The sequence below is a fragment of the Salinibacterium sp. dk2585 genome, from assembly GCF_008001035.1.
Classification (GTDB): Bacteria; Actinomycetota; Actinomycetes; order Actinomycetales; family Microbacteriaceae; genus Homoserinimonas.
In genome coordinates this window covers 2774401-2830321 of sequence record NZ_CP042856.1, presented here as the reverse complement: position 1 = coordinate 2830321, position 55921 = coordinate 2774401, and the positions used below count along the sequence as shown (strand labels likewise).

At 66.3% G+C, this 55921-nt stretch carries 55 protein-coding genes, 3 tRNA genes and 2 pseudogenes (2 of these 60 running past the window's edge); 32 read left to right on the top strand and 28 right to left on the bottom strand.

Going from position 1 to position 55921, the window contains the following annotated elements; genetic code table 11:
* The 6 genes from gyrB to FVA74_RS13450 form a co-directional block, all read left to right on the top strand.
* Window positions 1-365: the end of a DNA topoisomerase (ATP-hydrolyzing) subunit B gene (gene gyrB / locus FVA74_RS13475; protein WP_147722977.1), read on the top strand. It extends 1714 nt beyond the left edge of the window; the window shows 365 of its 2079 coding nt (coding positions 1715-2079); the start codon falls outside the window, past its left edge; its stop codon occupies window positions 363-365.
* A 91-nt stretch (window positions 366-456) separates the two neighbouring features.
* A complete protein-coding gene (gyrA, locus tag FVA74_RS13470; RefSeq protein WP_370454461.1) occupies window positions 457-3030 on the top strand; it encodes a DNA gyrase subunit A in 2574 nt (857 codons plus the stop codon).
* Window positions 3023-3430: a DUF3566 domain-containing protein gene (locus tag FVA74_RS13465; protein WP_147722976.1), complete on the top strand. Its 408-nt coding sequence runs from the start codon at window positions 3023-3025 to the stop codon at window positions 3428-3430. Before gyrA ends, FVA74_RS13465 begins: the two co-directional genes overlap by 8 nt.
* Before the next feature lie 141 nt (window positions 3431-3571).
* Window positions 3572-3645 (top strand) — tRNA-Ile (locus FVA74_RS13460).
* A gap of 52 nt (window positions 3646-3697) precedes the next feature.
* Window positions 3698-3770 (top strand) — tRNA-Ala (locus tag FVA74_RS13455).
* Window positions 3771-4016: 246 nt separating this feature from the next.
* Complete coding sequence (locus FVA74_RS13450) at window positions 4017-4454, top strand: LysE family transporter (protein WP_168220144.1); 438 nt, start codon at window positions 4017-4019, stop codon at window positions 4452-4454.
* A gap of 46 nt (window positions 4455-4500) precedes the next feature.
* On the opposite strand, the gene FVA74_RS13445 is transcribed toward FVA74_RS13450, so the two are convergent.
* The gene (locus tag FVA74_RS13445; RefSeq protein WP_147722974.1) at window positions 4501-5124 is read right to left on the bottom strand and encodes a hypothetical protein; all 624 of its coding nucleotides are present in this window, start codon (window positions 5122-5124) and stop codon (window positions 4501-4503) included.
* A gap of 141 nt (window positions 5125-5265) precedes the next feature.
* Between FVA74_RS13445 and FVA74_RS13440 the strand changes: the two genes are divergently transcribed.
* Together FVA74_RS13440 and FVA74_RS13435 are read left to right on the top strand one after the other, a co-directional pair.
* The gene (locus tag FVA74_RS13440; protein WP_147722973.1) at window positions 5266-5799 is read left to right on the top strand and encodes a peptidylprolyl isomerase; all 534 of its coding nucleotides are present in this window, start codon (window positions 5266-5268) and stop codon (window positions 5797-5799) included.
* 34 nt (window positions 5800-5833) lie between these two features.
* The gene (locus tag FVA74_RS13435; protein ID WP_147722972.1) at window positions 5834-6685 is read left to right on the top strand and encodes a rhomboid family intramembrane serine protease; all 852 of its coding nucleotides are present in this window, start codon (window positions 5834-5836) and stop codon (window positions 6683-6685) included.
* A gap of 102 nt (window positions 6686-6787) precedes the next feature.
* Here FVA74_RS13435 and FVA74_RS13430 read toward each other — a convergent pair whose 3' ends face one another.
* On the bottom strand, window positions 6788-7030 hold the full coding sequence (locus FVA74_RS13430; RefSeq protein ID WP_147722971.1) for a cell division protein CrgA: 243 nt from the start codon (window positions 7028-7030) through the stop codon (window positions 6788-6790).
* Between the two features lie 41 nt (window positions 7031-7071).
* Here FVA74_RS13430 and FVA74_RS13425 point away from each other — a divergent pair, with 41 nt between their 5' ends.
* From FVA74_RS13425 to FVA74_RS13420, 3 genes are read left to right on the top strand one after another with little or no spacing between them, the layout of a single operon-like run.
* Window positions 7072-7863, top strand: coding sequence for a class E sortase (locus tag FVA74_RS13425; protein WP_147722970.1), 792 nt, complete (start codon window positions 7072-7074; stop codon window positions 7861-7863).
* Window positions 7863-8018 carry a hypothetical protein gene (locus tag FVA74_RS13655; RefSeq protein ID WP_168220143.1) on the top strand — a complete coding sequence of 52 codons (156 nt, stop codon included), beginning with the start codon at window positions 7863-7865 and terminating at the stop codon, window positions 8016-8018. The genes FVA74_RS13425 and FVA74_RS13655 overlap by 1 nt, the downstream gene beginning before the upstream one ends.
* Window positions 8015-8707 (top strand): aminodeoxychorismate/anthranilate synthase component II, encoded by a 693-nt coding sequence (locus tag FVA74_RS13420; protein ID WP_147722969.1) that lies wholly within the window; start codon window positions 8015-8017, stop codon window positions 8705-8707. Before FVA74_RS13655 ends, FVA74_RS13420 begins: the two co-directional genes overlap by 4 nt.
* Here FVA74_RS13420 and pknB read toward each other — a convergent pair.
* From pknB to FVA74_RS13385, 7 genes are all read right to left on the bottom strand, one after another.
* A complete protein-coding gene (pknB, locus tag FVA74_RS13415) occupies window positions 8675-10369 on the bottom strand; it encodes a Stk1 family PASTA domain-containing Ser/Thr kinase (RefSeq protein WP_147722968.1) in 1695 nt (564 codons plus the stop codon). The genes FVA74_RS13420 and pknB overlap by 33 nt on opposite strands.
* A gap of 75 nt (window positions 10370-10444) precedes the next feature.
* Window positions 10445-12178: a protein kinase gene (locus FVA74_RS13410; protein WP_147722967.1), complete on the bottom strand. Its 1734-nt coding sequence runs from the start codon at window positions 12176-12178 to the stop codon at window positions 10445-10447.
* Window positions 12175-13614, bottom strand: a complete 1440-nt coding sequence (locus FVA74_RS13405; protein WP_147722966.1) for a penicillin-binding protein 2 — start codon at window positions 13612-13614, stop codon at window positions 12175-12177. Before FVA74_RS13405 ends, FVA74_RS13410 begins: the two co-directional genes overlap by 4 nt.
* 1 nt (window position 13615) lies before the next feature.
* Entirely contained in the window at window positions 13616-14998 is a 1383-nt protein-coding gene (locus FVA74_RS13400; RefSeq protein WP_147722965.1) for an FtsW/RodA/SpoVE family cell cycle protein, read from the bottom strand.
* Window positions 14988-16223, bottom strand: a complete 1236-nt coding sequence (locus FVA74_RS13395; RefSeq protein WP_147722964.1) for a Stp1/IreP family PP2C-type Ser/Thr phosphatase — start codon at window positions 16221-16223, stop codon at window positions 14988-14990. Before FVA74_RS13395 ends, FVA74_RS13400 begins: the two co-directional genes overlap by 11 nt.
* A gap of 2 nt (window positions 16224-16225) precedes the next feature.
* Complete coding sequence (locus FVA74_RS13390) at window positions 16226-16744, bottom strand: FHA domain-containing protein (protein WP_147722963.1); 519 nt, start codon at window positions 16742-16744, stop codon at window positions 16226-16228.
* Window positions 16745-17476 carry a DUF3662 and FHA domain-containing protein gene (locus tag FVA74_RS13385; RefSeq protein WP_147722962.1) on the bottom strand — a complete coding sequence of 244 codons (732 nt, stop codon included), beginning with the start codon at window positions 17474-17476 and terminating at the stop codon, window positions 16745-16747.
* A 184-nt stretch (window positions 17477-17660) separates the two neighbouring features.
* Here FVA74_RS13385 and FVA74_RS13380 point away from each other — a divergent pair.
* Window positions 17661-17743 (top strand) — tRNA-Leu (locus FVA74_RS13380).
* A 202-nt stretch (window positions 17744-17945) separates the two neighbouring features.
* On the opposite strand, the gene FVA74_RS13375 is transcribed toward FVA74_RS13380, so the two are convergent.
* Together FVA74_RS13375 and FVA74_RS13370 are read right to left on the bottom strand one after the other, a co-directional pair.
* Window positions 17946-19742: a hypothetical protein gene (locus FVA74_RS13375; RefSeq protein ID WP_147722961.1), complete on the bottom strand. Its 1797-nt coding sequence runs from the start codon at window positions 19740-19742 to the stop codon at window positions 17946-17948.
* A complete protein-coding gene (locus tag FVA74_RS13370) occupies window positions 19739-20722 on the bottom strand; it encodes a tyrosine-type recombinase/integrase (protein WP_147722960.1) in 984 nt (327 codons plus the stop codon). Before FVA74_RS13370 ends, FVA74_RS13375 begins: the two co-directional genes overlap by 4 nt.
* 35 nt (window positions 20723-20757) lie before the next feature.
* On the opposite strand from FVA74_RS13370, the gene FVA74_RS13365 reads away from it, so the two are divergent.
* The 4 genes and pseudogenes from FVA74_RS13365 to FVA74_RS13350 all read left to right on the top strand — a co-directional run bounded on the left by FVA74_RS13365 (window position 20758) and on the right by FVA74_RS13350 (window position 23226).
* Complete coding sequence (locus tag FVA74_RS13365; protein WP_147722959.1) at window positions 20758-21033, top strand: helix-turn-helix transcriptional regulator; 276 nt, start codon at window positions 20758-20760, stop codon at window positions 21031-21033.
* Between the two features lie 118 nt (window positions 21034-21151).
* Window positions 21152-21478, top strand: coding sequence for a hypothetical protein (locus FVA74_RS13360; protein ID WP_147722958.1), 327 nt, complete (start codon window positions 21152-21154; stop codon window positions 21476-21478).
* Between the two features lie 252 nt (window positions 21479-21730).
* Window positions 21731-21991: pseudogene (locus FVA74_RS13355) on the top strand (transposase); the annotation flags it as partial.
* Between the two features lie 63 nt (window positions 21992-22054).
* Window positions 22055-23226 (top strand): annotated as a pseudogene (locus FVA74_RS13350) (IS3 family transposase).
* A gap of 333 nt (window positions 23227-23559) precedes the next feature.
* Here the strand turns inward: FVA74_RS13350 and FVA74_RS13345 are convergent.
* Window positions 23560-24150: a hypothetical protein gene (locus FVA74_RS13345; RefSeq protein WP_147722956.1), complete on the bottom strand. Its 591-nt coding sequence runs from the start codon at window positions 24148-24150 to the stop codon at window positions 23560-23562.
* 421 nt (window positions 24151-24571) lie between these two features.
* Between FVA74_RS13345 and FVA74_RS13340 the strand changes: the two genes are divergently transcribed.
* The gene (locus FVA74_RS13340) at window positions 24572-25576 is read left to right on the top strand and encodes a hypothetical protein (RefSeq protein WP_147722955.1); all 1005 of its coding nucleotides are present in this window, start codon (window positions 24572-24574) and stop codon (window positions 25574-25576) included.
* Between the two features lie 927 nt (window positions 25577-26503).
* Here FVA74_RS13340 and FVA74_RS13650 read toward each other — a convergent pair.
* On the bottom strand, window positions 26504-26644 hold the full coding sequence (locus FVA74_RS13650; protein WP_168220142.1) for a hypothetical protein: 141 nt from the start codon (window positions 26642-26644) through the stop codon (window positions 26504-26506).
* Window positions 26645-26861: 217 nt separating this feature from the next.
* The gene (locus tag FVA74_RS13335) at window positions 26862-28301 is read right to left on the bottom strand and encodes a threonine/serine exporter ThrE family protein (protein ID WP_147722954.1); all 1440 of its coding nucleotides are present in this window, start codon (window positions 28299-28301) and stop codon (window positions 26862-26864) included.
* 94 nt (window positions 28302-28395) lie between these two features.
* On the opposite strand from FVA74_RS13335, the gene aroQ reads away from it, so the two are divergent.
* Entirely contained in the window at window positions 28396-28845 is a 450-nt protein-coding gene (gene aroQ, locus FVA74_RS13330; RefSeq protein WP_147722953.1) for a type II 3-dehydroquinate dehydratase, read from the top strand.
* A 92-nt stretch (window positions 28846-28937) separates the two neighbouring features.
* On the opposite strand, the gene nhaA is transcribed toward aroQ, so the two are convergent.
* Window positions 28938-30257: a Na+/H+ antiporter NhaA gene (nhaA, locus tag FVA74_RS13325; RefSeq protein WP_147722952.1), complete on the bottom strand. Its 1320-nt coding sequence runs from the start codon at window positions 30255-30257 to the stop codon at window positions 28938-28940.
* 201 nt (window positions 30258-30458) lie between these two features.
* On the opposite strand from nhaA, the gene FVA74_RS13320 reads away from it, so the two are divergent.
* Complete coding sequence (locus FVA74_RS13320) at window positions 30459-31505, top strand: NAD(P)/FAD-dependent oxidoreductase (RefSeq protein ID WP_187266505.1); 1047 nt, start codon at window positions 30459-30461, stop codon at window positions 31503-31505.
* A 9-nt stretch (window positions 31506-31514) separates the two neighbouring features.
* On the opposite strand, the gene FVA74_RS13315 is transcribed toward FVA74_RS13320, so the two are convergent.
* Genes FVA74_RS13315 through FVA74_RS13300 form a run of 4 tightly spaced genes read right to left on the bottom strand, consistent with a single transcriptional unit; the run spans window position 31515 to window position 34464 of the window.
* Complete coding sequence (locus tag FVA74_RS13315; RefSeq protein WP_147722951.1) at window positions 31515-32174, bottom strand: HAD hydrolase-like protein; 660 nt, start codon at window positions 32172-32174, stop codon at window positions 31515-31517.
* Window positions 32175-32208: 34 nt separating this feature from the next.
* Complete coding sequence (locus FVA74_RS13310; RefSeq protein WP_147722950.1) at window positions 32209-32499, bottom strand: YciI family protein; 291 nt, start codon at window positions 32497-32499, stop codon at window positions 32209-32211.
* Between the two features lie 12 nt (window positions 32500-32511).
* Window positions 32512-33207 carry an endonuclease NucS gene (gene nucS / locus FVA74_RS13305; protein WP_147722949.1) on the bottom strand — a complete coding sequence of 232 codons (696 nt, stop codon included), beginning with the start codon at window positions 33205-33207 and terminating at the stop codon, window positions 32512-32514.
* Window positions 33208-33255: 48 nt separating this feature from the next.
* Window positions 33256-34464 carry an MFS transporter gene (locus FVA74_RS13300; protein ID WP_147722948.1) on the bottom strand — a complete coding sequence of 403 codons (1209 nt, stop codon included), beginning with the start codon at window positions 34462-34464 and terminating at the stop codon, window positions 33256-33258.
* An 87-nt stretch (window positions 34465-34551) separates the two neighbouring features.
* Here FVA74_RS13300 and FVA74_RS13295 point away from each other — a divergent pair, with 87 nt between their 5' ends.
* A complete protein-coding gene (locus FVA74_RS13295; RefSeq protein ID WP_147722947.1) occupies window positions 34552-35649 on the top strand; it encodes a LacI family DNA-binding transcriptional regulator in 1098 nt (365 codons plus the stop codon).
* 18 nt (window positions 35650-35667) lie between these two features.
* Here FVA74_RS13295 and FVA74_RS13290 read toward each other — a convergent pair whose 3' ends face one another.
* Window positions 35668-36981, bottom strand: coding sequence for an MATE family efflux transporter (locus tag FVA74_RS13290; RefSeq protein WP_370454530.1), 1314 nt, complete (start codon window positions 36979-36981; stop codon window positions 35668-35670).
* A gap of 139 nt (window positions 36982-37120) precedes the next feature.
* Window positions 37121-38398, bottom strand: a complete 1278-nt coding sequence (locus tag FVA74_RS13285) for a uracil-xanthine permease family protein (RefSeq protein WP_147722946.1) — start codon at window positions 38396-38398, stop codon at window positions 37121-37123.
* 100 nt (window positions 38399-38498) lie between these two features.
* Between FVA74_RS13285 and FVA74_RS13280 the strand changes: the two genes are divergently transcribed.
* The 6 genes from FVA74_RS13280 (at window position 38499) to FVA74_RS13255 (ending at window position 43427) form a co-directional block, all read left to right on the top strand.
* Window positions 38499-40442, top strand: a complete 1944-nt coding sequence (locus FVA74_RS13280; protein WP_147722945.1) for a M13 family metallopeptidase — start codon at window positions 38499-38501, stop codon at window positions 40440-40442.
* Between the two features lie 64 nt (window positions 40443-40506).
* Window positions 40507-41409, top strand: coding sequence for a serine hydrolase (locus FVA74_RS13275; RefSeq protein ID WP_147722944.1), 903 nt, complete (start codon window positions 40507-40509; stop codon window positions 41407-41409).
* 111 nt (window positions 41410-41520) lie between these two features.
* Entirely contained in the window at window positions 41521-41850 is a 330-nt protein-coding gene (locus FVA74_RS13270) for a YtxH domain-containing protein (protein WP_147722943.1), read from the top strand.
* A 9-nt stretch (window positions 41851-41859) separates the two neighbouring features.
* The gene (locus tag FVA74_RS13265) at window positions 41860-42282 is read left to right on the top strand and encodes a phage holin family protein (protein ID WP_147722942.1); all 423 of its coding nucleotides are present in this window, start codon (window positions 41860-41862) and stop codon (window positions 42280-42282) included.
* A 43-nt stretch (window positions 42283-42325) separates the two neighbouring features.
* Entirely contained in the window at window positions 42326-42571 is a 246-nt protein-coding gene (locus FVA74_RS13260) for a DUF3618 domain-containing protein (protein WP_147722941.1), read from the top strand.
* A 70-nt stretch (window positions 42572-42641) separates the two neighbouring features.
* On the top strand, window positions 42642-43427 hold the full coding sequence (locus FVA74_RS13255; RefSeq protein WP_147722940.1) for a uroporphyrinogen-III synthase: 786 nt from the start codon (window positions 42642-42644) through the stop codon (window positions 43425-43427).
* A gap of 6 nt (window positions 43428-43433) precedes the next feature.
* Here FVA74_RS13255 and FVA74_RS13250 read toward each other — a convergent pair whose 3' ends face one another.
* The 3 genes from FVA74_RS13250 to FVA74_RS13240 form a co-directional block, all read right to left on the bottom strand.
* Window positions 43434-44423 (bottom strand): MDR family oxidoreductase, encoded by a 990-nt coding sequence (locus tag FVA74_RS13250; protein WP_147722939.1) that lies wholly within the window; start codon window positions 44421-44423, stop codon window positions 43434-43436.
* Between the two features lie 20 nt (window positions 44424-44443).
* Complete coding sequence (gene panD / locus FVA74_RS13245; RefSeq protein ID WP_147722938.1) at window positions 44444-44854, bottom strand: aspartate 1-decarboxylase; 411 nt, start codon at window positions 44852-44854, stop codon at window positions 44444-44446.
* A 66-nt stretch (window positions 44855-44920) separates the two neighbouring features.
* Window positions 44921-45943 carry an ATP-dependent 6-phosphofructokinase gene (locus FVA74_RS13240; RefSeq protein ID WP_147722937.1) on the bottom strand — a complete coding sequence of 341 codons (1023 nt, stop codon included), beginning with the start codon at window positions 45941-45943 and terminating at the stop codon, window positions 44921-44923.
* A gap of 149 nt (window positions 45944-46092) precedes the next feature.
* Here FVA74_RS13240 and FVA74_RS13235 point away from each other — a divergent pair, with 149 nt between their 5' ends.
* Window positions 46093-46572, top strand: coding sequence for a DUF4190 domain-containing protein (locus FVA74_RS13235; protein WP_147722936.1), 480 nt, complete (start codon window positions 46093-46095; stop codon window positions 46570-46572).
* 191 nt (window positions 46573-46763) lie between these two features.
* Window positions 46764-47909 carry a hypothetical protein gene (locus FVA74_RS13230; RefSeq protein WP_147722935.1) on the top strand — a complete coding sequence of 382 codons (1146 nt, stop codon included), beginning with the start codon at window positions 46764-46766 and terminating at the stop codon, window positions 47907-47909.
* 53 nt (window positions 47910-47962) lie between these two features.
* Here the strand turns inward: FVA74_RS13230 and FVA74_RS13225 are convergent, their stop codons facing one another.
* A complete protein-coding gene (locus FVA74_RS13225; RefSeq protein ID WP_147722934.1) occupies window positions 47963-48829 on the bottom strand; it encodes a rhodanese-related sulfurtransferase in 867 nt (288 codons plus the stop codon).
* 78 nt (window positions 48830-48907) lie between these two features.
* Between FVA74_RS13225 and FVA74_RS13220 the strand changes: the two genes are divergently transcribed.
* On the top strand, window positions 48908-49459 hold the full coding sequence (locus FVA74_RS13220) for a thioesterase family protein (protein WP_240792252.1): 552 nt from the start codon (window positions 48908-48910) through the stop codon (window positions 49457-49459).
* Window positions 49460-49461: 2 nt separating this feature from the next.
* Here FVA74_RS13220 and FVA74_RS13215 read toward each other — a convergent pair whose 3' ends face one another.
* A complete protein-coding gene (locus tag FVA74_RS13215) occupies window positions 49462-49668 on the bottom strand; it encodes a hypothetical protein (protein WP_147722933.1) in 207 nt (68 codons plus the stop codon).
* A gap of 124 nt (window positions 49669-49792) precedes the next feature.
* Here FVA74_RS13215 and FVA74_RS13210 point away from each other — a divergent pair, with 124 nt between their 5' ends.
* Window positions 49793-53164: a proline dehydrogenase family protein gene (locus FVA74_RS13210; protein WP_147722932.1), complete on the top strand. Its 3372-nt coding sequence runs from the start codon at window positions 49793-49795 to the stop codon at window positions 53162-53164.
* A 315-nt stretch (window positions 53165-53479) separates the two neighbouring features.
* Here the strand turns inward: FVA74_RS13210 and FVA74_RS13205 are convergent, their stop codons facing one another.
* Window positions 53480-54508, bottom strand: a complete 1029-nt coding sequence (locus FVA74_RS13205; RefSeq protein WP_147722931.1) for an isopenicillin N synthase family oxygenase — start codon at window positions 54506-54508, stop codon at window positions 53480-53482.
* Between the two features lie 121 nt (window positions 54509-54629).
* Here FVA74_RS13205 and FVA74_RS13200 point away from each other — a divergent pair, with 121 nt between their 5' ends.
* Window positions 54630-54971 (top strand): helix-turn-helix transcriptional regulator, encoded by a 342-nt coding sequence (locus FVA74_RS13200; RefSeq protein WP_147722930.1) that lies wholly within the window; start codon window positions 54630-54632, stop codon window positions 54969-54971.
* A gap of 9 nt (window positions 54972-54980) precedes the next feature.
* On the opposite strand, the gene FVA74_RS13195 is transcribed toward FVA74_RS13200, so the two are convergent.
* Window positions 54981-55418 (bottom strand): Lrp/AsnC family transcriptional regulator, encoded by a 438-nt coding sequence (locus FVA74_RS13195; RefSeq protein ID WP_147722929.1) that lies wholly within the window; start codon window positions 55416-55418, stop codon window positions 54981-54983.
* A gap of 102 nt (window positions 55419-55520) precedes the next feature.
* Between FVA74_RS13195 and ddaH the strand changes: the two genes are divergently transcribed.
* Window positions 55521-55921, top strand: the 5' portion of a protein-coding gene (gene ddaH / locus FVA74_RS13190; RefSeq protein ID WP_147722928.1) for a dimethylargininase. It continues 457 nt past the right edge of the window; 401 of the gene's 858 nt are visible here — the first part of the coding sequence; its start codon is at window positions 55521-55523; its stop codon lies off the right edge, out of view.

Genomic DNA, 55921 nt, shown 5'->3' with positions numbered 1-55921 from the left:
TCATCGACATGGGGTACGTCTACCTGGCGCAGCCGCCGCTCTACCGGCTCAAGTGGACGAACTCGCCGCACGAGTACGTCTATTCCGACCGTGAGCGTGATGCGCTGCTCGAGGCCGGGATCGCCGCAGGCAAGCGAATCCCAAAGGACAACGGCATCCAGCGCTACAAGGGTCTCGGCGAGATGGACTACAAGGAGCTCTGGGAGACCACGATGGATCCCGAGACTCGCACGCTCCTCCAGGTGACCCTCGACGATGCCGCTGCGGCCGATGAGATCTTCTCGACCCTCATGGGTGAGGATGTCGAGTCGCGACGCAACTTCATCCAACGCAACGCCAAGGATGTTCGCTTCCTCGACATCTGAGCCCGGCCTCGCGGATTGAGCCTGTCGAAATCCAGCCAGCGAGGAAACCAGGCGACAGGCTCACGCAGCAGAACTTAGGAACAGAGAATTCATGGCTGATATGGAAGACACCACGCCCGGGGAGCAGATCCCCGGCAAGGAGATCGACACGTCACACGACAAGGTCACGCCCGTCGACCTCCAGCTGGAGATGCAGCGCTCCTACCTGGACTACGCGATGAGCGTGATCGTCGGGCGAGCCCTACCGGAGGTTCGCGACGGGCTCAAGCCCGTGCACCGCCGCGTGATCTACGCGATGTACGACGGCGGATACCGGCCCGACAAGGCGTTCTCCAAGAGTTCGCGTGTCGTCGGCGACGTCATGGGCCAGTTCCACCCGCACGGTGACTCGGCGATCTATGACGCGCTCGTGCGTCTCGTGCAACCGTGGAGCCTCCGCTACCCGCTCGCGCTCGGCCAAGGCAACTTCGGTTCGCCGGGCAACGATGGTGCCGCCGCCCCGCGATACACCGAGACGAAGATGGCTCCCCTCGCGCTCGAGATGGTGCGAGACATCGAGGAAGACACCGTCGACTTCCAGGACAACTACGACGGACGCACCCGCGAGCCTGCCGTGCTGCCGGCGCGTTTCCCCAACCTGCTCGTCAACGGTTCCGTCGGTATCGCGGTCGGCATGGCCACCAACATCCCGCCGCACAACCTTCGCGAGGTCGCGGATGCCGCGCTCTGGCACCTCGCGAACCCGGATGCCGGCCAGGAGGAGCTGCTCGAGGCGCTCATGCAGCGCATCAAGGGCCCCGACTTCCCGACCGGCGCGCAGATCCTCGGCACCAAGGGCATCCAGGATGCCTACCGCACGGGTCGCGGGTCGATCACGATGCGGGCGGTCGTCAACGTCGAGGAGCTGCAGGGTCGCACCTGCCTCGTCGTGACGGAACTGCCGTACCAGGTCAACCCCGACAACCTCGCGCTCAAGATCGCCGACCTCGTGAAGGACGGCAAGCTCTCGGGCATCGCGGACATCCGGGACGAGACCTCCGGTCGCACGGGCCAGCGCCTCGTGATCGTGCTCAAGCGAGACGCGGTCGCCAAGGTCGTGCTCAACAACCTCTACAAGCACACCCAGCTGCAGGAGAACTTCGGCGCCAACATGCTGGCGATCGTCGACGGCGTGCCGCGCACCCTTGCGCTCGATGGCTTCATCACGGCGTGGGTCGCACACCAGATCGAGGTCATCGTTCGTCGCACCGAATTCCGCCTGCGCAAGGCCGAGGAGCGAGCCCACATCCTGCGCGGCTACCTCAAGGCGCTCGATGCACTCGACGAGGTCATTGCGCTCATCCGTCGTTCGCCCACCGTGGAGGACGCCCGCGACGGACTCATGGAGCTGCTCGACATCGACGAGCTCCAGGCCCGCGCGATCCTCGACATGCAGCTGCGTCGCCTGGCCGCGCTTGAGCGCCAGAAGATCGTCGACGAGCACGACGAGATCGAACGCCAGATCATCGACTTCAAGGACATCCTCGGCAGCCCGCAGCGCCAGCGCGACATCGTCAGCGAGGAACTCACCGAGATCGTTGACAAGTTCGGCGATGACCGTCGCACCGAGATCATGTACGGCTACGGCGGCGACATGAACATGGAAGACCTCATCCCCGAAGAGGAGATGGTGGTCACGGTCACGCGTGGCGGCTACATCAAGCGCACGCGCAGCGATAACTACCGCTCCCAGCACCGTGGCGGCAAGGGCGTGCGCGGTGCACAACTGCGAGCGGATGATGTCGTCGAGCACTTCTTCGTCACGACGACGCACCACTGGCTCCTGTTCTTCACCACGACGGGCCGCGTCTATCGCGCGAAGGCCTACGAGGTGCAGGAGGGTGGCCGCGACGCGAAGGGACAGCACGTCGCCAACCTGCTCGCCCTGCAGCCGGGGGAGGAGATCGCGCAGATCCTCGACATCCGTGACTATGCGGCGGCAAAGTACCTGGCACTCGCGACGCGCGGCGGTCTCGTCAAGAAGACGGCGCTGAGCGAATACGACACCAACCGCACGGGCGGCATCATCGCGATCAACCTGCGCGAGGGCGATGAGCTCGTCTCCGCCATGCTCGTGGAGGAAGATTCCGACCTGCTCCTCGTCTCGCGCAAGGGTCTCTCGATCCGCTTCACCGCGAGCGATGACGCGCTGCGGCCCATGGGTCGCGCGACGAGCGGCGTCATCGGCATGCATTTCAAGGGTGACGACCAGCTGCTGTCGGCATCCGTCGTCAGTGAAGACGGTTACGTCTTCGTCGTGACGGAGGGCGGCTTCGCCAAGCGCACCGCGGTCGACCAGTACCGCGTGCAGAATCGCGGCGGCTACGGCATCAAGGTTGCCAAGCTGCAGGAGTCGCGCGGCGACCTTGCCGGCGCGCTTATCGTGGCTGAGCAGGACGAGGTGCTTGTGGTTCTTGCCAGCGGCAAGGTGGTACGCTCGTCCGTCGCTGAAGTCACTGCCACTGGCCGTGACACCATGGGGGTCGTCTTCGCCCGCTTTGCGGACGAGGACAAGATCATCGCGGTGGCTCGCAACAGTGAGCGCAACCTCGGCCAGGACCTCCCCGCAAGCGACAGCGAGACAGACCCCGCGATCGAGAAGAAGGATGAGGCGCTCGATGAGTAGCATCGCCGAGAAGTTGCAGCGAAAGTCACAGAAGTCCGTCGGGAGCAAGCAGGTGCGCCTGCGGCTCGTCTACGTCGATTTCTGGTCGGCCGTGAAGCTGTCGTTCCTGATCGCGGTCGTGTTGGGCGTCATCCTCATCGTCATGACGATCCTCGTCTGGACGATCCTCGCCTCGACCGGCATCTTCTCCCAGCTCGACAGCCTTCTCGGTGACATCACGGGCGACGAGAACTTCAGCATCATGGGCAGCTTCTCGCTCATCCAGATCATCGGCTTCTCGGTGGTCGTTGCGCTGCTCAACACGATCGTCGGCACGGCCCTCGGCGCGATCTGGGCGCTCATTTACAACTTCACGGTGCGAATCACGGGCGGCCTGCTCGTCGGCTTCACTAACAACTAGCTGGAGGCGAGGGTTCGATACGCTCCTTCGTCGCTCGCAGGCGCGCTCGCCTCTGAGCCGCCCTCGCTGCGACGATCCGTATCGAAACCTCAATTTCATCAATCGGGCGCCGGTACGATACTCTCGTATCTGCTCCAAAACGGGGATATAGCTCAGGCGGTTAGAGCGCTTCGCTGATAACGAAGAGGTCCCAGGTTCAAGTCCTGGTATCCCCACGCAGATCCGGATGTCTCATCCGCATCTTCACCCACAGGGTTTGGCCCGCCGGGGGACGTAGCTCAATTGGCAGAGCACCTGCTTTGCAAGCAGGGGGTTAGGGGTTCGATTCCCCTCGTCTCCACTCCACTTCTCCCGTCAGGGGCAGCCCTTCCATCGCGATAGTGTCGTGATCCGTGAGTTCCCTCGTCCGGGGTCATCGCGGGCCTCGCTATCGCCATCCCGGTCGGTGCGATCGCGCTCTTGATCCTCTACATTGCCGCAGACCACGGTGTCGGTCGCGGCCTGGCAGCGGCGTCTGGTGCGGCGACGGTAGACACGTCCTACGCGACGGTCGCCGTCGCCCTCGGTGCCGCGATCACCCCGCTCATTGCCGTCGCTCATTGCCGTCGCTCAGGAGCCGCTGCGCTATGTCTCCGCTGGAGTACTCCTCGTGCTGGCGGACGTCATCATGAAGCCACTTTGGCTGCGGAGTGACCCCGATGAGGCGGCACGGCCGTCGGGATTCGCGTCGTCAGGACTCCGGGTCTATCTGGGCCTCGTTGCCCTGACGGTGGTCAACCCCGCGACGATCATCTACTTCCTGGCCCTCACGACGGGGAATGCCCTGGGAGACTCCGTGACCCTCGCCGACCGCGCATGGTTCGTGGCCGGAGTGGCCACCGGCTCGGGCTCGTGGCACGCGGTGCTCGCGGCGGTGGGCGCGATGCTCAGCCGTTTCCTGCGGGGCGAGGGCGCCCGACGCTGGACCGCCATCGTGGGAGGACTCCTCATGGTGGGCCTCGCCGTCAGGGCTCTCGTGGCTTAACGACGAATGCCGCCCGGCGTTCCGGACGGCATTCGGCGAGACTTGATCAGAGCGTGTCGCTCGCGGGGAGTTCCTCGGCCTCGTCGGAGATCCAGAGGTCGTCGTCGGCACGCAGGGTCTGCCACACGGCGTAGCCCACTCCGAGCAGGGCAACGACGCCGACGCCCATGACGATGTAGCGACCGGGGCCCGGAGTCGACTTCGGGGGAACGATGCTCACCCGCTTCTCTAGGTCCTTACGGATCTGCTTGGCCCTCTTCTTGGTCTTGCGGCTCGAAATGTCGAGCACCTTCTCCGCACCGCCTGCCTTGTAGACGGCCTTCATGGCGTCGCGCACCCGGGCATCCTTCGTGACCTCGATCACGGCAAGCGCGGTGGCGACGGCGGATGCGACGGAGGGGAGCACATCGTGCTGCACCTTGTAGCGTGCGCCCTCGGCGACGGATTTGGTAGCCATTGCTCCCGTCGCGATGACGGGCTTGACGCGGTGGTCGATCGTGTCGCGCACGCGGGGAACGACCTCGTCACGCCCCAGGTTCCCTGCCTGCCGGCCAGCCTCGCGAACGACCTTGCTCGCCTGGTCGAGTACCTCGCGCTGGCTCTCCCACAGATCGGACGCGGAGTGCTTCAGCCGCTTCAGTTCACGTGCACGTTTACGGGACAAAGCCATGAGTGACCTCCAGTCGGCGGGTGTGTGAAGCAACTTCCATACAACCACGGGCGCTTCTGTGAGCGCACTGAGTATTCGGTGGATGCGTCGCCGTCAGCGAACACGCCGCGATCCGCCGGGCTCGAATGAAATACTTGGGCCATGCACACACACGTAGCGACCCTCCACACCTCTATGGGCGACATCAAGGTCAACCTCTTCGGCAACCACGCACCGAAGACCGTCGATAACTTCGTGGGCCTCGCGAGCGGAACGAAGGAGTGGACTGACCCCGCGACGGGCCAGAAGACCAACCGTCCCCTCTACGACGGCGTCATCTTCCACCGCATCATCGACGACTTCATGATCCAGGGCGGTGACCCCCTGGGCAAGGGCATCGGCGGCCCCGGCTACCAGTTCGACGACGAGATTCACCCTGAGCTCGACTTCACGCAGCCCTACGTGCTGGCAATGGCGAACGCGGGCATCCAGATGGGTCGCGGCACCAACGGTTCGCAGTTCTTCATCACGACCGTGCCCACCACCTGGCTCCAGGGCAAGCACACGATCTTCGGCAAGGTCGAGGATGCCGCCTCGCAGGACGTCGTGAAGAAGATCGAGTCTGTCAAGAAGGGCCCGGGCGACAAGCCCCTCGAGGACATCGTCATCAACAGCATCACGATCGACGAGGTCTGAATCCCGTGATTCTCGCGAGGACGGAGGGCGGGCTGTGAGCAGCCTGCCCTCCAGTCCCGACAACTACTGCTATCGGCATCCCGATCGGCAGAGCTTCATCCTGTGCCAGCGATGCGGGCGCACGGTATGCCCCGAGTGCCAGACGCAGGCACCCGTTGGCGTGCACTGCCCCGAGTGCGTGCGCGAACACCAGGCTTCCGCTCCTCGCCGCAAGCCCGCCGTCGTCACCGCGATCAATCGTGCTCGGCGGGGCGAGGGCGCGGTCGTCACCTACAGCATCCTGGGCTTGACGGTCCTGGTCTATCTCCTTCAGCTTGTCACCGGCGGGGTCGTGACCAACGCCCTCCTATATTGGGGCCCGTACACCGACGTGCAGCCATGGCGGCTGATCACGACGGCACTCGTGCACTCCCAGAACTCCTTCTTCCACATCCTCTTCAACATGTATGCGCTCTGGTTGTTCGGGCGGATGCTAGAGGGGATGCTCGGCCACTGGCGATTCCTTGCGCTCTACGTCTTGAGTGCGCTGGGCGGCTCGGTCGCCGTGTTGCTGCTGTCTCCGCTCACGCCCGTCGTTGGTGCTTCAGGCGCGATCTTCGGACTGTTCGGCGCATTCTTCGTCATCAACCGCGGGCTCGGCGGCAACAGTGTTCAGCTCGTGATCGTGCTGGCGCTGAACCTCGCGATCGGATTCATCGTTCCCGGAATCGCGTGGCAGGCGCACGTGGGTGGCATCCTCGTGGGCGCACTCATCGGCTTCATCTTGCTGCGCACGCGCCACAGGAACGCCGCGCGCCGACAGCGGCTGCTCCTCGCCGCTGTTGCGGGAGGGCTCGTGGTGCTCACGGTCATCGGCGTCGTGCTGATGTACGCGCGTTTCGGGTGATCGTTCTCCGCTCAGCGAGTGGAGTTATCCACAGGTGATTCCACAGTGGGGATAATTACACCGGTGTAGTTGGCCCCCGAAGTGGTGCCTCGAGGGGCAAGGTCAGCGCCAGCGGGTGGTCATGAGGAAGCCGACGAACATGATGCCAAAGCCGACGAGGATGTTGCCGTCACCGAGTTCCGCGATCGGCAGGGCGGTCTGGCTGATGTAGTAGACGATGATCCACAGCAGCCCAAGCAGCATCAACCCGAACATGATCGGCTTGAACCACACCGGGTTGGGGGCGTCGTCGCCGGAGCGGACCTCCCGTGAGGAATCGGGCGTGGAGTTCGTCGACTTGGCCATGCCCGGAATTCTAGCGGGAAGTGCTCGAATAGACTCGCTGCATGGCGAGGGCACGAGGGGGGCAACGGGCGAGGCCCCGGGCATCTGTCGGCCTGGCCATCATCGGCGTGCTCGGCGAGCTGTTCCTCACTGCGGGCGTGCTCGTGCTCCTCTTCCTCGGCTGGCAGCTCTGGCTCAACGACATCATCGTCGGTAACGAGCAGAGGGATGCTGCGATCGAGTTCAGTGAGGACCTCGCGAACGAGGCGCCGGCGCCGGCCGACAAGGACGAGGAACCCGTCGATCCCGTCGACCCGGGCGAGCCGGGCGAGCCTGTCAGCACCGTCGCACCCGTCACGAATGAGGCATTCGCGACCCTCTTCGTGCCGCGCTTCGGTGCCGACTATGTGCGCAAGATCGGCGAGGGCGTCGGACTCACGGCAGTGCTCAACCGAGAGGACCTCGGGGTGGGCCACTATCCCTCGACGCAGCTACCGGGCGAGGTCGGCAACTTCGCCCTCGCCGCCCACCGCACGACGTGGGGCAAGCCTTTCGCCGAGATCGGTGAACTGCAGCTCGGCGACAAGATCTATGTGCAGACGGTCGACGGCTGGTACACCTACGCGTTCCGCAACCTCGAGTATGTGCTGCCGACGGGAACAGGGGTGCTCGAACCGGTGCCGCAGGCCCCCGGCATCGAGGTGGCGGGGGAGCGGTTCATCACCCTGACCAGTTGCAACCCGCGCTTCTCTGCGGCCGAACGCATCATCGCCTACGGCGTCCTGGAGTCGTGGCAGCCAGCATCCGCTGGCATGCCCGCTGAGCTCGCCGCAGTCTTGGAGGGAGCCGCCTGATGTACGCTGCACTGTGGCGGATACTGCCGGGCCCGCTCTGGCTTCGCATCCTGCTCGTGATCATCATCATCGCGGCAGTCCTGGCGGCCCTCGTGCTCTGGGTCTTCCCATGGGTCAACACATTCATCAGCGTTCCGGAGGTGACAGTCGAATGACCAACGTGCTCGTCATCGACAACTACGACAGCTTTGTCTACACCCTGAACGGCTACCTGCTGCAGCTCGGCGCCGAGACGGAGGTCGTGCGCAACGACGCATTCGCCGCCGCTGACGCGGCTGCACGCATCTCCGAGTACGACGCCGTGCTGCTCTCGCCCGGCCCCGGAACGCCGGCCAATGCCGGGGTCTCGATCACCATGGTGCACGCGGCACTTGAGTCAGGGACGCCGCTGCTCGGGGTCTGCCTCGGGCATCAGGCCATCGCCGAGGCCTTCGGCGGCGTCGTGACGCACGCCGACGAACTCATGCACGGCAAGACCTCGCTCGTTGAGCACGATGGAAGCGCCTTCTACAACGGAGTTCCCGCGCCATTCACCGCGACGCGGTACCACTCGCTCGCGGTCGTCGATTCCACGGTCCCCGACGACCTCACGGTGAACGCGCGCACTGATGGCGGGGTCATCATGGGCCTGCGCCACGCGAGCGCGCCCATCTTCGGCGTGCAGTTCCACCCCGAGTCGGTGCTCACGCAGGGCGGCCACGCGATGCTCGCCAACTGGCTCAGCGTCGCGGGGCTCAGCGAGGCCCCCGAGCGGGCAAAGGGGCTCGCGCCCCTCGTCAGAGACGCCCCCGGTCTCCGAGGCGAGGCTGGCTCAGCCCGCGCAGTAGGTGATCGTCACCTGTGACTGCTGCGGGTGATCACCGGGCGCGAGATTTTGCCCTGTCACGGCGTTGCCCGAGCAATTGAAGTCGGGGTTCGGCACCGGCACGAGCTGGAGCGCCCTGAGCATTGCGTTGGCTGTCTCAATGGGTTGACCCCTTACATCCGGAACGGTCACGAGTCCGCTCGAGACCACAAGGTCGATCGAATCACCCTCCTGAACGATCGCACCGGCGTCGGGGGCGCTTCGGATGACGGTTCCCGGCGGCAGCGTCGAGGAGTTCTCCTCGCTGACCGCCCCGACCTCGAGTTTGCGGTCGGCGAGGGCCTGCGTGGCGGCCTCCTGCGTGAGGTTCGACAGCGAAGGCACCGAGACGGACGCTGGGCCCTGCGACACATAGATGCGGACGACCTGCTCAGCAGCTACCCTCGTGCCCGGCGTCGGGTCGGTGCGGATGATCTCTCCGCGCGGGACGTCGTCGCTCGCCGTGTCGATGCGCGACGGGGTGAGGCCCGCATCCTGCATCTCCTGTGCGCCACTCTCGTACTGCTGCCCGACGATGTCGGGAACCTCCACCGAGATCGTGTTGCCGATCGTGCTCGGCGGCAGGTTGACGACCCAGATCGCGAGGGCAACGAGCATGGCCGCGATAACCGCGACGCCAGCCCAGATCCAGGCGACGGGCGGCCTGTTCTGGGTACGCACGGCGCGCTCCGTGTTCTCAGCGGAGAGCTGTCGCATCGCGGCCTCGGAACCGGCGGCCGCCGTTGGGTTCACGCCGAAGAGGGTTGCGTTGAAGTCACTGGCGGCGGGAAGCTTGCGGGTCGGGACCTCACCGGAGGCCGCAAGCTCCACCTCCTGGCGGAACTCCGCCGCCGTCTGGAAGCGTTCGAACTTGTCCTTCTCGAGCGCGTGCAACACGACGACGTCGAGGGCGGGGGAAACCTTGGGGTTGAGCGAGCTTGGGGGAAGCGGTGTCTCGCTGATGTGCTGGTAGGCGACCGCGGCCGCGCGATCACCGCGGAAGGGCGGCTGGCCCGTGAGCATCTCGAAGAGCACGATGCCCGTCGAATAGAGGTCGGTGCGGGCATCCACCGTCTCGCCCTTCGCCTGCTCCGGCGAGAAGTACTGCGCCGTGCCGAGCACCTTGCTTGTGTCGGCCACGGTCGCGGAGTTGTCGCTCACGGCGCGCGCGATGCCGAAGTCCATGACCTTGACCTGGCCGTTGTGCGTGACCATGACGTTGCCGGGCTTGATGTCGCGATGCACGACGAGCGCGCGGTGGCTGTATTCGAGAGCCGTCAGGATGCCGTCGACTATGCGCACAGCTTCACGCGGTTCGAGGGGGCCGTCGGCGATGATGTCCTTGAGCAGTCGCCCGTCGACATACTCCATGACGATGAAGGGCACCTGGGTCTCGATGCCGTTCTCGTCGGCGACAGTCTCCTCGCCCGCGTCGTACACGCGGACGATCGTCGGGTGCGCCATCCGTGCCGCCTTCTGCGCCTCTTCGCGGAAGAGCAGGCGGAAGTTGGGGTCGGTTGCGAGAGAGGGCTTGAGCAGCTTGATCGCGACACGACGCCCGAGCCGGGTGTCGGTGCCCACGTGCACGTCGGCCATACCGCCCCGGCCGATGAGCTTGCCGATCTGATACCTGCCGGCGAGCAGCCGAGTATCTTCAGTCAATTCTCTCTCCAGGTAATAGGTCGACGCCTAGCAGTCTATTCGCTGCATGGACGTCTCCCTGCGGCGACGAGCGGGCTACTCGCCGCCCTCGCCCTCGCCGTTGCCGGGGGTCGGCGGAATCTCCTTCTCAGGGCTCACGATGTAGCTGATCTGGGGAGACTCGGGCGAGCGGATGCCGGAACACTCTGCGTGGTACGAGAACGTCACGGTGCCCGGCGCGTCAGACACGAGTGTGATGTTGGTCGTCGAGGGTGCGATCGGGTTGGAGACCGAGTGCGTCGCGCCGTTGACCGTCACGCGGTAGGCCGTGTGGGTCGTGCCGGGAGGGCAGCCCTGGTAGCTGGGCCAGGTGATGTTCACATTCTGGCCGGGCAGCACCTCGACGTTGCTTGCCGGCCCCGTAGGGGCGGAGGGCGGGGTCGGGTCTGGGATGGCGGCGTAGACCTTGACCGTCACGACGGCACCCTTGTCGAGGTTGCCCGTCGGGTTCACCCGGTAGACGAGGCCCGCCTGATTGGGGTCGGGCGCGTAGTCGCCCGGCGTGATGTCGGGGGTGAGGCCCATCCCCTCGAGGATGCTGCGCGCTTCTGCCTCGGTCTTGCCGAGGAGGTCAGCCTCCGTCAGCCGTACCTTCGTGTCGGATGGAGAGGGAGACGCCGACGAGGGGCGGGGGCTGGCGGACCTCGTGGTCGACTCCGAGGGTTTGGGGTCATCGTCGGGGGAGAGCGCCATCGCGACGATGACGCCGATGAGGGCGACGAGCAGCACGCCGACGAGCACGATGAGCGGCCAGGTCCACGGATTGCGCTTCTTCTCTTCCTCGTCGAGCGCAGCGGCTTCCGCGCGGGACTGGGGCGCGGCACCTGTGCCGGCGCCCGCCGCGGGAAGCACACGGGTCGCCGCCGAGGTGTCGGCTGCACCGGGCGTGATGAGGGTCGTGAATCCGGCCGTGCCGCCGACAGCGGGGACCGCGGCCGTCGCGCCCGCGACATCCCCGCGCCGCAGCGCCTGGGACGCCCGAGCTAGGTGTGCCGCGGATGCGGGACGCTCCGCGGGGCTCTTCGCGATGCACGAGTAGACGAGGTTGCGCACGGGCTCCGCGATGTTCGCGGGAAGGTCCGGCGGCTGTTCATTGATCTGGGCCATCGCGATCGCGACCTGCGATTCGCCCGTGAAGGGGCGGCGGCCCGCGAGGGCCTCGTAGGCGACGATGCCGAGCGAGTAGATGTCGGTCGTGGGGGAGGCCGGATGTCCGCTCGCCTGTTCGGGCGAGAGGTACTGCACGGTGCCCATGACCTGGCCCGTTGCCGTGAGCGGCACCTGGTCGGCGATGCGCGCGATGCCGAAGTCGGTGATCTTGACGCGGCCGTCTGGCGTGATGAGCAGGTTGCCCGGCTTGATGTCGCGGTGCACGAGGCCCGCGGCGTGGGCGGCATGGAGCGCGGATGCCGTCTGCGCGACAATATCGAGCACGCGGTCGGTCGAGAGCACGCGTTCCCGCTCGAGGATCGTCGAGAGCGCCTCGCCGGGCACGAGCTCCATGACGAGGTAGGCGCTGCCGTCTTCCTCGCCGTAGTCGAAGACATTGGCGATGCCCTCGTGGTTGACGAGGGCGGCGTGCCGTGCCTCGGCGCGGAAGCGCTCGAGGAATCCTGGGTCGCCCAGGTATTCATCCTTGAGGATCTTGATCGCGACGGTGCGACCGATAACGAGGTCGGTTGCCTGCCAGACCTCGCCCATGCCGCCAATCGCGACACGGCTCGTCAGCTGGTAACGACCACCGAAGGTGAGGCCACTCGTGGGTCTCATTTGCTCAGCACCGCCTCAAATACCTTCTTGGCGATCGGCGCGGCGACCTGGTTGCCGAAACCGGAACCATTCTCGACCACGACCGCGATCGCAATCTGTGGGTCTGACGCGGGAGCGAACCCCGTGAACCAGAGGGTGTTTGGTGACCCCTCCGAGTTCTGTGCCGTGCCGGTTTTACCGCCCACGTCGACTCCGTTCATTCTTGCATTACTGGCAGCCCCGTTGGCGACGTTCGCCACCATCATCGGCACCATCGTCTCCGCCGTCTCGGCACTGATTGGTTCGCTGTAGACGCTCGGCTCAAACGCGACGAGTTCCGTCAGGTCGGGTGCGAGGATCCGCTCGACGAGCGTCGGCTGCATGAGTGTGCCGCCGTTGGCGACAGCCGCCGTCACCATCGCGATCTGCAGGGGCGTGGTGCGCACGCTCGCCTGCCCGAACGACGACAGCATGAGCTGCGGCTCGTCCATGTCATCCGGGAAAATGCTTGGGGTGGCCGGCATGGGTACCCGGATGCGGTCGCCGAAACCGAAGGCATCCGCGTACTCATCCAGCACGTTCTCGCCGAGGGAGGCGCCGATCTGGGCGAAGGGGATGTTGCAGGAGAGCCGGAGGGCATCCCGAAGCGACACCGTCTCGCCGCCGCCGCACGTGCCGCCCTCCGCGTTGGAGATGATCGAGTTGCTCTGCGGCAGCTTGAGCGTCGGCGGGTTCGGGATCGCGGTGTCGGGCTCGTATGCGCCGCTGTCGAGGGCGGCCGCCGTCGTGAGCACCTTGAAGACGGATCCGGGATGGTAGAGGTCACCGCCGATCGCGCGATTGTCGAGGGGCTTCGTCGGGTCGGCACTGAGCTGCTCATAGGCCGAGATGACGGCGCTCGTGTCATGTGACGCGAGGAGGTTTGGGTCGAACGACGGCTTCGAGACCATCGCGAGGATCGCCCCCGTTGCCGGGTCGATCGCGACGACGGCTCCGCGGTAGTCGCCGAGCGCATCCCATGCAGCCTGCTGCACGACCGGGTCGATCGTGAGCTCGACCGCGGCACCCTTGGGGGAGGCGCCCGTGAAGATCGAGCTCAGCTGGTCGAAGAACTGGTCGTTGGCCGTGCCGGTGAGGTAGTCGTTCAATGCACCCTCGATGCCCGCAGTGCCCTGGTTGAGCGTGTAGTACCCCGTGACGTGCGAGTACAGCAGCGGTTGGGTGTAAACGCGCTGGAACTTGAAGTCGGTGTCGACCGGGATGGACTCAGCGACGGGTGCACCGTCAACGAGGATCGGGCCTCGCTCGGCTGAGAAGCTGGCGTAGAGCGTGCGCACGTTTCGCGGGTCGGCCCGCAGGTTCTCCTCCTGGAAAACCGTGATGATCGTGCCAGAGGCAAAGAGTGCCACGAACATGAGCAGCACCGCCGCGCTGACCCGCTTGAGTTCCCTGTTCACGTCACACCACCAATCTCGCTTGGTTGCGAATCGTGTCGGAGAGGCGCAGCAGGATCGCCGCGATGATCCAGTTGGCCACGAGCGAGGAACCACCGGCAGCAAGGAAGGGTGCCGTCAGTCCGGTCAGCGGGATGACCCGCGTCACCCCGCCCACGACGATGAAGACCTGGAGCGCGACCACGAAGGCGAGGCCGACGCCGAGCAGGCGGCCGAAGTCGTCCTGTCCGGCGAAGCCGATGCGGAAGCCGCGCGAGACGAAGAGCAGGTAGAGCGCGAGGATCGCGAAGAGGCCCGTGAGCCCGAGCTCCTCAGTGAGGCTCGCGATGATGAAGTCACTCTGCGCGAGGGCCACCAAGTCGGGACGGCCCTGTCCGAGGCCCGTTCCGATCAGCCCGCCGTTGGCGATGCCGAAGAGGCCCTGCACGAGCTGCCAGCTACCGCCGACCGCGTCGTAGACCTCCTGGTTGAAGGGGTCGAGCCAGCCACGGAAGCGGCCGCCCACATAGCCGAGGAGCTGGCTGGCGAGTACGGCGCCGCCGACGAAGAGCCCAAGCCCCAGGAGGATCCAACTCGCCCGGCCCGTCGCGACATAGATCATGACGAGGAAGAGGCCGAAGTAGAGGAGCGAGGTGCCGAGGTCGCGCTGGAAGATGAGCACCGCCATCGCGGCCGCCCAGATGACGAGGATCGGCCCGAGGTCGCGTGCCCGCGGGAACCGCATCCCGAGGAACTTCTTGCCCACCATCGAGAGGCTGTCGCGGCTCTCAACGAGGTAGGCGGCGAAGAAGATGGCGAGGGCGATCTTGGCGAGTTCGCCGGGTTGGAAGGTGAAGCCGCCGATCTTGATCCAGATCTGCGCGCCGTAGACCTCGTGGCCCAGCAGCGGCAACATGGGCAGCAGCAGGAGCACGATGCCCGTGAACATCGAGACGAAGCGGTAGCGCTGCAGCACGCGATGGTTGCGAATCGCGATGACGACGCCGATGGCGGCAAGGATCGCGATCGCCGACCAGGCAATCTGGCGAACGCCCGCGGCGCCCCAGCCACTGAAGCCCTCAGCAAGGTCGATGCGGTAGATCTGCGCGATACCGAGGCCATTGAGCAGCGTCACGATCGGCAGGATGAACGGGTCTGCCTGCGGTGCCGTAATGCGCAGCACCAGGTGCATCGCCAGCACGAGCACGGCGAGGCCGCCGGCGACGAGGATGACGCTCGTGTCGACCGCGCCGTTGACCCCCAGCTGCACGAGCGCCATCGAGGCGCCGTTGATGCCGCAGGCGACGAGCACGAGGATGAGCTCGAGGTTGCGCAGGCGCGCCGGCTGGCGCAGCCTCACGCGGATGCTCGTGGTGTCGGTCGTGGCCGAGGCGGTATCACTCGTCATGGTCAAGCCTGTCGATGATGTCGCGGGCGTCGTCAAGGTCGCGAGCGGTGATCGTGTCGAGCACCTGGCGACGCTCGAAGTCCGAGAGCGAGTCGATGCGGATGCTCGTCTCGGCATGGATCTCGGAGAGCGAGATCGGCCCGATGCCCTGTTGCACGCCCTTGAAGATTGCGACCGTGTTGCCGTTCGCGCCCACGTAGTAGCGGGTCTGCGTCCAGCGGTAGCCGACGACGAGGCCCGTCACGATCAGTGCCACGATGAGCCCGACCGAGACGAGCCAGGTCGCGCGACGACGAATGGCGCGGCGCCGGTCCTCCGCGATGAGCTCCTGCAGGTACTCATCGGACTCGGGCTCAAAGTGGCTGTCCTCCGGCGCGGCCTTGAGGGGGTGCAGGAGGAGGGTGGGCAGACGCAGGGGTCTGCGGCCCGCATCCGACTCGAAGCTGAGCGGAAGCGCGGCGGAGCCGACCGTGACGGGCGGGTTCGACGCCGAGTCGGGCGTGTGGTCGACGTCGACTACGACGACCGTGACGTTGTCGGGCGCGCCCTGGTCGAGGCTCTCCCGCACGAGGCGCTCGGCGGCGTCCTTGGGGGAGGGGTGCGACTTGAGCGTCGCCGCGATCTTGTCCTCCGTGACGTAGCTGCTGAGCCCGTCGGAACACAGCACCCAGCGGTCGCCCGGTTCGGTCTCGACGATCGCCGTGTCGATCTCGGGTGACGCCTCGACATCGCCCAGCACGCGCATGAGCACGGAACGCCGGGGATGCACGGCCGCTTCCTCCGCCGTGATGCGCCCACTGTCGACGAGCCGCTGCACGAAGGTGTGGTCGATCGTGACCTGCTCGAGCACGCCGGCACGGTAGAGGTAGAGGCGCGAGTCGCCGATATGGGCGATGGCCAGCTGGTGGCCGACCCGCAGGATTGCCGTCACGGTCGTGCCCATGCCGGTCAGTTCGGGGTGATCGAAAACCGTCTCGGCGATGAGCGAATTCGCCGCGATGAGCGCGGACTGGAGCGCGAACTCGGCGTCATGGGCGGAGTTGAAGACCCGGTCTGCCTCCGCGATGCGGTTGACGGCGATAGCGGATGCGATGTCCCCGCCCGCGTGACCGCCCATGCCATCGGCGACCACGAAGAGCTGACGGCCGGCATAGCCCGAGTCCTGGTTGTTGGACCGGATCTTGCCGACGTGCGAGACCGCAGCGCTCTTGACGGTTGTCGACACGCCTACCGCCGCAGCTCGAAGCTCGTCGTGCCGATCTTGACGCTCGCCCCGATGGGCACGGGTGTCGGCGCCATCACGCGCTTGCCGTCGAGGAAGGTGCCGTTGGTGGAATCGAGGTCCTGGATGACCCACTCGTCGCCCCAGAGCATGAGGCGAGCGTGGTGGGTTGACGTGTAGTCATCACGGATCACAAGGCCGCTGTCACCGGAGCGCCCGATCGTGAGCGGCTGGTCGTCGAGCCTCAACTCCGTGCCGGCCTTCGCGCCAGACGTGATGACGAGGCGCCGTGCCCCGCCAGAGGCGCCGCCCGCCGGCGAACCAGCGGCGACAGGGCGCGGCGCGGCGGCCTGCGCAACGGGCGCCTCGTAGGGGGGAGCCTCGGCAGTGCCAGCCTGGGCAGGCATCCGTCGCACGCGCTCGCCGAAGAGGTCGGAGCGCAAGGCGTAGACGATCGCGAAGATGAACGCCCAGAGCACGAGCAGGAAGCCCATCTTGAGGAGCAGGAGTGTCAGTTCGCTCATCTACCGCTCGCCCCGTCGCTCGTCGCCATAGGGCCCGCCCCGGGCATCCGAAGCGCCATCGAGCGTTGCGGACTGGGCGAGCACTCGGAAAACGATACGGGTTCTGCCAATGGAAATCACTGAGTCCGTCGGCAGCGGCGCCTTCGAGACGCGCTTGCCGTTGAGTTCTGAGCCGTTCGTGGACCCGAGATCGTTGACCTGGCCGCGCTTGCCGTCCCACAGGATCTCGACGTGTTTGCGGGAGATGCTGCTGTCATCGACTGTGATGTCGGCATCGCTGCCACGACCGATCACGGTGCGTGCCTTCGTGATGGCGTGACGCCTGCCATTGATGTCGAGCACGGGAACCCAGGTGACATCGCCCTTGACGTTTTCCGAGTCGATACGGATGATTCCCTCGCTGAGCTCGGCGTCGGCCTGGAGTCGAATCGAGACGCCGCCCGCGAACTGGTATGCCTGACGGGATGCGTGCTGTTGCACGAGTGAAGTCAGCTCGTCGAGAAGGGTCGGACCGATCGACGTCATGCGCTCGTGGTCGGGCGGGGAGAGGCGCACGACGAAGCGGTTGGGAACCAGGATGCGATCGCGGGCGACGACGACCGCATTGGTGTCGAGTTCCCGCTTGAGGGCGCTCGTGATGTCGACTGGCTGCACGCCGCTCTTGAAGGTCTTGGCGAACGCGCCGTTGACGGCCCGCTCAAGCCCCCGCTCGAAGCTGTCCAGAAGTCCCAATGGTTTCCCTCACGTGCTGTCGGCCTATCGCGCCGCCATGGCACACACGATGTTAGCCGCATTGCCCTGATGAGCGCGGGAACAGGACGCGATGTCCCCCCACGGGATGACCCCCTCAGACCGCAGAGTGACGACCGCAGCGCGCAGGGAAGGCCTCTCACGCTGTGGTAATCTCGCTGAGTCTGCGCGAGTGGCGGAATGGTAGACGCGCTGGCTTCAGGTGCCAGTGCCCGCAAGGGCGTGGGGGTTCAAGTCCCCCCTCGCGCACGGAGGGTTGTTTGCAAAACTCGAAGAAGTTGAAAGGCCCCCGAGCGATCGGGGGCCTTTTTCCTGTCTAGCGAGTTGTTAGTGGTTCAACACGCAGCTCTGGCGTCGCATTCTGCTCTGCGAGCATCGCTTTGAGCGCTTTCGGGCTCACTTGATTGTCATGGTTCTGCGGAGGAAGGTCTCGGCTGCTGCGGCTGGAGTGCTAGGTGGCAGGAGGATCCGCGGCTCTTGCTACAGCGTCCCTCTCGGCTCGTTGCCTTTGTGCGAAGTTGTCCCAGGGCGCTATCCGGTCCTTCTTGTTTCGTCGGCGCTCGCGTGCGGCGAGCTTTCGCTCTTGCCGAACCCGTCGATGATCTTCGCTGCCTTCGAGCATCTCGTCCCTGAACGCTTGAAGCTTTCGCAGATTCCCTGTGACGACGAGCACCGCGATGAGAAGATACTGGCCGGCGTACCCGCGGATTCGCCTTCTGGTTCCGTCGCCGATCGCTTCGTTCGAACCGTCCTTGAGGAACCCGTTCTGCCCTTCAATGGTGTTGCGATCGGTGGCATAGACCTTCGACCACTCCGGGGATCCATACGGGACCTCTTGGATGAACTTTGCTGCAGCTTCTATAGGGAAGGACACAGAAGAGGAGTTGGTGCAGATGCTGTCTCGCTTGTTCTCCGCTGGTGGGTTGTAGATCGTGGTCTTCGCATCGTCGGCTTTCCCGCACCCTCCGCTGGCGAGAGGGCAGTTTGCGGTGGCGCCAGGGCCGCGGGCCGGGCACATCATCGGCACGCGGCCGGCGGCGTCGGGTTTTTCCTTCGCGCGCAGCATGTACTGGCGGCGCTCCTTGATCCTGAGCCGCCACGTGGTCGGGTCAATGACTCCGGCGCGGTAGTCGATGGTCGCCTCGACGAGCTTCTTCGGCATGGAAGGACAGTAAAACGCGCCTTCCACTTGGATCGCGCCAGCGTATCCTTCCTTCTTGCCGAGTTGGTCATCCCGGTAGTCGGTGAAGATCTTGTAGCCGAGGCGACGCAGCGGGATCTGGTAGTCCTCCGGTTTGGCACTGGCGGCGTAGCCTCGATCCCCGGCGGCGCGGCCAATCGGGTGGTCTCGTTCGACGATGGATTCCAGGATGCATCGTCCGGTTTCGATGAGGTCTCTTCCCGGAACAGTCATCCCCATGCCGGCAATCATCAGCGGATGACCGGGCGACGTCCCCGGTTCAAAGTTTGCCTGCATGGCGAGGGTGACGTCCCACCCAAATACAGCCTTCTTTGCTTTCTTGTGGTCTTCGGGCACCTCATGATTTGCAGTGCGGAGGTACCAGCCCGCGTCGTACTCAATAGCTCCGCGCTTGGATCCCCAGGGCGCCCCGCGCTTGCCGTACGCAGCGATGACCGTGGCGTCAGTGGTGACATCGCCGTTCCAGTTCTGCTGAAACTCCGTCGGTATGAGCCGCAATGTCGCCTCGATGAGTTGGTTGCAGACCCAGTCCAGCCGCTCCTGCTTCGTCTCTGCTCCGTCAGCTTCTCGCTGTCGGATTACCTCTTCGATTTCCTCCGGTGTGGGGAACTTCCTGCGTTGTCCGGGTTGAGGGTCGATCGCCGCGATAGTTCGTTTCAGCGCTCGCCACAGCGGAAAGTACCACTGTCGATGCGTTCGACCGGCTGTGATTCCGAGATAGCGTCTGGATTTCCCGCCCAGTCGCTCCGCGGCGACGACTGCGAGTCGCGTGGCGAGCAGAGCATTGTTCTCGGTGCTCAAGACGAGGAGAAGAATTAGCACTGTCCGAGTGCTTGCCACGCGGGGACGCCCTCCAGGCCCGCGCTTTTTCCTATCGAGGTCTTGCCACTCCTCGATCTTGTCCACTATCCCGGCAGAATCAATGAGGCTGCCGAGGAATTCGATCTGCTTGTGATTGATACGGCTGGACGCACCGCTGAAACGATGGCTCGGCAGAGATTCGCGCAACCGGTCCAGCATGCCGGGGGAGGGGGCGCCCTTGGTCATGAGCGGACCTCCCGCCGAAACAGGATGGTTCGTTCTTCTTCGTCGAGGCCCGCGATATAGGGGATGAATCGCTGGAGTGTCGCGAACGTGGTCATGCCCAGTGCGTTGATGAGTTCGACTGGTGGCACGCCGTGCTGAAGATGCCCGACGATCCATGTGGAGCGGAGGCGTTCGACGGTGAATCTCTCCCGGCCGTTGGCGGCGTCGTGGATGAACCCTTTTACCTGAATGGCGGTGCGAGGCAGCCCCGTCGAGGCTACGAAGAGGTAGTCGCGCACCAACGTCGAAGTGACGAGCGAGGCGATTTCCTCCTCCCATTCCGCAAGGCAGACTACGGTTCGTGCATGCTTGCCACCCACACTGACGCGGGTCGTCCCGCTCGCGGTATTGATGTCGGTGACGGTGACTCCGCAGATCTCAGGGGTGGTGAGGCCGCACCCGGCTCCGAGAGCCATCAGCACCATCCAGTTGTGGCGGCGGAGGACCGTGGTGCGGGTGGAGCCCTGGCTGCGGAAGCGCACGACCTCCGCAGCTGTGTAGGGGGCGTAGACCTGACGGGGAGGTGTGGCCCCAGCGTCGCGTCGAGCCTCGTCGAACTCGTGAAGCTCCGCGGCGACATTCATCAGTTGGAGGCGTCGGCGTCGCAGCCCGTAGTCGTTGCTGGTGGGTGCGCCGTGAAGAATGTAGCGGTCGATGTGTCGGCCATCGAAGACGATGTGCCGCTCCAGCGGTAGGCAGGCCACATCCGTCGTCCAGATGGCGAGTCTTGCGACAGCGGACATGACTCGGCGGGCTTCGCGCTCCGTGCGTGGCGCGAAGTCTGTGGTGGCGGACCGCGTGAACTCCGCCACGTCATTCCAGAATCGTCTGGGCAACATGGGCGTGTAGTCCTCGATGACATGAGTCACACAAGCAGAACTTTGTTCATTACTATAACCAGCATGGTTGTTGTGCTCAATACCCCTGCCCAGCGGAGTCATGCGCTCACCGTCCGACCATCGTCTACTCTCGAACCATGTCCAGACCGTCGCGCCCGCAGCCGCGCGACGGTTCGAGGGATTGGCCCGACGTGACGGCGGCAGACCCTGTCTCCGAGGTTGCGCGCCGCTTCGCCGAAAACGTCAGGACTGCTATCGGGGACCAGAGCATCCGCGCTGCCGCACGCGACGTTGGCGTTGCGCACACGACGATTGTCGCGATCCTGCAGGGGCGGGTGTGGCCGGACCTGGAGACGATCGCCAAGCTGGAACAGGGTCTGGGCGTGGACCTGTGGCCTGGCAGGGTCGACTGAGTTCGGTGAGAAGGTGGGCATACCCTCGGATATGCGGAGGGACATCTGCGCTTTTAGCGCAAAACTGCCTTTAGACCTGAATTTGCGCTTTTAGCGCGTACATCGGTACGGTCTGGGCATGGCCGACTTCAGATATAGCCCCCGGTCATTCACTCTCGATCCGCTCGATTTCGGGAAGAGAGCGGATATCAGGTGGAGGAGCACGGAAGAGTTCGACGACCGCGAAGTCGATCAACTGGTTGCCTCGCGCTTTCAACACCAGTGCGCTGTTGAGGTTCGAGCCCGCATTGCGCAGAGATATCCGTCGCTGTCCGAGTTCGCCGACCTCGCAGGACTCAAGTATGAGCGTCTCGCGCGGGTCCTCCGCGGCGAAGTGATCATGCGCCTCGAAGACGTTGCGATGGCCCAGAGGCTTCTTGGTTTTCAGGGCCTCGCCCGTTGGTGAGGGTTTGGCGCGGGAAGGATTTGCGGCACAAAGCCCTATCCCGTAGCAACGCGTCAGTGGTTGAATTCGGGCCTGCGCAGCTGTGCAGACAGCAAATAAGAATTTCACTTAACTGCTTTGTTAATGTCGGGACTAACAAGTACTAGCTTCCCTCATAACAAATAAAAGAGGAACATCCCGCAACAAACAATTCGCTTGAGCTGAATCGCCCCGGCATGTCCGGAGACAGAGTTCTTTGGAAGGATCTGTCTCATGGCACGACCCAGCAAGTATCCGCGCGAGCTTCGTGAGCGCGCTGTCCGTATGGTCGCCGAGGTGCGCCCTGACTATCCGAGCGAGTACGCCGCGCTGAGCGCGGTCGCGAAGATGCTCGGCGTCGGCTCACCGGAGACAATCCGTCTCTGGTGCCGCCGCGCCGAGGTTGACACCGGGCAGCGTCCCGGGCTGACGACCGAGGCGCAGGCGGAGATCAAGAAGCTCAAGCGCGAAAACGCTGAGTTGCGTCGGGGGGACTGCTGAAGGTTTAGGTGACTCCTGATCTGGGGCGAGATGCTCGCCTCTGGAAGGATGTTTGCCATGCCGAGAGCGTTTCCGAAGGAGTTCCGCGATGATGTCGTCGCGATCGCGAGGCGCCGTGAGGCCTCGTTTGCTCAGATCGCGAAGGACTTCGGGATCTCCGAGTCCTGTGTCCAGCGGTGGGTCAAGATCGCCGAGGTCGACGACGGCGTCAAGCCCGGGGTGAGCTCGACCGAACATGCCGAGCTGCGAGAGGCGAAGAAGCGCATCCGTTTGCTGGAGCAGGAGAACGAGGTGCTGCGTCGGGCGGCGGCGTATTTGTCGCAAGGGGTTCTGCGCAGCCCAAAATGATCTACCCGCTCGTCCGCGAGCTGGCCGCGACCGGCGCCCCGATCAGGGTGCCGGTCGCGGTGACGTGCCGGGTGTTGAAGATCGCCAAGCAACCGTTCTATCGATGGTTGCGCAGGCCTGTGGCGGATCGGGATTGGGATGAGGCCCAGCTGATCAACGCGGCGATCGATGTGCATCGGGAGGATCCGGTGTTTGGGTATCGGTTCATCGCCGACGAGCTGGCCGACCTCGGCTTTGAAGTCTCGGAGCGGCGGGTGTGGCGGGTGTGCTCTCAGCAGCGAATCTGGAGCGTGTTCGCCAAGAAGAAGGGCGGCAAGAACCGCAAGGCCGGCCCGCCGGTCCATGACGACTTGGTTCGTCGCCGCTTCGCCGCGGCCGGACCGAACCAGCTGTGGTTGACCGACATCACCGAGCACTGGACCGCCGAGGGAAAGGTGTATTTGTGCGCGATCAAGGACGTGTTCTCGAACCGGATCGTGGGTTACTCGATCGATGACACCATGACCTCGCAACTGGCGGTGAACGCGCTGCGGATGGCGATCCAACGCCGCCGCCCGGTCGGCACGATCGTTCACTCGGACCGCGGCAGTCAGTTTCGTTCCCGGCGCTTCGTTCACGAACTCAGCGCCGCCGGGCTCGCCGGATCGATGGGACGGGTCGGTGCCGCCGGAGACAACGCCGCGATGGAGTCCTTCTTCGCACTACTCCAGAAGAACCTCCTGAACCAGCACCGATGGGCAACTCGCCAGCAGCTCCGCCTGGCGATCGTGTCCTGGATCGAGGCGACCTATCACCGCCGCAGGAAACAGCGAGCGTTGGGCCGTTTGACGCCGATCGAATTCGAGACCATCATGACCACACCGGCCGCACTCGCGGCCTAACCCGAAGAGTCACCAAGACCTTCAGCAGTCCCCTATACATCGACTTGCCCGTGTAGTTTCCCACGCTCTTGGTACCGATCGCGTTCGCCGCAAGCGGTGATCCCGCGACAATCGCCAGAGCAGCCGCGGTCGCCACCAAGCTCTTGATTACACTTCTGCGTCTCACTTTATAGCCCTCGCTATAAGATGAGGAAGAGTGCAAGTCACCCCCCCCTGGTGCCGAACCTAGCAGGTTGCGGACCGGTATGGAGGAGATTTTGGGCAACGCATCACACCGTGAACCTACGTCCGTGAATCGAATTCTCAGGGGAGGCGAAGACGGTGAAGATGAGCCTAATATCCGGCGAACTCAAGGGCCGGGAAGAGACGTTCCGTCTCGGAGAATAAGCAGCCCTCAATCGTTGCGCGCTGGTCGTCCCCTCTTTCTTCCAACATGGCATCGATCGTCATCGCATCGTCGCCAATTTCGATGCCGTGCGATGAGGCGCACATTTCGACGGATGCCCGCAGTGCGGCGTCCATGCGTTTTTCATGAGTGCCGATGTATGACATCTCGACCGTGTCGAAGGCATCTTGACAATGTTCCGCTTCCGTCGCCACGTTCACCTCCGGGACCACTTCCCAAGTGTTGTGAAGCTGAAGCCCATTGATCGGATCTACGGCGATATCCGGGCCGAACCGGTAGCCAAGCTCCTCCAAGCATCCTCGGAAGAGACTATTTGCAGCTCTGTAGTCCTCCTCGGTCGCTTCACCGTCTGCGAGTAGAGCTGCCTGCTGCGTGTGGCCCTTTGCTTCGGCATACTGAGCTGCCGATTCGACACTCGAAAACGCGAAGTACGGATCCGGGGCTTCCTCTGGGGCGGTTGCGCAGGACGTCAGCGCGAGAACTGCAACAGCTATTGCTGGTATGACTGACCGTTTCATCAGGCTTCCCCCGTGTCGAACCTCGTGAAATGAGTGTGCAGGCGGGCAACATCTAGGATTCCCAACGCCTCGGGCACAACCTAAGTCCCGTGGAAAACTTAGCCCACGCGCAAACCGCTGCACTAGAGATACTTCAGACTTGAGCGGCACGTCACGGCGTCAGAGGAGTCGTTGCCCTTGGGCTGCGGGCGCCGCGGAGGCCCCGCCCCCGGAGGGCATGTTGGGGGCTTCTACCAGTGAGCGCATTCCGTAGTGCTGACGCCACTGGGCGAATGGGATTGTTCTCAGACCCGCTCGGCGCAATGGTGATCCGCCGTCGCCCAGCCTTTCATCGCCCCCCAAATGGGGGAGTAGACGACTTAGTGCAGTGCCCCAATAGGGTCTTGACCAGAAGTTTGATCACTTACTCCTGGAGGGTGCAATGAGTAAGGCATTCAACGCAAGTGCTGCGTTTGGAATCGGATTAGTCGTAGCTCTCGCTACTGTGCAACCCGCCTCTGCTTCTCAGGCAGCTAGCGGTGAAACGAACCAAGGTTCGACAGCAAACAGCACCAGTGAATTTATTGACGCTGCCGCGGCTGCGGCCAGCACGTGGCAGCAGTTTGGGCTCACTGCAGGTGACTTCGTCACTTTGCCAGAAGAGGACAGAGAGTACTTCGAGGAAGTTGCTGCGATCGCGCTCTCGAACGCAGAAGACCCTAACCTGTCACCCACCCCCGCTACTCCCTGCACTCAAGGTGGCCGCGCCGCATACGCCGCTGAGATTGCCGCCATAAACTCCGCCCGGGATCAGAACGCGGGTACAGCGGCAGAAGAAACGATGTACATGTACTTGTCGCACTACATCGACATGTCGCCGAGTCATGTAGGAAGCTCTTGCAATCACAACTCCGGCGCTCCGCGCTACAGCGCGTGGATTACCGACAGTGACCGAAGCGCGTACAACCAGTTCTTGTCGACGACGAATCTCGCGGGAGCTGTGTCCGATTTTGGGACTGCCCTTTCCATGGCTCCCTCGCTCGCGACTTCGCGGGATCTCACTCTTCGCCTCGAAACACTTGGGGACTACGGTGCTGCACTGGTCGAATTGACGAGCCTTGGGTTCACCGCGGACACGGCGCGCTCGCTCGTTCCGCAGCTCATCGAGTCGCGAGTTGCAGGAGACTCGCCTGAAGCTGCGATCGCGGATCTCGAGGCTGCGCTGATGCCCAATATATCAGCTCCCGTCCTTCCTGCTGCTGTGGGACTCATCGCGGCCGCGGTTTCTCCCTCCCTGCTGCCGGCTGTGGTGGAGGTTGGGCTCGCAGTCCTTCCTGTATTCACGATGCTGGGGCCGACCATCGTCAACTGGGCGGCATGGTCGGGTCTGATCTATTCTTCGAACAGTCGTGTTAGCGGCAGGATGATGCGCTACCTCGGTATGTGATCAGGACGGAGGGCGTCTCGGATGTCAGGACCAGGACTCATGTTGCCTTGTCCAGATTGCGGGACGCCTTCTGAGATCGATGAAGAGTTCTGCGTAGGATGCGCGGCCCGCCTGCCGACGTATGAGCGTCCCTATGGTGTTCGATCGCCTTCTGCCCGCGACCGCGCTGGCCGCATCGCGGTCATCGGAACACCGATCGTGTATCTCGCCACCGCAACTGCGTCGTTCTTCTTCAATATGGCCGTATGGCCCGAGCCGTATCGAGATGTGGGGCGCGACCCAATTTCTGTGTTCGAGATCGTGGTGCTGGGCCTATTCGGTTGGATGGCCTATGGGACGCCCGGAACTACGCTCCATCACTATCCTTCGGTAGCGCTCATCAGGAGAGGGAAGCCTCGATGGTGGAAAGGGGGCGCTGCCTCAGGGGCGCTCATACTCTCGGCAGTGGTGGCATTCGAGTACATGCTTCGACCCATCTTGGAAATTCGAGCGGGCAGGTCTACTCAACACTCGCAACAAGAGCTACACGCTGCAATTGACCTCTGGATCGCGACGTCCTATTGCGCGGTTGCGGTCATCCTCCTCTGGAATCTCATTGGAACAATTTTGGGGCCACAAACCATGGCTGACCATCGACGGCACCAGTTGATGCGACGCCAGTAGAAGACGCCATCGCAATAGAAGGCGCTGCCGATTCCGCAAATAGGTCAAGTGGAGCAGGTCGCCCGGGATCAAACGGAGGCCCCACCATGATTTGGAGCCTAGGGCGGCTTATATTCGCCTTAGCGGGCTTCAGTCTGCGAATCGGGGTCGATGTGGTTCAAAAGCGATTGCAACTGCGTTTAGCGGGACTGATTGCAGTGGGTATGTCGGTCGCTATGGTCGCGGGTTGTACCGTGCAGGGGCTCTAGCTACGACCTCCTCACGCTAGCGAGAGAGCCCTGCGCGGAGTTGACGCCGTTGGCCGTTGAGGATCTTGACCAGGCTGTAGAGCTTGACTGTGACCACGAGGGCAGAAGGCTCGTCTTCCCGGATGGCACCGAGGTCGAGATCCAACCCGTGGGTCACAATTCCAGGTCCTCTCGAAGCGTCGAAGGTGGAGGATTATCGCTGTATCGCTGGAGGATTGCGCAGAATGCTGTCGAATACCGGTCTAGACTCCCGAGTGACTATATGGGTTCTGGGACTGATCTGAGTTTTGCAAATGACCCACGGAACATGACAACCCCTGATCGAGTGCCAAGCACTGCGGTCAGGGGTTGTTGTCGTTTACAGAGCTTTTCGATCAGCGGACGACGCGCGAGCGACGCAGGGCGAGTCGTGCCGCGCGGTCGAGGCCGAAGGCGCTGCGGGTCATGAACCCGCCGATCGTCGTGCCGGCCGCCAGTCCGACACCGGTCGAGAGCGCGATGACGAGTTCGGGCAGCGACGCCGTGACCCCGAACTCGGTCTCCATGAAGGAATACAGGGCGCGGTAGAGGGCGAGCCCCGGGATGAGCCCGATGATCCCCGCCATCGTGATGGCCGACTCCGGAATCTTGACCCAGCGATAGAGGAGGTAGCCGATGATTCCCGCGACGACGCCGGCGAAGGCCGGTGCGATTCCCGGCTGCGGGATGCTTGGCGCGAGCACCGCGTAGACGGCGAACACGATTCCGGCCGCCGCCGCCATGAGCGGCACATAGAGCAGTCGCACGTAGGAGGTCAGCGCGAAGCCGACGCCGATGAGCGACGCGCCGATGATGCCGGGGACCGGTTCGATCTCGGGGCCGAGCGAGGTCGCGACCGAGACGGGAACGCCCATACGCAACGCCAAGCCCAGCGTGAGTGAGATCCCCACCGCGAGGCCGAGCGTCAACATGACGACCTCGAGGCCGCGGGCCGACGCCGTCACGTAGTACCCGTCGATCGCGTCACGCGCGGCCGAGGTCAGGCCGATGCCCGAGAGCAGCATGATGATGCCGGAGATCACAATGACGGTGGGGTGATTCGCGCCCGGCAACTCGAAGCCCATCTCGCGCAACCAGAAGAACAGCACCGCGATCCACGTCGTGAATGCGGCGACCGCCATCTGCGAGAAGAACGCCGGCACCGCCCACTTCGAGAGCCGCCTCGCGAGCCAACTCGAGATGACGGCGGATGCCGCAGCCACGAGGATCAGCACGAAGCTCACGTTGAACATCACGACGACTCCGCCCGCGAGGATCGCCTGCCCCGCCGTCATGACCCAGCGCCGGTAGGGGTGCGGTGCGTGGAGGATCGCGACGAGGCGCGCACGGGCCACCTCGACATCAAGGGGCTGGTCTGTCTCCGTGATCTCGAAGATCAACCGGTAGACCTTCTGCAGTCGCGTGTAGTCGGTCGTGCGCACCCGCACGACGCGCATGACCGAAGTGGGTTCGTCATCCATGCCGCGGTGCACCGACACCGTGATCGAGGTGAACGCGATGTCGACGTGCATGCCGTTGATGCCGTAGCTCTCACTGATGCGCAGGAGCATCGCGACGACATCCGCTGCCGAGGCCCCGATCGCGAGCATGGCCTCGCCCGCGCGCAGGCAGAAGTCGATGACCGCCCGCTCCTGGCGTTCGGGTACCCCCGTGCTCGGATGAATGATGGAGATGATCTGCGTGGGGGCGCCCGAACCGCGCACGAGGTCCGTCACCCTGTGCAGCAGTGATCGCGCTGGCGGCTGCGGGCCTTCGGGGTGGTCGCCGTGAGTCATCGTTTCCACACTAGGCGGGGCGGGCATCCGCTGTGCCCCTTGAATGTGCGACGGGGGACGGGCGCTGCGGGGCGAACGCTGCGAGAATGGGCGCATGTCGCACACCGATCTGCCGCTCATCCTTGTCATCAACGGGCCGAACCTGAACCTGCTTGGCACGCGCGAGCCCGAGAAGTACGGGCGCGAGACGCTGGCGGATGTCGCGGCGCGGGTCACCCGCGCGGCCGAAGCCGAGGGGGTGCAGGTCGAGTTCATGCAGAACAACCACGAGGGCGCGATCATCGACGCGATCCACTCGGCGAGGGGACGCGCGGCCGGGATCGTGCTCAACGCGGGCGCCTACACGCACACCTCGGTTGCGATCCGCGACGCCGTCGTTGCCTCAGAGGTGCCGATGGTCGAGGTGCACATCACGAACGTGCACGCGCGCGAGAAGTTCCGCCACCACTCCTACCTGTCGGACGTCGCATCCGCCGTCATCGCGGGCGCCGGCACGCTCGGCTACGAGTTCGCGCTCCAGTACCTCGCACGCCGCCCCCGCTGACGCCGCTCTCCTAACTCAGGAGTCATGGTCAGAGACGACAGTCGCGACCCGAGACTCCTGAGTTAGGAAAGTGCTCTTGGGAGGGTGAGAGGTCAGCTGTCGCCTCGCTGCTGGTAGACATCCGGGATGCCGTCGGCGTCCTCGTCAATCTTTTCCATCGCGGCGAGCCTCTTGTAGTGCCGGCTGCGCGAACGGAGCACGACGGCGCCAATGAGGGCGGCCAGCACGGAGGCGCAAAGGATGCCGACCTTGGCGTGGTCGTTGAGCACACCGGCGCCGAAACTCAGTTCCGCGACGAGCAGCGAGACCGTGAACCCGATGCCGGCGAGCAGCGAGACGCCGAAAAGGTCGACCCAACGCAGGGTCGGGTCGAGATTGACGCCGCGGAGGCGGGAGAGCAGCCAGGTGGTGCCAAGGATTCCGATGGGCTTGCCGATCACGAGGCCCGCGATGATGCCGAGTGTGATGGTGTCGCCGAGCGAATTGCTGAAGCCCTCCCAGCCGCCGATCGCGACGCCGGCAGCGAAGAAGGCGAAGATCGGCACCGCGACGCCGGCCGAGAGCGGCCGCACCCTGTGCTCGAGGATCTCCGCGAGGCCGGGCCCGTTGTCGCTCGTGTTCTTGCGCAGCACGGGAATCATGAAGCCCAGCACGACGCCAGCGATCGTCGCGTGGATGCCGGAGGCGTGCACGAGCGCCCAGACGACCACGCCGATGGGGAGCAGGATGATCCACGCGCTCGCACGGTGACGCCCGAAGATGTGGCGGTAGCGCTGCGCAAGGAACGCGTAGACCGCGAGTGGCACGAGGGCGATCAGGAGCGGGGTGAGCTGGATCTCGGTCGTGTAGAAGACGGCGATGATGACGATCGCGATGAGGTCATCCACGACTGCAAGGGTCAGCAGGAAGATGCGGAGCGCCGTCGGGAGGCCCGAGCCGATGATCGCGAGCACTGCGACGGCGAAGGCGATATCGGTCGCCGTGGGGGTGGCCCAGCCGCGCATGGCCAGCGGGTTGCCCCAGTTGATCCCAACGTAGATGAGGGCGGGCACGACGACTCCGCCGATGGCAGCCGCGACCGGCACGAGGGCCGTGACGGGCTTGCGGAGGTCGCCCGCGACGAACTCGCGCTTGAGCTCGAGGCCCACGAGGAAGAAGAAGATTGCGAGCAGCCCGTCGGAGGCCCAATGGCCGATACTTAGCTCGAGGTGCCACGGTGCATAGCCGATGCGGAAGTCACGCAGGGCGAAGTAGGCATCCGCCCAGGGGGAGTTCGCCCACACGATGGCGACGAGCGCCGCCGCCACGAGGATCGCACCACCGACGGTCTCCTTGCGGAGGATCTCGGTGATGCGGACGGCTTCGCTGTAGCGACCGAAGCCGAAGAGGGTGCGGTGCTGGCCTTGTGACATGGCTCTCCTGTGTGCAGGGTTGGTGAGGGACGCGTCGACCAGACTTCCCGACTCACCGCTTCCGAGTGTACGCGCAGATCACGGGTCGATACCGCTGAGCAAACTCACACCTCTCTATTTGCGGGGCCCGTGCTACGGTCTGCCCATGTCCAGCCCCACCACCGTTCGAGCCCGCCGTGGCTTCGGAGCCGGGGTGGTCTGATGAGTGAGGTTCTCGTAGTGGGTGGCGGTCCAGTGGGCCTCGCCGCGGCTATCGAGGCCCGCCTGGAAGGGATGTCGGTAGCGGTGATTGAGCCGCGGATCGGCGTGATCGACAAGGCCTGCGGCGAAAGCCTGCTGCCCGGCGCCCTGCCCATGCTGCAGCGCCTCGGCGTCGAACCGCAGGGCCAGGCGCTCCGCGGGATCGCCTTCCACGGGGGGCCCGACGATGACCCCTGGCGCGTCGAGCACAGATTCGAACGCGGGGTCGCGGTCGGCCTGCGACGCACCGTGCTTCACGCACTCCTCACGAATCGCGCCGAGGAACTCGGCATCGTTCGCGGCTACGGCAGGCTCCAGGGCCTGACCCAGGACGACTACGCCGTCACCGCCTTCACCGACCTCGGCGAGACCATCCGCGCCAAATGGCTCCTCGGATGCGACGGCCTCCGGTCGGCGACGGCGCGGCTTGCCGGCCTCACTGACAGCTCACGCCGCCGCGTTGAGCGGTTCGGCGTGCGCCGGCACTTCCGTGTGGAACCGTGGAGCGACCTCATCGAGGTGCACTACGGACCGGACGCGGAGGTCACGGTCGTGCCCGTCAGTCCCGACCTCGTCGACGTCACCGTGCTTGGCCCGCGCGGCATCGGATACAACGCCGCAGTGCGTGCGACTCCAGCTCTCGGTGAGCAACTCGGTGACGCTGAGGCCGTCACGGAGCCGCGTGGGGCTGGGCCCTTCCCCCAGCGCACGACGGCGCGCACCGCCGGCCGTGTGCTGCTCGCGGGCGACGCATCCGGGTATGTCGACGCACTCACGACCGAGGGACTGAGGGTCGGCTTCGCGCAGGCGAGGGCGGCGATCGCCGCCATCCGCCGAGGCCGCCCGAGCGACTACGAGCGCGAGTGGCACCGCGTGACCCGCCCCGTCAACATCATCACGGCCAGCCTCGTCGGCCTCGGCAGCTCCGGCCTGCGCTCGGGCATCGTGCCGACGGCGGTCAGGGCTCCGAGGGTCTTCGGCGCGGTCATGGAGCGACTCGCACGCTGAACTGAGGGCTCAGGGCAGCAGCAGGCCGTGCAGGTCGGCGGGCTTCGAGACGACGCCGATCGCGCCATCCTGCTCCTCGTCGGGTCCGTAGCCCCACTCGACGAAGATCGCCGGGATGCCAAGGGCCGCCGCGCCCTCGACGTCGTGCTTGCGGTCACCCACCATGACGGGTCGGCTCGTGTCGACCCCGATCATGCCGAAACGACGCATCGCCTCCTCGATGACATCCTTCTTGGCGCTGCGGATCTCGTCGATCGAGGACCCGGCGATGACACGGAAGTACTGCGTGAGGTTTCCGTTGTCGAGAATGACGGATGCCGGGAACTCAGGCTTCGATGTTGCCAGCGCGAGCGGGATGCCCGCCGTATGGATGGCGCGCAGCACCTTGGGGACGCCCTCGAAGATCGGGCTGCCCTGTGCGTTGTTCTCGAGGTAGTGCTGGCGGTAGATCGCGAGTGCCTGGGCCGACTCGACCTCGTCCATCCCTGCGCGCACGCGGAACGACTCCAGGATGGGCGGGCCCACCCAGGCGAGGAGTTCCTCCGGCCCGGGAACCTCGCGGCCCATCTTCTCGAACATGTAGCCGAGCGAGGAGGTGATGCCGGGCGCCGAGTCGGAGATCGTGCCGTCGAGGTCGAAGAGGATGCACGTCCAGGGCTGTTGCGTCATGCCTCAAACGTACGTCGAGCGGGCAGTCTTGCGGTCACTTGCCGTCGAGGGACCCGAAGACGACCGTGTAGTCGAGGATCCGACGCTTCGCGACGACGCCCTCGATGATGAACGGGTCTGCGTTGAGCAACTCGGCGACAGCCTCGGCGGAGGGCTGGCGAAGCAGCAGCAGGGCGCCGACGCGATCGTCCTCCACCGTGGGGCCGCTCGAAATCAGCACCCCCTCGTCGACAAGCGGTGCGAGGAATGCCCGATGGGGCGCCCGATGCCGGTCACGCGCCTCGGCGTCATCCGTGTACTCGTAGAGCACGGCGAAGATACTCATGTCTTGCTCCAATCAGAAGAGGCGGAGGTGGCTATCGTCCATGCCTCGCATGGCGTCATAGTCGAGCACGACACAGCGGATGCCGCGGTCCTGCGCGAGCGTGCGCGCCTGCGGCTTGATCTCTTGCGCCGCGAAGATCCCGGCCACTGGGGCGAGCAGTGGATCGCGGTTCATGAGCTCGAGGTAGCGAGTGAGTTGCTCGACTCCATCGATGTCGCCGCGACGCTTGATCTCCACCGCGACACTCGCGCCGGCAGCATCCGTCGCCAGGATGTCAACGGGCCCGATCGCCGTCATGTACTCGCGGCGCACGAGCCGGTAACCGTCTCCGAGGGTTTCAATCTGCTCGGCGAGGAGCTTCTGCAGGTGGGCCTCGACGCCGTCCTTCTGCAGGCCAGGATCCACGCCGAGTTCGTGCTGGCTGTCATGCAGGATCTCGTGGATCGAGATCACGAGCAGGTCGGCCGTCTTCGCCTGCGTGACCCGCCAGATCTCGGTGACGCCGGCATCCGCCTGTTCGGGCTCCGGCTCCATGGTTGCGAATGTGCAGGGCGGGCTCATCCAGTTGAGCGGCTTGTAGCTCAGCGAATCGGAATGCACGAGCACGCTGCCGTCGGCCTTCAACAGCAGGAGGCGAGTGGCGAGGGGAAGGTGGGCGCTGAGTCGGCCGGCGTAGTCGACCGAGCAGCGGGCAATGACGAGGCGCACCCCATCGAGGGTAGTCGTCGCTGGCCGCACAGGCTGACGCGGCCCGGATCAGCGCATGCGCTGGGGCTCCCGCGCCGCGGGCGAGGCGAGTCCCGCCGCGACGACGAGCACGAGCACGAGCAGCAGCGCACGGAGCAGCCCGAACTGCTCGCCCAGGAAGCCGATCGTGAGGGGGCCGGCGAGGAAGGCGAGGTAGCCGATCGTCGCGACGGCGCTCACGCGCGCGGCGGCCGTTCGCGGGTCATCCGCCGCCGCCGACATGCCCGTGGGGAAGCCGAGTGCCGAGCCGAGGCCCCACATGACGACACCCACGACCGCGATCCACGGCACGGGCACGAAGATCACGATGAGCAGGCCCGCGATCGCGAGGAGCGCCGAACCACGCAGCACGGAAACGCGGCCGAAGCGGTCGAGCAGTCGCACGCCCGCGAGGCGACCGACCGTCATCGCGGTCACGAACACGCCGAAGATGAGCGCGCCGGATGCCCGGTCGACGCCGTGCCCCTCCACCATCGCGAGGGCGAGCCAGTCGTTCGCGGAGCCCTCCGCGAGGGCCATGCCGAGCACGATCAGGCCGATGAGGAGGGTGCGGCGGTCGCGCCAGATCGACAGGCGGTCGCGCCAGGTGCCCTTGGGCTCGTCAGCATCGGCGGGGTCGTCCCCGACGCTCTCGTGCTGTACGAAGCGCACGCTCGTGACCCCCGCGATCACGATGATCGCCGCAACGACAATGGCCTGCGTCAGGATCGGCACCCGTAGCAGCTCGCCCAGTGCACCGACGCCCGCCCCGAGCATCGTGCCGCCGCTGAAGAAGGCGTGATAGATCGGCATGACGGTGCGTCCGAGCATCCGTTCGTTGATGGCGCCGCTGAGGTTCATGGCGACATCGGCGATCGAGAGGGCCGCGCCGAAGAAGCACAGCCCGGCGGCGACGACCCAGAACCCATCCGTTCCGAGGGAGACACCGAAGCCGGCCACGATGACACCGGCGGGGCCCAGACCGAGCGCCCACGCCATGATGGGCTTGGTGCCGAAGACGGCGATCGCGTGGCTCGACACGAGCAGGCCCGCGATCGAGCCGCTCGCGAGGAAGAGGATCAGGATGCCCATGTCGGCGGTCGAGGCGCCGAGCGCGTCTTTCACGGCGGGCGTGCGAGCCATCCAGCTGGCCATGCCGAGCCCGCAGAGCGCGAAGATCACGAAGAGGGCGTTGCGCCAAGTGGTCGCCTGCGCGCGGGTGAGGGCGGAAGTCGTCATGGTGCTCGCGGAGGAAGAGGGGCAGCCGACCGCCATACGACAGGTCGAATCGATTCGATCGAACCGATTCGAGTAGGCTAACAAGCCATGACCGACGACGCAACGAGACCGCGGGCAACCCTTGCCGCCGTCGCCGAGCGCGCCGGCGTCTCCCGCTCGACCGCGTCCCTCGCATTCAGCGGTGCGGGGCCCGTCGCGGCCGAGACGCGCGAGAAGGTGCTCGCGGCGGCCGAAGCCCTCGGCTACGGGGGTCCCGACCCCGTCGCGCGGTCACTCCGCAGCGGGCGCACCGGCATCGTCGGGGTCGTGATCGAAGACCGCCTGCGCGAAGCATTCCGCGACCCCATGAACATCCCCATGCTCGACGGGCTCGCCGACGAACTCGGCACGGCAGGGTTCAGCATCCTCCTGCTGACCGACCCCGCGGGCCCGGATGCGAACGCGAACGCCGCATCGCCCATCGACACCGCGCCGATGGATGCCGTCGTCCTGGTCGGATGCAGCACGCGACTCGACGCATCCGTCGCCCTCCTGCGGCAGCGGCGCATCCCCATCGTCGCGATCGAGGCGGCACCGATGGAGGGCGTGCTCGACATCGCACTCGACAATCGGCGGGCGAGCGCACTCGGCGCCGCGCGCCTGCACGAACTTGGCCACCGCGACGTGGCCGTCGTCACGCCCCCGCTCGGCGCCGGCCATGCGGCAGGACCGCTCCGCGACGACTGGGAGGAGCGCGCGACCTCGTTCCCGGCGGCGGAGCGCCTGCGCGGAGTGCTCGACGTCTACACGAGCCTTCGCGGCTGGATGGCGCCCGCGAGCTCGACCGCGTCGGGATACACGGCAGGCCTCGCGATCCTCGCCGACCCAGGCCATCGCCCGACCGCCGTCATCGCGCAGAGCGACCTCCTCGCCCTCGGCGTCATCCGGGCTGCCGAGGAGCTGGGCGTCTCGGTGCCGGAGGAGCTCAGCGTGCTGGGCTTCGACGGCATCCGCACGGAGGCCTACGGCGGCATCGAGCTCGCGACGCTCGTGCAGCCCGCACTCGAGAAGGGCCGCGCGGCCGGCCGCGGCGTGCTGCGACTACTCGACGGGGAGGAGCCGCAGCCGACACTGCTGCGCTGCACCCTCCGCAACGGCACCACGGTGGCGGCACCCGGTGCGCCGTCGTCGTCACCGCTCGACTGACGCGAGCGGCGCCATCCGTCAGCGCGTGCCGGTGACGATCCAGCGCTCGGATCGGGCACGCACGCCCAGTGTGAGCGCCCGCGCGCCCATGTAGCCGAAGCCGAAGGCAAGCCACAGCCACGGCATCGCGTCCACGGGGGCGGCGATGGCGACCCACGCGAGCAGCGGAGCGTACATGGCCAGGTTCACGAGGCCGGTGAGTGCGAGGTAGCGGGCATCGCCCGCGCCGATCAGCACGCCGTCGAGCACGAAGACGTAGCCGGCGAGCGGGATGCCGGCCGCCATGATGACCGCGACGAGCGGCAGGGCGGCGCGCACCGCCGCATCACCCGTGAACGCGAGGCCAAGCACAGGGGAGAGCGCCGCGATCACGAGCCCGAGCGCGACGCCCGCGAGCAGCCCGAGCGTGATGAGCCGACGCGTGATGCGACGAACCCGTTGCACATCGCTCGCGCCGAGCCCGTGGCCGATGAGGGCCTGCCCCGCGATCGCGAGGGCGTCGAGCGCGAAGGCGAGCGTCGAGAAGACGGTCATGGCGATCTGCAGGGTTGCCAGCTCGATCACGCCGAGACCGGATGCCACGGCGACCGTCGCGAGCATCGCCACCCGCAGCGAGGCGGTGCGCAGCAGGAGCCAGCCGCCGGCCCCGGCGGCGCCGCTCACCCCGCGAAGGCCGGGCCGCAGTGTCGTGCTCTCGCGGCGGGCGGCGCGCACGGCGATGACGATGTAGACGGCGGCCATGCCCCACTGGGCGACGACCGTGCCGACGGCGGAGCCCGCGACCCCCCAGCCGAGGCCGTAGATGAAGAAGGCGTTGAGGGCGATGTTGGCGCCGAAGCCGACCGTCGCCACAACCAGGGGAGTGCGGGTGTCCTGCAGTCCGCGCAGGAGTCCGGATGCCGCGATCACGAGCAGCATGGCTGGCAGTCCCCAGAGCGAGATCGTCAGGTAGGCGATCGCTTCGACGCCCACGGCAGCCGTGCTGCCGAAGGCCTCCACGAGGGGGACCGCCGTCGGCAGGCCGGCGAGGATCAGCACGACGCCGAGGGCGAGCGCGAGCCACATCCCGTCGATGCCCGCACGGATGGCGCCCGCCCGGTCACCCGAACCGAGCCGGCGGGCGACCGTGGGCGTCGTCGCGTAGGCGAGGAACACGAGCAGCCCGACGACCGTCTGCAGCACCGCGCTCGCGATGCCGAGACCGGCCAGCGCATCCGCACCCAGGTGGCCGACCATGGCGGTGTCGGCGAGCAGAAAGAGTGGCTCGGCGATGAGCGCGCCGAGGGCCGGCACGGCGAGCCGCAGGATCTCCCGGTCGAGCGCTTTCATCATTCAGGAGCCGACTTTCATAACTCAGGAGTTGGCGTTCACAATTCAGGAGCGTAGGTGGCGGCGCCGGCCTTCGTGTCACCGAACCAGCCCAAACTCCTGAATTCTGAGAGCCAACTCCTGAATTCGGAACGGGGGACGGCTACTTGTCGGTGCCGCGCAGCCGGCCGAGCAGGTTCATGACGTGGTAGACGACGAGCGCCGCGACCGTACCCAGGATGATGCCGCTGAACTCGATTGAGCCCTCGCCGGCCGGGATGACCCAGACGAAGGGCGCGACCGCGACGATGAGCGCGATGCCGGCCGTGAACTGGTTCTTCGGCTTCGAGAAGTCCACCTTGTTCTCAACCCAGATGCGCACACCAATGATGCCGATGAGGCCGTAAAGCGCGGTCGTGACGCCACCCAGCACTCCCGGCGGGATCGTGAAGATGATGGCCCCGATCTTGGGCGAGAGGCCGAGCAGGATCGCGGCGATGCCGGCGACCCAGTAGGCGGCCGTCGAGAAGACCCGCGTTGCCGACATGACGCCGATGTTCTCGCCGTAGGTGGTCGTGGGGGAGCCGCCGCCCATGCCCGCGACGACGGTCGCGACGCCGTCGGCGAAGAGTGCGCGTCCCGTGAGCGGGTCGAGGTTGCGATCGGTGAGCTGACCGACGCCCTTGACGTGCCCCACGTTCTCGGCCACGAGGGCGAGCACGACCGGCAGGAACATGAGGTAGATGAAGAGGTGGTCGGTGCTGAAGGTCGGCGTGATGAATTCGGGCAGGCCGATCCACGCGGCATCCGCGACGCCGCTCATGTCGACCTCACCCTGCGACCAGGCGAAGGCGTAGCCGATGACGACACCGATGACGATCGAGAGCCTGCCGATGAGGCCCTTGAAGAGCACCGTCACGAGGATGACGGAGAGGAGCGTCACGAGCGCCGTGAGCGGCGCCTGCAAGAAGTTGTCGCGCGCGGCCGGTGCAAGGTTGAAGCCGATGAGCGCGACGATCGCGCCCGAGACGACGGGCGGCATGAGCACGTTGATCCAGCGGGTGCCGGCGACGTGCGCGATGATGCCGACGATCGCGAGCAGCGCGCCCACGATGACGACACCACCGAGCGCGACCGACTTGCCATCGGATGCCACGGCGGCAGTGATCGGCGCGATGAACGCGAAGGACGAGCCGAGGTAGCTGGGCAGGCGGTTCTGGGTGATGAGGAGGAAGAGCAGCGTGCCGAGCCCCGAGAAGAGGAGCGTCGTCGAGGGCGAGAAGCCCGTGATGAGGGGCACAAGGAAGGTCGCGCCGAACATCGCGACGACGTGCTGGCCGCCGAAGCCGATCGTGCGGGGCCAGCTGAGGCGCTCCTCCGGCAACACGATCTCTGATGCGGCAACATCCTTGCCGTCGCCGTGCAACTTCCAGATCGCCATGCTGCTCCCTCTTCGTGTATCGCGGCCCGTGACGGGCGTGGACCATCCGAGAGACTAGCGGCTCAGGGGGCGTGTCGCTGGCACTCGTTATGGTGGGTCCATGACGCGCGCATCCGGCATCGACCTCGACGAACTCGACCCGGGCATCCGCCCGCAAGACGACCTCTTCAGGCACGTCAACGGCAAGTGGATCTCCCGCACGCAGATCCCCTCAGACAAGGCCCGCTACGGCTCCTTCTATGTGCTTGCCGAGGAGGCGGAGCAGGCCGTCCGCGCAATTATCGAGGAGTCGCAGCACGCAGACCCCGGAACGGAGCAGCGCAAGGTCGGCGACCTCTTCACGAGCTTCATGGACGAACAGCGCATCGAGCAGCTGGGCGCCGAGCCGCTGCGGCCCGCCCTCGAGAGCATCGACGCCGTGGCATCCCTCGCCGACCTGTTGGCCACCCTCGGCAGGCTCGAGCGGCAGGGGGTCGCGGGCCTCTTCCAGCTCTTCGTCGACAACGACCCGGGCAACCCCGAGCGCTACCTCGTCTTCATGGAGCAGGGCGGCACCGGGCTGCCCGATGAGTCGTACTTTCGCGAGGAGCGCTTCGCCGAGGTGCGCGACAAGTACCGCGCCTTCATCGAGCGGATGTTCACGCTTGCCGGCATCGAGGGGGCTGCGGATGCCGCGGCACGCGTCTTCGAGGTCGAGACCGCCATCGCATCCCACCACTGGGACAACGTGCGCACGCGCGACGCCGAGGCGACTTACAACCTGACGTCGTGGTCTGAGACGGCGGGCGAACACCTCGGCGCCTGGTTGTCGGCGATGGACCCGCCCGCGGGCAGCTTCGACGAGTTGGTCGTGCGTGAGCCGAGCTTCATCAACGGGGTCGAGGGCCTGTTCACGGGCGACCGCCTCGATGCGTGGCGCGACTGGCTGCGCTGGCAGGTCATCCGTTCCTCCGCCCCATACCTCAGCAGCGCCTTCGTCGAGGCGAACTTCGACTTCTACGGCCGCACCCTGACGGGCACCCCGGAAATGCGGGCGCGCTGGAAGCGGGGGGTGTCCTTCGTCGAAGGTGCGATGGGCGAGGCGGTGGGCAAGATCTACGTCGAGCGACACTTTCCGCCGACGGCGAAGGCGGCCATGGACGTGCTCGTCGACAACCTCGTGGAGGCCTATCGCCAGTCGATCTCGCAGCTGCCCTGGATGACGGATGCCACGCGCACGCGTGCCCTCGAGAAGCTCGAGAAGTTCACGCCCAAGATCGGCTTCCCATCGAAGTGGCGGGACTACTCGGCACTCGAGGTCGACCCGGCCGACCTGCTGGGCAATGTGCGGGCGACGAGCGAGTTCGAGTTCCAGCGCGAACTGGGCAAGGTGGGCAAGCCGCTCGACCGCGATGAGTGGTTCATGACGCCGCAGACGATCAACGCCTACTACAACCCCGGCTTTAACGAGATCGTGTTCCCCGCGGCCATCCTTCAGTACCCCTTCTTCGATGAGAACCGGGATGACGCTGCCAACTATGGTGCGATCGGCGCTGTCATCGGGCACGAGATCGGGCACGGCTTCGATGACCAGGGCTCGCGCTTCGACGGTGACGGACGGCTGATCGACTGGTGGACGGCAGAGGACCGTGCCGCGTTCGAGAAGCTCACGAAAACGCTCATCGAGCAGTACGACGCGCTCGCGCCCAAGCAGACGCCCGAGCACCACGTCAATGGCTCACTCACGATCGGTGAGAACATCGGCGACCTCGGCGGTCTCGGCATCGCGTGGAAGGCCTACCAGCTGTCGCTCGGCGGCGAGCAGGCGCCCGTGCTCGACGGGCTCTCCGGCGCCGAACGCTTCTTCCTCTCCTGGGCGCAGGCGTGGCAGATGAAGGCGCGAGACGAGGAGGTCATCCGCCTGCTCGCGATCGACCCCCACTCGCCGAACGAGTTCCGGTGCAACCAGATCGTTCGCAACATCGACGCCTTCTATGAGACCTTTGACCTGAGTGAATCCGACGCGCTGTGGCTGGCCCCGGCCGAGCGCGTCAGCATCTGGTGACCTGACCCCGCAGCGACCCAGCCCCCGCGCGACCCGAACCCGCGGTGGCAAAGAAGAAGGAGCCGTGAACTCCAAAGAACAGCACCGTCGTCGACGCCTGCGCGCCGCCGCAGTCGCCCGTCACCGCGGCACGGACGACGCTGAGAACTTCACCGAGAGCTTCGCCGCCCTTGGCGAGCTCGCCTTCGCGGGCGCCCGTGTCTCGGCCACCGTGCTCGACCTCACGACGGGCCTGCCGCTCCTCGCGATCGATGACCGCGTCGCACTTCCCACCGCGAGCGTGGGCAAGGTGCTGCTGCTGATTGAGACGGCGGCACGCATCACGACACGGGACCCGCGCGTGCCCGGCATCCTCGACAAGACACCGGATGACGCGATCGCCGACTCTGGGCTCTGGCACCGCATGCAGGTGCCGACGCTGCCGCTGGGCGACCTCGCCCTCCTGGTGGGCGCGGCGAGTGACAACGTCGCGACCAACGTGCTGCTGCGCCACATCGGCCTCGATGCCGTGCGCGAACGCGCCGAGTCACTGGGGCTCCGTCGTACCGCGCTGCTCGACCGCGTGCGCATGAAGCGAGGGCCGGATGACGCGCCCCAGTTCTCGGTCGGCGCGACGGCCGAACTGGCCTGGCTGTTCTATGCCCTCAGTCGCGGCCAGGTCGTCGACTCGGTCACGAGCCAGCGCGTGCTGGACTGGCTGTCGCTCAACAGTGACCTCTCGATGGTCGCGAGCGCCTTCGGGCTCGACCCACTTGCGCACCGCGCGACGAGCCACGGACTGCAACTCGTCAACAAGACGGGCACCGACGACGGCGTGCGCTGCGACGCGGGCATGCTGAAAGGCCGGCAGGGCGGCGTCTCCTACGCGGTCACGGTCGAGTTCACCGACTCGAGCCTGCACGAGCGCCTGAGGGTGCTCGACGCCATGCGCACGGTCGGCCGCGACATCCTCGAGTTCGTCTATTGAACTGCGCGACGGCAAGGAAAGTGACTCTCTGGGAGTTTGCCAAACATCCGCTGGAGGCCCCAGCACTACGCTGAGACGACACAGGACCACCCCCAACGGAATGGAGACACCGTGCGTGGAAAGATTCTCATCCTGACAGGTCTGGCCGTCGGCTACGTGCTGGGCGCCCGAGCAGGGCGGCAGCGTTACGAGGACATCAAGAGCAAGGCCGCCCAGTTCTGGAACGACCCTCGAGTGCAGACCAAGGTCGAGGCTGTGGAGGACTTCGCGAAGGACAAGGCTCCTGAGGTCGCCGACTTCATCAGCGACAACGCGAAGAAGGTCGTCTCCCAGGTGGGCGGCAAGAAGAAGTCGAAGGCCGGTAGCTCCAGCTCCAGCTCCAGCACGTCGGCGTCGAAGCCTTCCACCTCCGGCGGCAGCACGAACGCGGCCTCGAGCTAGGACCCACCCATGACCGACCAGAGCACTCCACCCCGTGCGCGGCGGCGCTCGCTCATCGAGCTGCTGAGCGACGTGCCGCGGCTGGTCTCCGAGCTGGTGACCGCCGAGATCGAGCAGCTCAAGGCCGAGATGACGGCCAAGCTGAAGGCGCTCGGCATTGGTGGCGGCCTCATTGCCGCGGCGGCGGTCGTGCTGCTCTTCATGGTCGGCGTGCTGCTGACGGCGGCAGTGCTGGCCTTGGCGCTCGTCATGCCAGGTTGGGCCGCTGCGCTCATCGTCGCAGGAGTGCTGCTCATCGTCGCCGCGATCCTCGGGTGGATCGGCTACACCAAGCTGAAGTCGGGTATCCCGCCCATGCCCGAGGCGACCATAGAGAGCGTCAAGCGCGACGTCGACGTGGTGCGCGGTATCCGTCGCCCCTGGTCGTCGTAGCCACCGGCATCCTGAGATTCGAACCCGACACACGAGGAGAACCATGAGCGAGAGCACCCCCGCCAACGCCAAGGACGCCAGCAGGGCCGTCGAGGCAGCGCGCGAGTCACTGGGCGAGACGCTCGACGCAATCGAGGACAAGTTCAACGTCAAGAAGCGCACGAGTGAGTGGAGCGAAAAGGCGAAGCGCTCCTATGAGACGAACCCGACCCCGTGGATCGTGGGCGCAACCGCGACCATCATCGCGGTCGGCGGACTCGTCGCTTGGGCGATCTTCGGCGACGACTGACGATGCGTGCGGCCGCTCAAGGGCGGCCGCACGTTTTTGCGGACTCGCCCCTGAGGGGCAGGATGGGACCATGACCCTTCTGCGTCGCGCCAAACCACTCACGGGGTGGCGCGTGCTTGTTCCGCGCGGCGGCGCCTACGGCGAGAACGTCGCAGCGACGCTCCGCTCCTTCGGGGCGACCGCCGTCGTCGCGCCCATGATCAACTTCTCGATGCCCGAGGATCCTGCGCCGCTCGACGCAGCACTGGGCCGCCTCGAGGAGGGCTACTACGACTGGATCGTCGTGAGTAGCGCGACGACAGTCGATGTGCTCAACATCCGCGGCGTACAGGTACCGCCCGAGACTCGCATCGCGTGCGTCGGCGAGACCACGCTCGCGGCCCTCACGCTTGCGGGCTACGAGGCCGACCTGGTTCCCTCGCCCGACAACTCCCCGCGCGGGCTGCTCACCTCCTGGCCCGAAGACGCGAGGGGCGGGCGCGCGCTCGTGCCCGAGGGCGACACAACCGAGCACAGCGTGCTCGAGGGCCTCTCCGAACTCGGTCTCGAACTCGACTTTGTGACCGCACACCGCGTCGTGGGCATCCCCATCCCGGAGCGGGTGGCGGCGGATGTCGCCTCCGGGCGCATCAGCGCCATCCTCATCAGTTCCGGCGTGGTCGCCCGCGAGGTGAACGAGCAGCTCGGAACCCTGCCCGAGTCGACCGTGGTGGCCTGCATCGGCCCGCGGACGGCATTCGACGCTCGCGCCGCCGGCCTCAAGGTCGACGTGATCTCCGAGGATCGCACCGCCGAAGCGCTCGTTGAAGCGCTCGCCGACTATGCCCACGACACGACGAGCGACGAAGAAGAGTAGCGCTCCCTAGTTGCGCACGTCGACGACGGTGCGTCCTCGCACCCCGCCGCCGAGGATGCGCTCGGCCACGCCCGGGGCATCCGCCAGCGACACCGTCTGCGTGAGGCTGTCGAGTAGCTCCAGGTCGAGGTCGCTCGCGAGGCGCTGCCAGGCCTGCTCGCGCAGGGGCTGCGGCGCCATGACGGAGTTGATGCCCGCGAGGGTGACGCCGCGCAGGATGAACGGCATGACGGTTGCCGGGAGGTCCGCGGACTGGGCGAGGCCGCACGCGGAGACGGTGCCGCCGTAACAGGTCTGGGCCAGCACGTTGGCGAGGGTGGGCCCGCCGACAGAGTCGATCGCTCCGGCCCACCGCTGCGCCTGGAGAGGCCTGCCCTGTTCGCTGAGCTCGGCGCGGTCGATGATGTCGTCCGCCCCGAGTGAGTGCAGGTAGTCAGCCTCCTGCGTGCGACCGGTCGATGCCGTCACGTGATGCCCGAGGCGCGAGAGCAGCGCAATCGCGATCGACCCGACGCCGCCGGCCGCACCCGTCACGAGCACGCTGCCATCGGAGTGGTCGAGGGCGCCAGCCCGCTCGAGCGCGAGCACGGCGAGCATCGCGGTGAACCCCGCGGTGCCGATCGCGGCGACCCGGTGTGAGCTCAGGGACTCCGGCACGCGAACGAGCCAGTCGGACTTCACGCGCGCACGCTCGGCGAGCCCCCCGTGGTGCGTCTCGCCGATGCCCCAGCCGTTGAGGAGCACGCGGTCTCCCGCAGACCAGGGACTTGAGGCATCCGCTTCGGCGACCGTGCCGACAAGGTCGATGCCGGGGATCAGGGGATAGTCGCGGATGACGCCGGGCCGCCCCGTGATGGCGAGGCCGTCCTTGAAGTTGATGCTCGAGTACTCGACGTCGATCGTGACGTCACCCGCCATGAGGTCATCATCGCCCAGGTCGGTGATGAGGCTGGTCGTGATGCCGTTGTCGTCTTTCTCAACCTTGAGTGCACGCATGCACCCAGACTATGGGAGGTTCAGAGCGCGAGCGGGGGGCGGATGCCGGACGTGCCGGTCGCATCCGCAGCATCCGTGCCGAGGTGCACGATGCGGTTCTCGGCGTCGACGTGCACGATCGATGGCTGGAACTCGCGTGCCTCGGCGGGCTCCATCTGCGCGTAGGCGATGAGGATGACCAGGTCTCCCGGGTGCACGAGATGCGCCGCTGCACCGTTGATCGAGAGCACCCCGCTGCCGGGCTCGCCGGCGATCGTGTAGGTCTCGAGGCGCGCGCCATTCGTGATGTCGACGATGGACACCTTCTCGCCCGGCAGGATTCCGGATGCCTCAAGCAGGTCGCTGTCGACGGTGACGGATCCGACGTAGTGGAGGTCGGCCTGTGTGACGGTCGCGCGATGAATCTTCGCTTTGAGCATCGTGAGCAGCATGGCGATTAAGGGTAACGCATCATATCGGCCCGGAATTCCACCGGGAAACCGGACTGAACGACCGGATCAGCCGAAGAGCATCGCCGCTTCCTCGTAGCGATCCTCTGGCACGGTGTTGAGCCGACCCACCGCCTCCGTGATCGGCACCGTCGCGATGTCGGTGCCGCGCAGCGCGACCATCTGGCCCCACTTGCCCTCGCGGGCAAGGTCGAGCACGGCCATGCCGAGGCGGGTCGCGAGCACGCGGTCGAAGCCGGAGGGCGTGCCGCCGCGCTGGATGTGCCCCAGCGTCGTGGCGCGGGTCTCGATGCCCGTCGCTTCCTCGATGGCGGGGGCGAGCGCCTCACCGATTCCCCCGAGGCGGGGGCGGCCGAAGGTGTCGAGGCCGCGCTCGGAGTACGGGTCATCCATGCCGTCGAGCACGAAGCCCTCGGCGACGACGACGAGCGGCGAGCGCCCGCGGTCGTGTGCGCTCGTCACCCACTCCGTGATCTGTTCCATCGAGGTGCGCTGTTCCGGAATGAGGATTGCGTGGGCACCGGCCGCCATGCCGGAGTGCAGTGCGATCCAGCCGACGTGTCGGCCCATGACCTCGGCGATCATGCAGCGACCGTGGGCGTCTCCGGTCGTGCGCAGCCGGTCCATGGCATCCGTCGCGATCTGCACGGCCGTGTCGAAGCCGAAGGAGTAGTCGGTCGCGGAGAGGTCGTTGTCGATCGTCTTCGGCACGCCGACAATCGGCAGGCCCTGGTTGCAGAGCTCGTTCGCCCCAGCCAGCGTTCCCTCGCCGCCGATCGCGATGATGGCGCCGATGTCATTGGCCTCGAGCACCTCGCGGATGCGGTCGGCCCCGCCGCCTTCGAAGGGATTGGTGCGCGAGGTGCCAAGGATGGTGCCACCCATCTTGGAGATGCCCCTCACCTGATGCCGTCCGAGGGGCACGATGTCGCCTTCGAGAACGCCCTTCCAGCCATTGCGGAAGCCGACGAACTCCTGGCCGAAGAGCTTGTCGCCCTTGAGCACGGCCCCGCGGATGACGGCGTTCAGTCCGGGAGCGTCGCCCCCGCTGGTGAAGATTCCAATACGCATACCCCCATCTTGGTGGGTGTGTGGCCCGCGCGGGAGAGATGATGAAACTCTGTCCCCCGAATACGGCGCTAGCGGACTGAGCATCCCTCGCGGTACAGTCGCGCGACGGTGATACGGCGACACCCGTCGCAGCATGGGGGAGCATTCGCATGGTGAAGAAGAACACCGCAGTCAACGACGACGCGGAGAACCTGGTGGCGGTCTCTGAGGCGCCCGAGCCCGACGAGGCGACGGATGCCGCGACCACACCCGAGGCAGACGACACGGTCACCGCGCCCGAACCTCAGCCCGCGACATCCGCTGTGCCGACGCCCGCCGTCGACGACGCGGAGGAATCGCTGCCCGAGAAGGACCCCGGCAAGGTGCTCGGCATCGTCGGCATCGTGATCGCCCTCGGCGTGGGCATCGTCGGGATCGTGCTCGGTCTCCTGTCGTACCGCAAGTCCCGCGCGGTGGGCTACGGCGGCGGCTTCGGCATGACCGCCATGATCGTCGGTGCGGTCACGACCGTGCTGCTCGGCACCCAGCTCTTCCTCATGGCGAGCGGCATGGGCATCGGCGGCGCCTGCGACGGCCGCAAGGCGGGCGTCTACGAACTCGACAACGGCACGACCATCAGCTGCACCTAGGCGTGAAATGTCCCTAGCCGGGGGCAAGCGTGGGAGCGCAGGGGTGGGCGCACTGCAATTGACACCCGAACCGGGGTCACGAGGGCAGGGTGTGTGGGCAGTAGTCTCAGAGTCCGCCTTGTTCAGGACTCTGCTCCTTGACCCGATATACAAGTTGCAGTTGCCTCCATTACCCGCCAGGAGTCCAACCCGTGCCACAGCCTCGCCGACGTCTGCGCGCCCTCGCGCTCACGCCCCTCATCACCGCCGCACTTGTCATTGGTGGCCTTGCGCCCGCCGCACACGCCGCGCCCGAGCCCTGGTCTGCGGCGGGTCCCGGCTCAGTGACGCTGGTGTCAGATGGCGTGGGCGCCCCGGCACAGTTCAGCTACGACGGCGGAACGGCATTCAATGGCACGTGGACATTCTCGTCGACCGCGCCGGTGACCGGCACCGTGACGGTGCCCTACACCTGGAATGGGATCCATTCCTGGTTCGCGGCCCGCGCCAGCCTCTCCGCATTCGACGACGACGGCTCGACTGTGCTCGTAAACCAGGGCGCGTCTGACAGCTTCGGCTTCTCCGGGTCGCACACCTTCACCGTCACGGCGGGAGAGACCTACGGGTTTCGCGTTGGCGGCTCCCACGCGGACAGCGCACTCATTCTCAGGGGAACGTTCACGCTCGGCGCGCTCCAGGTGACGCAGGCAGACACGATCACGTTCGTAGCTCCTACCGGAGTGACGATGACGAGTGATGTGGTGTTGTCGGCGACCGCGGCGTCGGCCCTGCCCGTCACGTTCCAGAGCCTCACGCCCGGCACATGTGCGGTGACGGGATCCGACCTGAGTCCCGTCGCGGCGGGTGCCTGCACGATCGAGGCGACCACAGCGGGTGACGCTACCTACCTCGCCTCGTCGGCAACGGCATCCTTCGCCATCGCGCTCGCGGCCGACACTATTGCGGCGCCCCCGACGACTGAGGCCGAGGTCGGCAAGAGCCTGACTCTCGCCTCCACAACCGCGGGTGGCGTAGCCATCACACACTCCAGTCTTACGCCGTCGCTGTGCACCGTCGATTCGGCAACCATTGCGTTCACGGGTGTCGGGGAGTGCCGTATCGCGGCAGAATCGGCGGGCAATGCCACGTTCGAGGCGGCCACGGGCGTTCTGGTCTTCGCGGTTTCTGCGGCACCGGTGGTTGCTGGCCCCGTCGACCCAGTCGAGCCGGAGGAGCTCGCCCAGCTCCCGGTGACGGGCGCGGAGGTCATTGGGTGGGGCGCGGCCGCCTCGCTACTCCTGGCGATAGGTCTTGGGCTGATGGGAGTGCAGCGAACGGTACGGCGCACGCGCCCTTAGGTCTCCGCTGCACCAAGGTCTCGGGTGCTCGGTCTCGGCACCGAGCTCAGCGATTAGAGCGAATGCTCGGAGCACGCCGCCTCATCGGCGTGCGTATCGCACACCACCAGTTGGGTGCGGCACGACAGCTCGTGACAGTTCTCCATGCGACTCGTCGGGGCGTCGCAGCGGTGGCAGCGGCCGACGGTGGCCGCAGCATCCGTGAATTGCACGGCCTTGCGCTGGTCGAAGACGTAGAGCGAGCCCTCCCAGAGGCCTGAGTCGCCGAAAGCCTCGCCGTAGCGGACGATGCCGCCGTCGAGCTGGTACACCTCGGTGAAGCCACGCTTCACCATGAGGCTCGAGAGCACCTCGCAACGGATGCCGCCAGTGCAGTAGGTAACGACCGGCTGGTCCTTGAGGTGGTCGTACTTGCCGCTGTCGAGTTCGGCGACGAAGTCGCGGGTGGTTGCGACATCCGGAACCACCGCATCCTTGAAGCGACCGATCTCGGCCTCGAAGGCGTTGCGCCCGTCGAAGAAGGTGACCTGCTTCTGTTCCACCAGCTCGTGCAGCCGCTCGGGGCTCAGGTGCTGTCCGCCGCCAACAACGCCGTGCTGGTCGACCGCGAGCTCATCCGGGGCGCCGAAGCTCACGAGCTCCTCACGCACCCGCACGCTCAGCCGGGGAAAGTCGTTGCCGGTGCCCTCGCTCCACTTGAAGTCGATCCCCTTGAAAGGCGCATACTCGCGGGTCTTGCGCACGTAGCGCTTCACGTCATCGAGCTCGCCACCGACCGTGCCGTTGATGCCGTGGGGCGAGACCAGGATGCGACCGCCCAGGCCGAGTGACTCGCACAGGTCGCGCTGCCATAGCCGGATCGCCTCGGGATCGGCGAGAGGGGTGAAGCAGTAGTAGAGCAGGATCTTCGGCACAGACACCGCACAAGCCTACGCGGGCGTTGTTGAACTCCCACAGTCAAATGGCCGCCCTGCGGTAGCTGTCGTTACCCTGACTCGGTGAACGTGATCTGGCGCACCCTCATCCACCTCCTGCGCGCACGGCGGATGTCGCGCGTGGGCGTCTTCGACGTCGTGACCTCGAAGTTCCGTGTGCTGCCGACCGACCTCGACATCAACCTGCACATGAACAACGGGCGTTACCTGTCGATCGCCGACATCGCCCGCTTCGAGATGCTGCAGCGCACGGGGCTCTGGAAGGTGCTCATGTCGCGCGGCTGGTATCCCGTCGTGCAGTCCTCGACCATCACGCATCGCTTGTCGCTAGAGCCGTGGCAGAAGTTCACGATCGAGAGCCGCATCATGGGCTTCGACGAGAAGTCGGTCTACCTTGAGCACCGCTTCGTCGTGAAGGGTGAACTTGCGGGCCGTCTGGTGCTGCGCGGACGCTTCCTCAAGCGCAGCGGCGGCTCCGTGCCGCTCGCCGAGATCTCCGAGGCGGTCGGGGTGGACGTGTCGCAGCACCACCTGCCCGAATGGGTGGGGCGTTGGGCCGACGATGTCACGCTGCCGTCCCGGCGCGAGCCAACGCCGAGCGTCTGGGAGGACTAGGGCTACTCGCTCGCTTCGTCCGACTCCAGGTCGGGGTCGGGGAGGTTTCCCGGCTGCTCCGGGTTGCCGTCGTTGGGGATCAACTCGTCGTCGTGAATCTCGCTGCGCTCAGCGGCGAACAACTCATCGGCCGCGCGGTTGGATTCCTCACTCGCCTTGGGGTCCCACGCGGCGGGGCCGCCCTGGTTTGCAAACGGGTCGAAACTCATGAGCACGAGTTAACCAGCAGGTGCATACGACGTAAAGGCGTGGCATCCGTCGCTCAGCGCACCCACAGCATGCGAGGGCGCGGCGGGCAACCATTCACAGGATGCCCGCAGTAGCCTTTGGGCCATGCCGTCCGCGTCGCAGACCCCCGCTCGCGCAGCCGACCTCACCGATTCCGTCATCGCGACCGTGCGCGAGTGGCTCGCCCCGCCCGCCGATGGGATGCGGCGCCCTCGACTGTCGCGAAGCGCCTGGAAGACGGCGGACATCGTCCGCGACGCCGAGGGACTCGAGTTCGCGACCCAATTCATCGAGCTCGTGATCTGTGCCGCAGACGAGGGCGCCGCCGCGCGCAACCTCGAGCGGCTCTCCCGCCAGATGCCGCCGGACCTTCCCGCCGGGCTCCGCGTGCTCGTGCAGCTCGCGGGCGGCTTCTCGCTGCTCTCGCCGAGGGCGCTCGTGCCGATCGTGCGGGCGAGCTTCAGGCGTTCGATGCGCGAGTTTGTCGTCGACGCGCCGGAGCTGGGCGAGCGCATCCGAGACCTGTGGGAACGCGGCATCCGTGTCGATGTAGCCCCATTCGGGAATGCCGTGCTCGGCGGAACTTCGGCCGATCGCCGACTCGCCTCCGTCACGGAACTGCTCGCGCGCGCCGAGGTGGAGAGCGTCTCGGTGAGGCTCGCGGACCTTGTCGGCCCCCACCACCCTTGGGCGCACGACGAGGCGGTCGAGCGGGCGATCGACCGGCTGGAGCCGCTCTACGAGGCCGCCGCTGCCGCCGCGACCCCCAAGCGCATCACGCTCGAGATGGGCGGCCGCAGTGAGGTCGACTACACGCTTGACGTGTTCACGGGACTGCTCTCGCGGCCGTCGCTCAGCACCTATGAGGGCGGCATCACCCTTCCGGCGAACCTGCCGGACTCCCTGTCGCTCCTGCAGGGCGTCGCCGCGTGGGCGCGCGAACGCCGAGCGCAAGGTGGCGCGTCCACCCGTGTTCGCCTCGTCAAGGGCGTGCCGCAGCCGGGAGCCCTGCCGAGCAGGGAAGCGACGGATGCGCAGGTCAAGCGGATGCTGGACTGGGCACTTCGCACAGATCGCTCGGAATCGTTGTCTGTCGTGATGGCCAGCAACAACCTCTTCGAGTTGGCCTTCGCGCGGGAGCTGGCGGAGCGCCGCGGGGTCGCCTCGCGGCTTGAGATCGAGATGCATCTGGGCGCAACGCCCTACGCGGAGGCGGTGCTCGCTTCCGGTGCGACCGTCACGGCATACGCGCCCGTCGTCGACGATGTGGCCTATGGCGGCGTCGCCTGGTACCTGCTCGAGCGGCTCCGCGAGCAGGCTGATCCCGCCAGCTTTAGGTCGGCGATGCCCGCGCTCGCCGAGGACGAGGCACTGTTCGAGCGCGAGGCGGCGCGATTCCGGGCATCGCTCGATGCCATGGAGCAAGCACTGCCGGAGCACACCCCGCACACCTCTCTCGGGGACGCGCCCGCTCTGGTCGACCCCGCCACGCCGGAGGGGCGGCAGTGGGCGCGCGACGTGCTCACCCGGGCGCGCGACGACGCCCTCGAGTCGTTCGAGATCATGCGCGACGTCGAGGCGCTTGACGCACTCATTGCCGAGTCGGTCGCAGCGGGCGAGGAGTGGGGTGCCCGGGCATCCGCCGCCGAGCGCGTCGAGGCCGTCAGCGCCTTCGCGGACGCCCTCGAGATCATGCGAGGACAGCTCGTCGCGACCCTCGTGCGCGAAACCGGGATGACGATCGCCGAAGCCGACCAGGAGATCGTGCGCGCCGTCGCCTTCACACGCAGGCTCGTGCGGGAACACGATGCCGTCGCGGCCATCGACAACGCCGAGTTCGCCCCGGCCGCGGCCGTGCTGCTGGCCCCCAGTTGGACGGCACCCGCGAGCGACATCGCCGACGGTATCGCCGCCGCCCTGCTCGCCGGGAGCGCCGTCGTCGTGCAACCCGCCCACCAGGCGAGGCACAGCGCCGCGGCCGTCGTGCGGGCAGCGCACGAGTCGGGCATCGAGCCCGGACTCGTGACGCTCGTCGTGCCCGAGGATCCCGCCGTCGCCCGGCGGGCCCTCTCGCACCCCGAGGTCGAGCAGGTGATGTTTTCAGGGGATCGCGACACCGCACGGCTTCTGCGGTCGTGGCGGCCCGAACGGCCCCCGCTCGGTGAGGTGCGGGGAGTGGCATCCGTCATCGTCGCCGCGAGTGCCGACATCGACGCCGCCGCCCGTGACATCGTCACGGGGGCGTTCCACCACGCGGGGCAGCACCCGGAGGGTGCACGCCTCGTGATCCTCGTTGGCGGCATGGGGGAGTCGAAGGAGCTGCGCAGTCGCATTGCGGATGCGGTGCGTTCGCGGCATCCCGCCTCGTCCCTCGAGGCCTCGGCGAGGCTCGGGCCGCTCATCGGACCACCGCCAGAGCGCGTGCGCCGCCTGCTCTCCCTCGCGGGCGACGGCGAGAGCTGGCTGGTCGAACCCGAGGCCCTCGATGACCGGCTCACCCTGTGGCGGCCGGGTGTGCGCGACGGCGTGGAATCGGAGGTTGCGGCGCAGCGCACCGTCGACGCCCCCGCCCTCGTGCTCACGAGCGTCCCCGACCTGCAGGCGGCCATCCGACTGCAGAACCAACTGCAGGGCGAGACGGCCGGCATCCACACGCTCGACGTCGATGAGCTTGCGGCGTGGCTCGACTCGGTGGACTGTGGCTCGCTGCATGTGAACAAGGCCACGGTTGGGCATCCGCTCGACTCGCTGCAGTGCGGCGGATGGCGCGGGGCCGGTGCACCTCGTGGCAGCGCCGAGCGCATCATGGCCCTCGGCGAGTGGGTTCCCAAGTTCAGTGAGCCGCAGCAGAGCGTGCGACTCGAGGGCATCGGCGACACGGTGCGCACGCTCATCGAGGCCGCGCAGCCGAACATGAAGTTCCTCGAGTTCGACCTCGTGCGCGCCGGCGCGGTGAGCGACGAACGCGCGTGGATCGAGCGCTATCGCGACGCGCGGGAGGAGAGCGGGGCATCCGGAATCCGCACAGTCGTGCGCTACCTGCCCGTGGAGACGACTGTGCGCCTCTCCGACGGTGTCTCGCCCGCACAACTCGTGCGCGTGCTCGCGGCGGCCACGCGCGCGGGGGCGCGCGTGCACATCAGCACCGCGCAGCCGCTGCCCGAGCGACTCGTGCAGCTCTTCGCGCACCCGCTGTCGCCGCTCCGCGTCAGCGAGGTGCTCATCGAGAGCGACACGCGCTGGCACGCCCGCCTGCAATCGGGCGAGGTGACGACCCCGCACATTCGGCTGCTCGGAGGCGACCCCGCGGTGCTGGCCACAGTGCTCTCGCTTCGGCCGGATGTCGCGCTCTACGCCGCACCCGTCACGACGTCTGGGCGGCTCGAGCTGCTGCCGTTCCTGCGCGCCCAGGTCGTGAGCATGGCGGCGGAGCGCCATGGTCGCCCCGACCCGATGGTGGCGCAGATCGAGTTCTGAGCTTCCTCGTGCTCTGAGTTTCTTCGTGCTCCGAGCTTCCTCGTGCTCTGGCTTTCCTCGAGTGCAGAGGCCTCCGTGAGTGGCCAAACTTTGCGCCAAGGCTCGTCATTTGGGCGAAACTTTGGCCACTCACGCGTCACGTGGCTTGCTAGTGTCGCTCACGTATGGACGCCCTCGACCCGTCCGCGGATGCGGCTCGCTGCCGGCTATCTGCGAGCGAGCGGATGACCGGCGCTTCGATGAGCGGCCAAACATTGCGCCAAGAGTCCTCCCTTAGGCGAAACTTTGGCCACTCGCGCGTGAAACCGGGCGGGCTCAGGCAGCTGGGACGGGGACCTTCACCAGTTCCGGGTGGTGGATCGCCGCGACATCCGGGTGGGCCCGCAGCCGGCTCTTGAGTGCGTTCTCGCCGTAGGTGGCGTAGAGGGGCTCGCCATGGGCATCAGGAGTCACACCCTTGGCGCGAGCGGCAAGCTCGGGCGGAAGCGGGATCGTCGGGATGGTGGCGTCGAGCGCGGGGGCGTAGAAGTAGGGAATCGAGATGCGGTCCTCGCCCGCCTTGGGTGAAATGACGCGGTGGATGGTCGCGCGCAGGTAGCCGCCTGTCGCGACCTCGAGCAGCTCGCCGATGTTGACGACGAAGGTGTAGGGAATCGGCGGGGCGTCGATCCACTCGCCGTCCTTCTCGACCTGCAGGCCGGCCTTGCCTTCCTCGACGTAGAGGAGCGTGAGCACGCCGAAGTCCTTGTGGGCGCCGACACCCTGCTGCGGCGTCGGGTCCTCCTTGCCCGGGTAGCGGACGATCTTGATGAGCGTCGAGGGGTCGTGCGCGAATGCCGCGTCGAAGGTGTCGGGGTCGGCGCCGAGTGACTCGGCCCACGCCCGCATCAGCGTGATGGCGACCTTGTTCATGTTCGCCTCCCACTCGCTCACGACGTCGCGGAGCTCGGGGAGGGCGCTCGGCCACATGTTGGGGCCCTCGAGTGTCCAGTAGGGGGCGACCCCCTCGCGCTTCTCCACGGCGGCGCGCTCGGGGCCGATGTCGATCTGCTCGCGCCAGTCGACCTTGCCCTGCGTGCGCTCTCCACCGACGCGCGTGTATCCGCGGAAGTGCCGGCTCTTGACGTTCTCGATCTCGAGCTTGTCGACCTCGGGCAGGTCGAAGAAGCGGCGGGCTGTGCCGATCATCCCGTCGAAGAGCTCCTGCGGGATGCCGTGGCCGGTCAGGTAGAAGAAGCCGTAGTCGTGCGTCGCCTCGCGCAGGTCGCGGCGGAAGGCGGCCGCCTCCTCTTCGCCCTGCTGGAGGCGCGAGAGGTCGAGCGTTGGGAGTGTTGCCGAGGTCATTGTTCAGTTGTAGCAATTCGTCACGCCTTGGCGCGCCTCAAATCGTGACAGCGTTTTCGCGGTATCTCGGTGAAAAGCTCGCTATTCTTAACCTTCCTGTTTTGAAACATGGAGGTTATGAATGCCAAAGGCCGATCTGGACGCGGTATTCGCGGCGCTCGCCGACCCTACACGACGCGCCATCCTGGGGCTCCTGCGCGACGACGACGCCACAGTCGGGCAGCTCGCGCACCACTTCCCGCTCAGCCAGCCGGCCATCTCGCGCCACCTCCGCGTGCTCGAATCGGCCGGCCTCATCCATCGTCGGCCGGTCGGCACCGCGACCATCAGTTCCCTGCGAGCCGACCCCCTCGAAGACGCCGCCCGATGGCTCCTCGAGTACGGCGAGTTCTGGGAGCGCCGCTACGAACCCGTCGAGCCGCTGCTGGAGAACTTCACGACCGATGACGGCTGGATCATCTGAGCCGGTTGTTCAGTCGCGGGCCCGTTCGATGAGCCGCGACAGCACGATCGAGCTGCGCGTGTGGTCGACGTTCGGCGCATCGCGCACCTTCTCGATCGCGACCTCGAGGCTGTGGATGTCGCGGCTCCTCATGTGCAGCATGGCATCGGCGCTGCCGCTCACCGTGCCGGCGCCGACGACCTCCGGGATGTCGGAGAGCATCCGTCGCAGCTCGGCGGGTGCAACCGTTCCCCGGCAGAACAGCTCGACGTAGGCCTCGGTGCCCAGGCCGTCGACGGCGGGGTCGACCTGGATCGTGAAGCTGCGGATGACGCCGTCGGCGACGAGCCTGTCGACGCGTCGCTTGACGGCGGATGCCGACAGCCCGATGCGCTCGCCGATGTCGCCGTAACCGGCCCGAGCGTTCTTGCGGAGCAGTGCGAGGATGCCGTGGTCGAGGTTGTCCATAGCGGCACTCTACGGGGAAATTTTGCAAAGCAACGGGTCAGTGCAGCGATTTCGTGCGCAGATTCACGAAATCATGCCCGCAACCGCTGTGACACTGGAGGCATGACCCTCACCGACACTGCTGCCGTGCCCGTACACCGGGCCGCTTCGGCGCGCACCGTGCTCATGTGCCGACCCGATCACTTCACGGTGAGCTACCGCATCAACCCGTGGATGCACCCCGCGAACCCCACCGACACGAGCCTCGCCGTGCGGCAGTGGGAGACGCTCCGCTCGGCCTACGTCGACCTCGGCTTCGACGTGCACCTCGTCGACCCCATCGCTGGGCTTCCCGACATGGTCTACGCCGCCAATGGTGGTTTTGTGCTCGATGGCATCGCCTACGGGGCACGCTTCACGCATCCGGAGCGCGCGCCGGAGGGGCCCGCCTACATGGACTGGTTCGAGCGCGCGGGCTTCGCCGTGCACGTGCCGGAGGAGATCAACGAGGGCGAGGGTGACTT

Excerpts from the sequence above, each read along its gene's own strand:
- gyrA (WP_370454461.1), top strand. The coding sequence starts at position 457 with ATGGCTGATATGGAAGACACCACGCCCGGGGAGCAGATCCCCGGCAAG.
- FVA74_RS13465 (WP_147722976.1), top strand. The coding sequence starts at position 3,023 with ATGAGTAGCATCGCCGAGAAGTTGCAGCGAAAGTCACAGAAGTCCGTC.
- FVA74_RS13445 (WP_147722974.1), bottom strand. The coding sequence starts at position 5,124 with ATGGCTTTGTCCCGTAAACGTGCACGTGAACTGAAGCGGCTGAAGCAC.
- FVA74_RS13440 (WP_147722973.1), top strand. The coding sequence starts at position 5,266 with ATGCACACACACGTAGCGACCCTCCACACCTCTATGGGCGACATCAAG.
- FVA74_RS13430 (WP_147722971.1), bottom strand. The coding sequence starts at position 7,030 with ATGGCCAAGTCGACGAACTCCACGCCCGATTCCTCACGGGAGGTCCGC.
- FVA74_RS13425 (WP_147722970.1), top strand. The coding sequence starts at position 7,072 with ATGGCGAGGGCACGAGGGGGGCAACGGGCGAGGCCCCGGGCATCTGTC.
- FVA74_RS13655 (WP_168220143.1), top strand. The coding sequence starts at position 7,863 with ATGTACGCTGCACTGTGGCGGATACTGCCGGGCCCGCTCTGGCTTCGC.
- FVA74_RS13420 (WP_147722969.1), top strand. The coding sequence starts at position 8,015 with ATGACCAACGTGCTCGTCATCGACAACTACGACAGCTTTGTCTACACC.
- FVA74_RS13410 (WP_147722967.1), bottom strand. The coding sequence starts at position 12,178 with ATGAGACCCACGAGTGGCCTCACCTTCGGTGGTCGTTACCAGCTGACG.
- FVA74_RS13400 (WP_147722965.1), bottom strand. The coding sequence starts at position 14,998 with ATGACGAGTGATACCGCCTCGGCCACGACCGACACCACGAGCATCCGC.
- FVA74_RS13390 (WP_147722963.1), bottom strand. The coding sequence starts at position 16,744 with ATGAGCGAACTGACACTCCTGCTCCTCAAGATGGGCTTCCTGCTCGTG.
- FVA74_RS13375 (WP_147722961.1), bottom strand. The coding sequence starts at position 19,742 with ATGACCAAGGGCGCCCCCTCCCCCGGCATGCTGGACCGGTTGCGCGAA.
- FVA74_RS13370 (WP_147722960.1), bottom strand. The coding sequence starts at position 20,722 with ATGACTCCGCTGGGCAGGGGTATTGAGCACAACAACCATGCTGGTTAT.
- FVA74_RS13365 (WP_147722959.1), top strand. The coding sequence starts at position 20,758 with ATGTCCAGACCGTCGCGCCCGCAGCCGCGCGACGGTTCGAGGGATTGG.
- FVA74_RS13360 (WP_147722958.1), top strand. The coding sequence starts at position 21,152 with ATGGCCGACTTCAGATATAGCCCCCGGTCATTCACTCTCGATCCGCTC.
- FVA74_RS13345 (WP_147722956.1), bottom strand. The coding sequence starts at position 24,150 with ATGAAACGGTCAGTCATACCAGCAATAGCTGTTGCAGTTCTCGCGCTG.
- FVA74_RS13340 (WP_147722955.1), top strand. The coding sequence starts at position 24,572 with ATGAGTAAGGCATTCAACGCAAGTGCTGCGTTTGGAATCGGATTAGTC.
- FVA74_RS13335 (WP_147722954.1), bottom strand. The coding sequence starts at position 28,301 with ATGACTCACGGCGACCACCCCGAAGGCCCGCAGCCGCCAGCGCGATCA.
- aroQ (WP_147722953.1), top strand. The coding sequence starts at position 28,396 with ATGTCGCACACCGATCTGCCGCTCATCCTTGTCATCAACGGGCCGAAC.
- nhaA (WP_147722952.1), bottom strand. The coding sequence starts at position 30,257 with ATGTCACAAGGCCAGCACCGCACCCTCTTCGGCTTCGGTCGCTACAGC.
- FVA74_RS13320 (WP_187266505.1), top strand. The coding sequence starts at position 30,459 with ATGAGTGAGGTTCTCGTAGTGGGTGGCGGTCCAGTGGGCCTCGCCGCG.
- FVA74_RS13315 (WP_147722951.1), bottom strand. The coding sequence starts at position 32,174 with ATGACGCAACAGCCCTGGACGTGCATCCTCTTCGACCTCGACGGCACG.
- FVA74_RS13310 (WP_147722950.1), bottom strand. The coding sequence starts at position 32,499 with ATGAGTATCTTCGCCGTGCTCTACGAGTACACGGATGACGCCGAGGCG.
- FVA74_RS13300 (WP_147722948.1), bottom strand. The coding sequence starts at position 34,464 with ATGACGACTTCCGCCCTCACCCGCGCGCAGGCGACCACTTGGCGCAAC.
- FVA74_RS13295 (WP_147722947.1), top strand. The coding sequence starts at position 34,552 with ATGACCGACGACGCAACGAGACCGCGGGCAACCCTTGCCGCCGTCGCC.
- FVA74_RS13290 (WP_370454530.1), bottom strand. The coding sequence starts at position 36,981 with ATGATGAAAGCGCTCGACCGGGAGATCCTGCGGCTCGCCGTGCCGGCC.
- FVA74_RS13285 (WP_147722946.1), bottom strand. The coding sequence starts at position 38,398 with ATGGCGATCTGGAAGTTGCACGGCGACGGCAAGGATGTTGCCGCATCA.
- FVA74_RS13280 (WP_147722945.1), top strand. The coding sequence starts at position 38,499 with ATGACGCGCGCATCCGGCATCGACCTCGACGAACTCGACCCGGGCATC.
- FVA74_RS13265 (WP_147722942.1), top strand. The coding sequence starts at position 41,860 with ATGACCGACCAGAGCACTCCACCCCGTGCGCGGCGGCGCTCGCTCATC.
- FVA74_RS13260 (WP_147722941.1), top strand. The coding sequence starts at position 42,326 with ATGAGCGAGAGCACCCCCGCCAACGCCAAGGACGCCAGCAGGGCCGTC.
- FVA74_RS13255 (WP_147722940.1), top strand. The coding sequence starts at position 42,642 with ATGACCCTTCTGCGTCGCGCCAAACCACTCACGGGGTGGCGCGTGCTT.
- FVA74_RS13250 (WP_147722939.1), bottom strand. The coding sequence starts at position 44,423 with ATGCGTGCACTCAAGGTTGAGAAAGACGACAACGGCATCACGACCAGC.
- panD (WP_147722938.1), bottom strand. The coding sequence starts at position 44,854 with ATGCTGCTCACGATGCTCAAAGCGAAGATTCATCGCGCGACCGTCACA.
- FVA74_RS13240 (WP_147722937.1), bottom strand. The coding sequence starts at position 45,943 with ATGCGTATTGGAATCTTCACCAGCGGGGGCGACGCTCCCGGACTGAAC.
- FVA74_RS13235 (WP_147722936.1), top strand. The coding sequence starts at position 46,093 with ATGGTGAAGAAGAACACCGCAGTCAACGACGACGCGGAGAACCTGGTG.
- FVA74_RS13215 (WP_147722933.1), bottom strand. The coding sequence starts at position 49,668 with ATGAGTTTCGACCCGTTTGCAAACCAGGGCGGCCCCGCCGCGTGGGAC.
- FVA74_RS13210 (WP_147722932.1), top strand. The coding sequence starts at position 49,793 with ATGCCGTCCGCGTCGCAGACCCCCGCTCGCGCAGCCGACCTCACCGAT.
- FVA74_RS13205 (WP_147722931.1), bottom strand. The coding sequence starts at position 54,508 with ATGACCTCGGCAACACTCCCAACGCTCGACCTCTCGCGCCTCCAGCAG.
- FVA74_RS13200 (WP_147722930.1), top strand. The coding sequence starts at position 54,630 with ATGCCAAAGGCCGATCTGGACGCGGTATTCGCGGCGCTCGCCGACCCT.
- FVA74_RS13195 (WP_147722929.1), bottom strand. The coding sequence starts at position 55,418 with ATGGACAACCTCGACCACGGCATCCTCGCACTGCTCCGCAAGAACGCT.